The organism is Ruegeria sp. AWH4_226, from assembly GCF_056159225.1.
This window is the reverse complement of the sequence record NZ_JBSWUU010000001.1, coordinates 395100-452770: the sequence shown is the minus strand read 5'-3', so window position 1 is coordinate 452770 and position 57671 is coordinate 395100. Positions and strand designations below refer to the sequence as shown.

The 57671-nt window shown below is 54.7% G+C and carries 45 protein-coding genes (2 of these 45 cut by a window edge); 23 read left to right on the top strand and 22 right to left on the bottom strand.

Annotated features, from left to right (window positions below; all coding sequences use genetic code 11):
- Positions 1 to 19, top strand: the 3' end of a protein-coding gene (locus ACXAET_RS02170; RefSeq protein ID WP_475180427.1) for a cytochrome-c peroxidase. It extends 1223 nt beyond the left edge of the window; the window shows 19 of its 1242 coding nt (coding positions 1224–1242); its start codon lies off the left edge, out of view; the stop codon is at positions 17 to 19.
- 115 nt (positions 20 to 134) lie between these two features.
- On the opposite strand, the gene xylA is transcribed toward ACXAET_RS02170, so the two are convergent.
- Positions 135 to 1442: a xylose isomerase gene (gene xylA, locus ACXAET_RS02165; RefSeq protein ID WP_475180423.1), complete on the bottom strand. Its 1308-nt coding sequence runs from the start codon at positions 1440 to 1442 to the stop codon at positions 135 to 137.
- 415 nt (positions 1443 to 1857) lie between these two features.
- On the opposite strand from xylA, the gene ACXAET_RS02160 reads away from it, so the two are divergent.
- Positions 1858 to 3045 carry an ROK family protein gene (locus ACXAET_RS02160; RefSeq protein WP_475180420.1) on the top strand — a complete coding sequence of 396 codons (1188 nt, stop codon included), beginning with the start codon at positions 1858 to 1860 and terminating at the stop codon, positions 3043 to 3045.
- A gap of 119 nt (positions 3046 to 3164) precedes the next feature.
- On the opposite strand, the gene xylB is transcribed toward ACXAET_RS02160, so the two are convergent.
- From xylB to ACXAET_RS02105, 11 genes are all read right to left on the bottom strand, one after another.
- Entirely contained in the window at positions 3165 to 4622 is a 1458-nt protein-coding gene (gene xylB, locus ACXAET_RS02155) for a xylulokinase (RefSeq protein ID WP_475180418.1), read from the bottom strand.
- An 81-nt stretch (positions 4623 to 4703) separates the two neighbouring features.
- Positions 4704 to 5858, bottom strand: a complete 1155-nt coding sequence (locus ACXAET_RS02150) for a Gfo/Idh/MocA family protein (RefSeq protein WP_475180416.1) — start codon at positions 5856 to 5858, stop codon at positions 4704 to 4706.
- Complete coding sequence (locus tag ACXAET_RS02145; RefSeq protein ID WP_475180415.1) at positions 5858 to 6913, bottom strand: sugar phosphate isomerase/epimerase family protein; 1056 nt, start codon at positions 6911 to 6913, stop codon at positions 5858 to 5860. The genes ACXAET_RS02150 and ACXAET_RS02145 overlap by 1 nt, the downstream gene beginning before the upstream one ends.
- Before the next feature lie 27 nt (positions 6914 to 6940).
- A complete protein-coding gene (locus ACXAET_RS02140; protein ID WP_475180413.1) occupies positions 6941 to 7999 on the bottom strand; it encodes a LacI family DNA-binding transcriptional regulator in 1059 nt (352 codons plus the stop codon).
- A gap of 7 nt (positions 8000 to 8006) precedes the next feature.
- Complete coding sequence (locus tag ACXAET_RS02135; RefSeq protein WP_475180411.1) at positions 8007 to 9629, bottom strand: dihydroxyacetone kinase subunit DhaK; 1623 nt, start codon at positions 9627 to 9629, stop codon at positions 8007 to 8009.
- A gap of 11 nt (positions 9630 to 9640) precedes the next feature.
- Positions 9641 to 10633, bottom strand: coding sequence for an ABC transporter ATP-binding protein (locus ACXAET_RS02130; protein ID WP_475180410.1), 993 nt, complete (start codon positions 10631 to 10633; stop codon positions 9641 to 9643).
- Entirely contained in the window at positions 10626 to 11723 is a 1098-nt protein-coding gene (locus ACXAET_RS02125) for an ABC transporter ATP-binding protein (protein ID WP_475180408.1), read from the bottom strand. The genes ACXAET_RS02130 and ACXAET_RS02125 overlap by 8 nt, the downstream gene beginning before the upstream one ends.
- 2 nt (positions 11724 to 11725) lie before the next feature.
- Complete coding sequence (locus tag ACXAET_RS02120; RefSeq protein ID WP_068334147.1) at positions 11726 to 11914, bottom strand: hypothetical protein; 189 nt, start codon at positions 11912 to 11914, stop codon at positions 11726 to 11728.
- Positions 11911 to 12849: a carbohydrate ABC transporter permease gene (locus ACXAET_RS02115; protein WP_068334145.1), complete on the bottom strand. Its 939-nt coding sequence runs from the start codon at positions 12847 to 12849 to the stop codon at positions 11911 to 11913. The genes ACXAET_RS02120 and ACXAET_RS02115 overlap by 4 nt, the downstream gene beginning before the upstream one ends.
- Positions 12846 to 13793, bottom strand: a complete 948-nt coding sequence (locus tag ACXAET_RS02110; protein ID WP_068334144.1) for a carbohydrate ABC transporter permease — start codon at positions 13791 to 13793, stop codon at positions 12846 to 12848. Before ACXAET_RS02110 ends, ACXAET_RS02115 begins: the two co-directional genes overlap by 4 nt.
- 80 nt (positions 13794 to 13873) lie before the next feature.
- Positions 13874 to 15193, bottom strand: a complete 1320-nt coding sequence (locus ACXAET_RS02105; RefSeq protein ID WP_475180404.1) for an ABC transporter substrate-binding protein — start codon at positions 15191 to 15193, stop codon at positions 13874 to 13876.
- Between the two features lie 370 nt (positions 15194 to 15563).
- Here ACXAET_RS02105 and ACXAET_RS02100 point away from each other — a divergent pair, with 370 nt between their 5' ends.
- On the top strand, positions 15564 to 16343 hold the full coding sequence (locus tag ACXAET_RS02100; protein WP_475180402.1) for an MOSC domain-containing protein: 780 nt from the start codon (positions 15564 to 15566) through the stop codon (positions 16341 to 16343).
- Between the two features lie 108 nt (positions 16344 to 16451).
- On the opposite strand, the gene ACXAET_RS02095 is transcribed toward ACXAET_RS02100, so the two are convergent.
- The 4 genes from ACXAET_RS02095 to ACXAET_RS02080 are packed head-to-tail and all read right to left on the bottom strand — an operon-like array spanning position 16452 to position 20376.
- On the bottom strand, positions 16452 to 17201 hold the full coding sequence (locus ACXAET_RS02095; RefSeq protein ID WP_475180399.1) for a proteasome-type protease: 750 nt from the start codon (positions 17199 to 17201) through the stop codon (positions 16452 to 16454).
- An 11-nt stretch (positions 17202 to 17212) separates the two neighbouring features.
- Positions 17213 to 18010 (bottom strand): transglutaminase family protein, encoded by a 798-nt coding sequence (locus ACXAET_RS02090; RefSeq protein WP_475180397.1) that lies wholly within the window; start codon positions 18008 to 18010, stop codon positions 17213 to 17215.
- Between the two features lie 3 nt (positions 18011 to 18013).
- A complete protein-coding gene (locus tag ACXAET_RS02085; RefSeq protein WP_475180396.1) occupies positions 18014 to 18955 on the bottom strand; it encodes an alpha-E domain-containing protein in 942 nt (313 codons plus the stop codon).
- A gap of 2 nt (positions 18956 to 18957) precedes the next feature.
- Positions 18958 to 20376: a circularly permuted type 2 ATP-grasp protein gene (locus ACXAET_RS02080; RefSeq protein ID WP_475180395.1), complete on the bottom strand. Its 1419-nt coding sequence runs from the start codon at positions 20374 to 20376 to the stop codon at positions 18958 to 18960.
- A 249-nt stretch (positions 20377 to 20625) separates the two neighbouring features.
- On the opposite strand from ACXAET_RS02080, the gene ACXAET_RS02075 reads away from it, so the two are divergent.
- From ACXAET_RS02075 to ACXAET_RS02030, 10 genes are all read left to right on the top strand, one after another.
- Positions 20626 to 21948, top strand: coding sequence for a glycosyltransferase (locus ACXAET_RS02075; protein WP_475180392.1), 1323 nt, complete (start codon positions 20626 to 20628; stop codon positions 21946 to 21948).
- 501 nt (positions 21949 to 22449) lie between these two features.
- Positions 22450 to 23691: a HupE/UreJ family protein gene (locus ACXAET_RS02070; protein WP_475180391.1), complete on the top strand. Its 1242-nt coding sequence runs from the start codon at positions 22450 to 22452 to the stop codon at positions 23689 to 23691.
- Between the two features lie 111 nt (positions 23692 to 23802).
- A complete protein-coding gene (locus tag ACXAET_RS02065; protein ID WP_475180390.1) occupies positions 23803 to 27921 on the top strand; it encodes an amino acid adenylation domain-containing protein in 4119 nt (1372 codons plus the stop codon).
- A gap of 1 nt (position 27922) precedes the next feature.
- On the top strand, positions 27923 to 31756 hold the full coding sequence (locus ACXAET_RS02060; RefSeq protein ID WP_475180387.1) for an amino acid adenylation domain-containing protein: 3834 nt from the start codon (positions 27923 to 27925) through the stop codon (positions 31754 to 31756).
- Positions 31757 to 32098: 342 nt separating this feature from the next.
- Positions 32099 to 32557, top strand: coding sequence for a hypothetical protein (locus ACXAET_RS02055; RefSeq protein WP_475180385.1), 459 nt, complete (start codon positions 32099 to 32101; stop codon positions 32555 to 32557).
- Positions 32550 to 33218, top strand: coding sequence for an ABC transporter ATP-binding protein (locus tag ACXAET_RS02050; RefSeq protein WP_475180384.1), 669 nt, complete (start codon positions 32550 to 32552; stop codon positions 33216 to 33218). Before ACXAET_RS02055 ends, ACXAET_RS02050 begins: the two co-directional genes overlap by 8 nt.
- Positions 33215 to 34384, top strand: coding sequence for an ABC transporter permease (locus ACXAET_RS02045; protein ID WP_475180381.1), 1170 nt, complete (start codon positions 33215 to 33217; stop codon positions 34382 to 34384). The genes ACXAET_RS02050 and ACXAET_RS02045 overlap by 4 nt, the downstream gene beginning before the upstream one ends.
- Positions 34385 to 34397: 13 nt before the next feature.
- Entirely contained in the window at positions 34398 to 35168 is a 771-nt protein-coding gene (locus ACXAET_RS02040) for a DUF4198 domain-containing protein (RefSeq protein ID WP_475180380.1), read from the top strand.
- On the top strand, positions 35165 to 35500 hold the full coding sequence (locus tag ACXAET_RS02035; RefSeq protein ID WP_475180378.1) for a hypothetical protein: 336 nt from the start codon (positions 35165 to 35167) through the stop codon (positions 35498 to 35500). The genes ACXAET_RS02040 and ACXAET_RS02035 overlap by 4 nt, the downstream gene beginning before the upstream one ends.
- A gap of 2 nt (positions 35501 to 35502) precedes the next feature.
- The gene (locus tag ACXAET_RS02030) at positions 35503 to 36405 is read left to right on the top strand and encodes a metal ABC transporter substrate-binding protein (protein ID WP_475180376.1); all 903 of its coding nucleotides are present in this window, start codon (positions 35503 to 35505) and stop codon (positions 36403 to 36405) included.
- A 98-nt stretch (positions 36406 to 36503) separates the two neighbouring features.
- Here the strand turns inward: ACXAET_RS02030 and ACXAET_RS02025 are convergent, their stop codons facing one another.
- Complete coding sequence (locus ACXAET_RS02025) at positions 36504 to 37433, bottom strand: response regulator (RefSeq protein WP_068334103.1); 930 nt, start codon at positions 37431 to 37433, stop codon at positions 36504 to 36506.
- Positions 37434 to 37985: 552 nt separating this feature from the next.
- On the opposite strand from ACXAET_RS02025, the gene ACXAET_RS02020 reads away from it, so the two are divergent.
- On the top strand, positions 37986 to 38726 hold the full coding sequence (locus ACXAET_RS02020; protein ID WP_475180371.1) for an acyl-homoserine-lactone synthase: 741 nt from the start codon (positions 37986 to 37988) through the stop codon (positions 38724 to 38726).
- Positions 38727 to 39472: 746 nt separating this feature from the next.
- Here ACXAET_RS02020 and ACXAET_RS02015 read toward each other — a convergent pair.
- Positions 39473 to 40456: a calcium/sodium antiporter gene (locus ACXAET_RS02015; RefSeq protein ID WP_475180368.1), complete on the bottom strand. Its 984-nt coding sequence runs from the start codon at positions 40454 to 40456 to the stop codon at positions 39473 to 39475.
- A gap of 386 nt (positions 40457 to 40842) precedes the next feature.
- On the opposite strand from ACXAET_RS02015, the gene ACXAET_RS02010 reads away from it, so the two are divergent.
- Genes ACXAET_RS02010 through ACXAET_RS01990 form a run of 5 tightly spaced genes read left to right on the top strand, consistent with a single transcriptional unit; the run spans position 40843 to position 47597 of the window.
- Positions 40843 to 41058, top strand: coding sequence for a helix-turn-helix domain-containing protein (locus ACXAET_RS02010; RefSeq protein WP_475180366.1), 216 nt, complete (start codon positions 40843 to 40845; stop codon positions 41056 to 41058).
- The gene (locus tag ACXAET_RS02005; protein ID WP_475180364.1) at positions 41055 to 43829 is read left to right on the top strand and encodes an HAD-IC family P-type ATPase; all 2775 of its coding nucleotides are present in this window, start codon (positions 41055 to 41057) and stop codon (positions 43827 to 43829) included. The genes ACXAET_RS02010 and ACXAET_RS02005 overlap by 4 nt, the downstream gene beginning before the upstream one ends.
- 13 nt (positions 43830 to 43842) lie before the next feature.
- Positions 43843 to 44862: an alcohol dehydrogenase AdhP gene (gene adhP / locus ACXAET_RS02000; RefSeq protein ID WP_475180361.1), complete on the top strand. Its 1020-nt coding sequence runs from the start codon at positions 43843 to 43845 to the stop codon at positions 44860 to 44862.
- Positions 44863 to 44892: 30 nt separating this feature from the next.
- The gene (locus ACXAET_RS01995; RefSeq protein WP_475180360.1) at positions 44893 to 46620 is read left to right on the top strand and encodes a cation:proton antiporter; all 1728 of its coding nucleotides are present in this window, start codon (positions 44893 to 44895) and stop codon (positions 46618 to 46620) included.
- Positions 46617 to 47597: a universal stress protein gene (locus tag ACXAET_RS01990; protein WP_475180357.1), complete on the top strand. Its 981-nt coding sequence runs from the start codon at positions 46617 to 46619 to the stop codon at positions 47595 to 47597. Before ACXAET_RS01995 ends, ACXAET_RS01990 begins: the two co-directional genes overlap by 4 nt.
- Positions 47598 to 47685: 88 nt before the next feature.
- On the opposite strand, the gene ACXAET_RS01985 is transcribed toward ACXAET_RS01990, so the two are convergent.
- Positions 47686 to 48459, bottom strand: a complete 774-nt coding sequence (locus ACXAET_RS01985; protein ID WP_475180353.1) for an FkbM family methyltransferase — start codon at positions 48457 to 48459, stop codon at positions 47686 to 47688.
- 89 nt (positions 48460 to 48548) lie between these two features.
- Positions 48549 to 49577 (bottom strand): GlxA family transcriptional regulator, encoded by a 1029-nt coding sequence (locus tag ACXAET_RS01980; RefSeq protein WP_475180350.1) that lies wholly within the window; start codon positions 49575 to 49577, stop codon positions 48549 to 48551.
- A 143-nt stretch (positions 49578 to 49720) separates the two neighbouring features.
- On the opposite strand from ACXAET_RS01980, the gene ACXAET_RS01975 reads away from it, so the two are divergent.
- On the top strand, positions 49721 to 51115 hold the full coding sequence (locus ACXAET_RS01975) for an FAD-binding oxidoreductase (protein WP_475180347.1): 1395 nt from the start codon (positions 49721 to 49723) through the stop codon (positions 51113 to 51115).
- A 436-nt stretch (positions 51116 to 51551) separates the two neighbouring features.
- Positions 51552 to 51854: a TFIIB-type zinc ribbon-containing protein gene (locus tag ACXAET_RS01970; RefSeq protein ID WP_475180346.1), complete on the top strand. Its 303-nt coding sequence runs from the start codon at positions 51552 to 51554 to the stop codon at positions 51852 to 51854.
- A 183-nt stretch (positions 51855 to 52037) separates the two neighbouring features.
- On the opposite strand, the gene ACXAET_RS01965 is transcribed toward ACXAET_RS01970, so the two are convergent.
- Positions 52038 to 52748, bottom strand: a complete 711-nt coding sequence (locus ACXAET_RS01965; protein ID WP_475180345.1) for a glutathione S-transferase family protein — start codon at positions 52746 to 52748, stop codon at positions 52038 to 52040.
- Between the two features lie 95 nt (positions 52749 to 52843).
- Here ACXAET_RS01965 and ACXAET_RS01960 point away from each other — a divergent pair, with 95 nt between their 5' ends.
- Both ACXAET_RS01960 and ACXAET_RS01955 read left to right on the top strand, forming a co-directional pair.
- Positions 52844 to 53275: a MarR family winged helix-turn-helix transcriptional regulator gene (locus ACXAET_RS01960; RefSeq protein WP_475180342.1), complete on the top strand. Its 432-nt coding sequence runs from the start codon at positions 52844 to 52846 to the stop codon at positions 53273 to 53275.
- Between the two features lie 382 nt (positions 53276 to 53657).
- Complete coding sequence (locus ACXAET_RS01955; protein ID WP_475180339.1) at positions 53658 to 56837, top strand: adenylate/guanylate cyclase domain-containing protein; 3180 nt, start codon at positions 53658 to 53660, stop codon at positions 56835 to 56837.
- A gap of 312 nt (positions 56838 to 57149) precedes the next feature.
- On the opposite strand, the gene hpaH is transcribed toward ACXAET_RS01955, so the two are convergent.
- Positions 57150 to 57671, bottom strand: partial view of a 2-oxo-hept-4-ene-1,7-dioate hydratase gene (hpaH, locus tag ACXAET_RS01950; RefSeq protein ID WP_475180337.1) — the 3' portion only. It continues 279 nt past the right edge of the window; only the last 522 of its 801 coding nucleotides appear in the window; its start codon lies off the right edge, out of view — the gene reads right to left on this strand; it ends in the stop codon at positions 57150 to 57152.

Genomic DNA, 57671 nt, shown 5'->3' with positions numbered 1-57671 from the left:
CGACAGCTTTGTTCCATAGACAATCCAGTTACCTGTGCCGTCGGACAATCTCGAACCCGTCCTTAATGGGCCTGAAGGTTCGGAATAAGCAATCTGCAAACAATGTGTGAACCGTTTGTTGTCCTCAGCCCGCCTCAGACAAACCTGTTCACATAGTTTTCGAGTATTTCCTGACGTCCTGAGCGTGGCTTCGGGTTGATATCTTCTTGCAGAACACGCGCGGCAATCTCGTCCAGACTGCTGTCCAACATGGACGCCGCTTGCGGTGTGTCCCAACCCGAGTACCTCTCTTGCAGAGCACGCTCCAAGCCGCCATCTTCGATCAGCGCGGCCGCGGCTTTCAGACCCCGTGCGCAGATATCCATCCCGCCGACATGGGCTGCAACCAGATCCTTCGCATCAAGGGACTGCCGGCGTATCTTGGCGTCGAAATTCGTGCCCCCGGTCGTGAATCCCCCCGCCTTCAGAATGTGGTAATAGGCCAACGCGACCTCTGGCGTGTTGTTTGGGAACTGATCCGTGTCCCACCCCGATTGGTAGTCATTGCGGTTCATATCAATCGAACCCAGCATCCCCTCAGCGGCGGCGACGGCGATTTCATGTTCAAAACTATGCCCGGCAAGGATCGCGTGCCCCTGTTCTAGGTTCAGCTTCACCTCATTCTCCAATCCATATTTTCTAAGAAAGCCGATGCAAGTCGCCGCATCATAATCATACTGATGCTTTGACGGTTCCTGAGGTTTCGGCTCCACCAGAATTGTGCCTTTGAACCCGATCTTGTGCTTATACTCTACAACCATATTCAGAAACCGGCCCATATGGTCCATCTCGGCCTTCAGGTCGGTGTTCAACAGGGTTTCGTACCCCTCTCGCCCACCCCAGAGAACATAGTTTTCACCGCCCAACTTCTGCGTTGCATCCAAACACGATTTTACCGTAGCCGCCGCGAACGCAAAAACGTCCGGGTCTGGGTTTGTGCTGGCACCGGCCATCCACCGGCGATGGCTGAACATATTGGCCGTTCCCCAAAGCAGCTTAGTACCAGATACCTGCATTCGCTCTGCGATGTAGTCGGTGATCTCTTCCAAGGTTTTGAGGTTCTCGGCGAAGTTGTCTTGTTCGGGCCGAATGTCAGCGTCATGCCAGCAAAAGAAAGGCTGGCCCAGTATTTCAAACATTTCGAACGCAATATCCGCCTTCATCCGCGCGCGTCCCATATCGTCTTGCGGGTGCCACGGACGTTCGAATGTCGGCCCGCCAAAGGGGTCTCCACCCTCCCACGCGAAAGAGTGCCACCAGGCCACAGCAAACCTAAGGTGGTCCTCCATACGCTTCCCCATCACGATCTCGTCTGGGTCATAATGCCGGAAGGCCAGAGGGTTTTTGCTGTCTGCACCTTCGAATTGAACTTTCTCAATCCCGTCGAAAAATCCACTTGTCATGACTTCCCTCCCCCTCGGTTCTGCACTGGCTGCTCGCCGAGAATAATCATCAACCAAAGATTGCCTAGAAATTCAGGCAATCCAGGCGCTTCAGTGGGGTTATCCATGAACAATGCGTCATCATCGGATTAGCCATGCTCGATATGCGATTGCGCGCTATTCCCATGGATCACGCCTTCGCAGGCGCGGGACAGCGGGCTTTCATAGACAAAAGCAACGTCGCCCAGGATGTCGCAGGATAACCTCTTATTTTTTAAGCCGCCTTATCTCGATTCCCGACCTTTAAGTCTGAATATCATATTTATTTTATCTGGTAAAATATTATCCTATATGCGGCTCCAAAACTGCTTTAAATTGAATTCACAGTAAGATTCACGAGGGTAAGAGACTGAAAAACAAAGCCTCTTTGATTTCCTTGGAACAACGGAACGCAACCCGTCTGCGGGTCTTGCAGCATATCAGGACAAAGGGTGCCGTTTCGCGGATTGATATTGCGTCGGCATTGCAAACCAGCCCGGCAACCGTAACGGCGGCCACTGCAGATCTGATCGCAGCCGGGTTAATTAAAGAGATTGAAGGCGAAGCGATATCCGCGCCCGGCAAAAGAGGCCGACCAAGGGTTTTGCTGCAGCTCGATGCCAAGTCCAACATTGTTGCAGGTCTAAAAGTCGCGCGGCAAGGTATCTCGGTCATTCTGGTCGATTTTGAAGGTAGCGAAACCGCGTCGTACAAACACCCGCTGGAAAAACCCAGAATGTCACCATCTGAGTTCGTAGCGTCCATCCGCAGCGCTCTTGACGAAACCTGCGCGCAAATTGGCCGCTCTGCAAAAGATCTTGCCGGCGTTTCAATCGGAGTGGCCGGCCTTGTGGACGCAAACAGGAATTTTGTGTACTGGTCGTCTTCGATCACTGAAAGGAACATTGATTTCAGTAACTTGCTATCACACCATCTGCCCTGCCCTGCTTTTATGGACAATGACGCCAACCTGGTCGCGAAAGCCGAGCAGTTGTTTGGCCTTGGCAAAGGTCTAAAGACCTTTCTCGTCGTTACGGTCGAGCATGGCGTCGGCCTTGGGATCGTTCTGGATGGTCAGCTTTACCGTGGCAAAAGAGGATGCGGTGCCGAGTTTGGGCACACCAAGGTTCAACTTGACGGTGCCTTGTGCCAGTGCGGCCAACGCGGATGTCTTGAGGCGTATGTGGGCGACTATGCTTTGATCCGTGAAATGGCGGTCACAGGTCAGACAAACGAAGCAATGACCGTTGCAGACATACATGATCGCGCGCGTTCGGGTGAGCAAAGGGCTGCTTCGGTTCTTTCCCGTGCCGGCCAGGTTTTCGGTCTTGGAGTATCCAACCTCATCAACCTGTTCGACCCAGAGTGTATTATCGTGTCAGGCACGCAAAAAAGCTTTGAACATCTCTGCGCGGATGAGGTTTTGGCCCGCATCCGCAATGGCATTGTAAATGTCGATGCAGCCTTGCCTGAAATCAAGGTTCACCATTGGGGCGACCTGATGTGGGCCAAGGGCGCTGCGGCCTACGGGATCGAGCAAGTTTCGATCCTTAAAGTGAAGGAACTCATAGCGAACACACCCTAAGTGCTAAACATCCTTTGCTATGGGCGTTCAGATCGCAAACCGGGCCTTTGAGGCCGGGGGTACGCATGCCCTCGTAACGATCGAGGTTTCGATCCGAGAAACACTCGCAGCCTCAGTTGTCACGTTGCGGCCAGTGGCGCCAGCGCCGCGTAGAATTGCCTGTATCTGCCGTATTCAGTTTCGTAGGCGTCAATCAGATCGCTGCGGGGTTCAATCCTATCCTCAATTTCCGGCGGCAACATCACTTCGGCTGGCTCTGCGTTGTTCACAGCACAGATGGCCAGGCGCGCGGCCCCCATGGCCGCCCCAAACTCGCTGCCTTTGGGCAGTTTCAGAGGGACCTGCAGAACTGTTGCCAAGGTCTCCAACCAAAACCTCGATCGCGCGCCCCCTCCGACTGCCATTAGGTTCTGCGGCGATGTTCCAGTACTTTTCAAGGCTTCTAGGCAATCCCGCATGGCGAAGGCCACACCTTCCATAACGGACTGGGTTAGGTCTGCGGGGGCGGAAGAAACGTCCAGACCCATAAACGCACCTCGGACACGGCTGTCGTTATGGGGCGTTCGTTCCCCGGAAAGGTAGGGCAGGAATGTGATTCCAGACGGGCCAGCGACCACGTCAGGCAACGTTGCAGCCAACTTGTCCACGGGCTGTCCAAGATTTCGCGATAGCCAATTCATGCTGTTAGTGGCCGAGAGAATAACCCCCATTTGTATCCACGTGTCTGGAATTGCATGGCAAAAACAGTGCACCGCAGTTTCCGGAGCCGGAGCGTATGCGTCTCTGGCAACAAGCAGAACGCCCGAAGTTCCCAGCGAAACAAACCCCGCACCGTCTTGTATGCTTCCGATACCGCAGGCGGCCGCCGCATTGTCACCAGCACCGCCGGCGACGACGACAGGTCCGGACAGCCCCCATTCGCGCCGCAAATCCGCCTTTAGGTCACCACCCGGATCGGTCCCTTCGATCAAGCTCGGCATCTGATCCCCGCGCATGTGCCCCAAGGCAAGCGCAGCATCCGACCACTGTCGCTGTCCGACGTCAAACCAAGACGTGCCCGCACTATCCGACATGTCCGAGATGTATTCGCCAGTCAGCCAAAAGCGTAAATAATCCTTCGGTAGAAGCACTTTGGCTGTTTTCGAGAATACATCAGGCTCATGCGCGCGCACCCACTCCAGTTTCGGCGCGGTGAACCCCGGAAATACGATATTCCCGGATATCGCGCGCATTTCTGGCATTTGATCCAGTATCCTGGCCTGATCCGCTGACCGAGTGTCGTTCCACAGAATACACGGCCTGAGAACTCTGCCGCCAGAGTCCAGCAAAGTCGCACCATGCATGTGCCCGCTCAGCCCGATGCCACGCAGTTTTAAAAAGGCGGTTTCGTCAAGCGCGCGAAGCTTCCCGACAACCTCCTTACACGCGTTGATCCAATCCAACGGGTTCTGCTCGGACCAGCCGGGTTTTGGTGTTGAGGTTGGAATGCTGGTTTCGGCATCGCACAGCACGCGACCGGCATCATCTATCAAGATCCCTCTGAGACCTGACGTTCCCAAATCCAATCCAAGATACATGCGCGCCTCTTCAGTATTTGTTTAGCACGGTGACCTTTTCACGGCGCTATTCGTGCCATGCAACCCCCGCAATTCAGGCTTCTATTCCAATTTGACCCACGCCGCATTCCTTGCAGAGCTTTGCACGCAAGCGGCCACGAACCTGACACCCTCCAGCCCATCGCGAACCGTTGGATACAAGACCGATGCCTCTGGTGGCTTTTCATCTCGGAAAGCCAGAATGGCTTCGGCGGCTTCACCGTAGATGTTCGCGAAACCTTCCAGATACCCCTCAGGGTGTCCGGGAGGTACGCGGCTTATCCGATTGGCGGCATCCCCTGCCCCGGGTCCATTTCTGGTGATCAGACGCTTTGGCTCACCATAGGGTGTAAACCAAAGATAATTCGGGTCTTCCTGAGCCCATTCCAGCCCACCCTTTTCGCCGTAAACACGGAGTCGCAAGGCGTTTTCGTTGCCGGGTGCAACCTGTGAGCACCACAGCATTCCGCGCGCTCCGCCATCGAAACGAACCAGGACATGAGCGTTGTCATCGACTTGGCGCCCCGGAACAAAGGCTTGTATGTCTGCGGCAAGGCTTTCGGCTTTCAAGCCGGTAACAAAGCAAGCCAGATTATAGGCGTGGGTTCCAATGTCACCGGTCGATCCGCCAGCGCCTGAGCGTTCGGGATCAGTCCTCCACTCTGCCTGTTTGAAATCCTGCTGCTCGGTCAGCCAATCTTGGGCATACTCAACCTGAACCACCCGGATTTTGCCAATCTGGCCGCTGGCAACCATGTCACGCGCCTGCCGGACCATGGGGTAGCCGGTGTAGTTATGCGTCAGAATGAACAGTGCGTTTGAATTCTCCGCTGCTTTGACAAGCTTTTTCGCATCATTCAGCGTCGCGGTGAGAGGCTTATCACAAATCACGTGAATGCCGCGCTTCAGGAACTCACGCGCGGCGGCGTAATGCACGTGATTTGGCGTGACAATCGAAACCGCTTCGATCCCTGATTTCAGTCGTGCCTCTCTGATCGCCATCTGCTTGAAATCGTCATAAACACGGTCAAGACCCAGCGCCTGCCCGCTTTCGCGGGATTTCTCTGGCGTTGAGGACAACGCTCCGGCAACCAATTGGAACCTGTCGTCCAATCGTGCTGCAATGCGATGCACGCCCCCTATGAAAGCATCATTTCCGCCACCGACCATGCCAAGGCGAATGCGCCCCGAGGTTTCTTCGCTACGTCCCGTTACCATCAGTCTATCCCCAGCATTTTACGGTTGGCCGCCTCATCGGTGCCGCTGTCTGCAAAATCGTCAAAGGCTTTCTCGGTCACACGAATGATATGATCCGACACGAACTGGGCACCTTCGCGCGCGCCATCTTCAGGGTGCTTCAGGCAGCATTCCCATTCGACCACCGCCCAACCGTCAAAGTCGTTTGCCGCCATTTTTGAAAAGACGGCCCCGAAGTCCACCTGCCCGTCGCCAAGAGACCGGAAGCGCCCTGCCCGATTGACCCAGCTTTGATAGCCAGAATAGACACCTTGCCGACCCGTTGGGTTAAATTCGGCATCCTTGACGTGGAACATCCGGATGCGATCCTTGTAGATGTCAATGTTGTCCAGATAGTCGAGGCATTGCAAAACATAGTGCGACGGGTCGTACAACATGCAGGCCCGTGCGTGATTGCCCGTACGCTCCAAGAACATCTCGTAGGTGACCCCATCATGCAGGTCTTCGCCCGGATGGATTTCATAGCAGACGTCCACGCCGCAGTCTTCTGCATGGTTCAGGATCGGCACCCAACGGCGCGCGAGCTCATCAAAAGCGGTTTCTATCAGCCCGGCGGGCCGCTGGGGCCACGGATAAACATATGGCCAGGCCAGCGCGCCCGAAAACGTCGCATGCGCTGAAATTCCCATATTTCTGGACGCTGAAAGCGCCTTTTTGACCTGATCCACCGCCCATTCTTGCCGGGCTTTCGGATTTCCCCTGACAGTTTCAGACGCAAACCCATCGAACGCCGTGTCATAAGCCGGGTGAACGGCCACAAGCTGCCCCTGAAGGTGTGTGGACAGTTCGGTAACTTCAACGCCGTTCTCTTTGGCTTTCCCCTTGAAGTCATCGCAATAGCCCGGGCTGGACGCGGCAGCATCTAGGTCAAACAATCGGCCATCCCAACTGGGAACCTGAACGCCCTTGTACCCGCACTCAGCCGCCCATTTCGTGATTGCATCCCATGAATTGAAAGGCGCTTCATCCCCGGCAAACTGCGCCAGAAACAAAGCCGGGCCTTTGATCGTCTTCATAATTTGTCCTCCCCAAATTCCATGCCTTTATGGCGGCAAATTTTCCTTTAGATAGATATCGATACGAATGCGTTCCTGAGCTTTGTTGAACGGAACCTTGTCTGACGTGGCGCGCAGCAGGCGGACGGCCGACCGAACCAAATGCCCGGAGTCCTGCGAGATCAGAGCGTCAAATGTGCCGCGGGTCAAAGCCTCACGGCTGAGCGGCGTAAGCTCGTGGGCTATGATCACCAGATTCTTGCTGATATTGCTTTCGGACAGAAACTGAATCAGGCCCGCATTGCCCGCAGCGGAGGAATAGATCCCGACCAGATCGGGATAGGTTGCAAATATCTCGGGCATCATCTTGTAAATCAGGTCGGGGTCATCGCGACCCTCGACAGACGCCACGACTTCAAGATGCGGAAAATCCTCGGCAACGACCAGATCAAAGCCTTGGCGACGCTCGAGATGATCACGCGCCAAGCGCGAGCCGGTCAGGACAAGAACCTTGCCCTTTTTATGCACGAACCGCCCCATCAGTTGCGCCGCTGTCCGCCCGGCGGACACGTTGTCAATTCCCACGAAATGATCGCGGTCCGAACTGGGCAGGTCGGACACAAGGGCAACGACCGGGATACCCTTGTCCCTGATCCTTTTGACAGCATCGCGTACCGATGGAGTTTCGGGACCAAAAACAGCGACGCCGTCGACCTCTTTGCTTTCCACACCATCCAGTATTTCGACGATGTCCTGAGGTTCAAACGGCGCAACGCGCTGAATCTTCAGACGCGTGCGTTCGATAAACTGATCGCGTGACTGTTCCACGATCTGCTTACTCAACGCCTCAAGAAACTCGTTGTCGGCGTCGGGCAGTACGAAAAGAAAATTGTAAACGCGTTTACGCGCAAGATTGGCGGCGGCGGTGTCGCGCACATACCCCAGTTCATCGATCGCTTTATGAACCTTTTGAACGGTCACAGCGCGAACGCCCGGGCGTCCGTTCAAAACGCGATCTACAGTCGCGAGGCTGACACCTGCAACGCGTGCGATGTCGTTGACAGTTGGCTTTTCCACCACTTCTAGTTTTTGCTTTTGGTCTTCCACGCGTCTTTCAGCCTTCAATCTCGTGCGCCAATCCCTCGAACAACAAAGCGACGGCTTCAGCGCCCGGGTCGTTATGCCCAATCAGGTTTTCTTCCGGGACATAAGCTGCGCGACCCGCCTTCGCACGGTGAATATTTGCCGTATTGTCAGCCCCTTCACGGGCTGCCTTTGCAGCATGCGTCAGCCCCGAAGGCAGCGCCGCAAGCGCAGGTGCAAGCGCGTCGATCATTGTTCTGTCACCCACCTTGGCTCCGCCAACCTGACTGACACGGTTCAAGCCTTCCACTAGAGATTTCGATACCGAAGCCCCGCTGGCACAGGCATCCCCTGCTGCGTTGAAGAATATCGCGAGGATGACCCCGGAAGAGCCGCCCATTGTCTGGCTCAGTTCATTGCCCAGCGCCGGGAAAAGCTGTGTCAGATCGGCCAGGGGCATTCGGTCAAGACTGCCCTGCAGCGACTTGGCCGCGGTGGCAAGTGTGCTGCCTGTATCACCGTCACCGGATTTGGCATCCAGCTCGTTCAGATGCTTTTCGGCACTGACAAGCAATTCGGACAACCGAGTGATCGTTTCCTTGGTCTTTGGGTTGTTTGATGGAATAGGATCTATCGGGGTCAGCCCATCAGGCAGGGGTGCAATCTTTACCGGCTCGATAGAACTGACACCGGGCCAGGCGGCCATTTCAACTGGGGTCTTGAGTGCCGACAAATCACCTTGGGTGACTGGCAGGATAGAAACCGAAAACCCATGCATATCCAATGAAGTCATCATCGGCGCAGGCCCAATGATATGTTGCGCGATTCCGGTTTCAGCCAAAGCATGTGTCAGGACGGCCATTTCCAAGGGGGTAGTTGACCCAAGGTTGTTGACCAACGCCACGCAATTACCTGAGCCCAAACGTTGTTTCAATTTCTCAACAACGGTGGACATCGCGGTCATGGCATTTGCGAAATCCACTTGCTCGACACCCGGTTCACCGTGGATACCCAAACCCAGCTCTGCCTTGCCCGGCGCAATCCTGTCTTCTTTCGGAGAGCCCGGAACGGTGCAGGTGTCCAAGCTCATGCCGATGCTGACAACTTTTTCGATGACATTTTTTGCGGCAGTCGTCACGGTATCCAGATCGGCACCACTCTCAGCAAGCGCACCGGCAATCTTGTGCACGAACAGCGTACCCGCCACACCGCGGGGTTGTGGAAGGTCTGGCAAGGCAATGTCGTCATCAACCACCACCATTTCCACCTTGCGTCCCAAGGCGCGGGCCCGTTCGGCGGCCAGCCCGAAATTCAGCCGGTCGCCCGTGTAGTTTTTCACGATCAGCAAGCACCCCGCCTCACCTGTCACGGCCAGAATGCCCGCCAGCACAGCCTCAACCGAGGGCGACGCAAAAACCTCTCCGCACACAGCGGCCGTTAGCATACCGGCCCCAACGAACCCGGCATGGGCAGGTTCGTGACCGGACCCTCCGCCGGAAACCAGCGCGACCTTGGATTTGTCCCAATCCGACCTGTAGACAACCTTGATATGCGGATACCCATCCAGACGGGTCAGCGCCCCGCCGGTCGCGGTCAGAAGACCATCTATCGCCTCTGTCACAAGGGTTTCTTTGGTATTGAGGAACTGGGCCATGCTTGTGCTCCTTAATTCACACGTGCGCCGGACGCGTCAAAGTACAACGGGTTGTGAGGGCGAATCTTTATTATCTTTCCAGATGGATAGTCCTGATGGACATCAATCAAGGTCACGACCGGGTGACCTTGTAAGTCCAGGTGCAACCGCGTTTGATCACCCAAATGCTCAGCACGTATCACGCGCGCCTCACTGCCCTCGCCTTCGATGATGTTTTCTGGCCGCAAACCAATCTGCGGACCCTTGTGATTGCCACCGAACAATTCGGACGGCAGGATATTGATCCTCGGCAAGCCCAAGCGGCTGGCGACATAGACACTGCCAGGGTTTTCATAGATGTCCCGCGGCGTGCCGTACTGAACCAATCTGCCCTCTTCCAATACACCGATATGTGTCGCCATGGTCATGGCCTCGACCTGATCATGTGTCACGTACAAGAGCGTGGACCCAAGGTCGGCCTGTATCCTTTTCAACTCAACACGCAAATCTGCGCGAAGCTTGGCATCCAGTGAGCTGAGCGGTTCGTCCATCAGGAATATCTGGGGATCGCGGACCAATGCCCGCCCGATTGAAACACGCTGCATCTCACCGCCAGACAGCTCGGTGGCTTTGTTGTCCAATTTGTGGGGGATTTGAAGGATTTCGGCGGTTTCGTTCACCTTTCTGGTGATCTCATCCTCAGGTGTTTTCAGGATCGGCGAGCGCAGCGGAAAAGACAGGTTCTCACGCACGGTCATGTGCGGATACAGCGAATACTGCTGGAAAACCATCGCCACATCGCGCTGAGCTGGTGTTTCCACCCCAACATCCCGACCGGCAATCCGGATTAATCCGGCATCCAACTTTTCCAGCCCGGAAATCAAGCGCAACGTAGTGGTTTTCCCCGCGCCCGTCGGTCCAAGCAGCACCACAAACGCACCATCGGGGATCGTCATCGAGATGTCGTCGACCGCCTTAGTATTGCCGAAGGACTTTGAGATATTTTCCAAAACGACCTCAGCCATTGCTCAGCACCTCATCGTTCAGAACAGACCTCAGAGCGCGGCCTGTTGACTGCTCGAACAGGGTGATGGTCGGAGAGCGGAACTCCAAACCAACCGTCTCGCCGGGGCTGACCGTTTCGCGCGCATCGATCCGGGCCTTCAACTCACCATTCGGGCTTTGCAACGTCACGATCTGCGTCGTCCCGAGGTATTCAGCCGCCAGAACCTTGGCCCGATAACCACTGTCATCTGACAAGAAGACATGCTCGGGGCGAACACCAAAGACCAGATCACCTTCTGCCCCCTCGATCATTTTGGGCACGGCCTCGTCATGTCCATTCAGTCGGACCATCTCGGAACCCGGCGTTACAGTGCCCTGAAATGGCAGGAAATTCATCGATGGCGAGCCAATGAAATCGGCCACGAACATGGTCGCCGGTTTGTCGTAGATTTCCTGAGGCGTGCCGAATTGTTCGATCACCGCGTTGTTCATCACGACGATCTTGTCACCCATCTGCATCGCTTCCAGTTGGTCATGCGTGACATAAACCGTGGTCGCGCCCATGCGATCATGCAGCGCGCGCAGTTCTTCGGCCATATGTTCGCGAAACTCAGCATCCAAGGCACCAAGGGGTTCATCCATCATGAAGGCTTTTGGTTCGCGGACAATCGCACGCCCAAGGGCCACGCGCTGCCTGTCGCCACCGGAAAGCCCGCCTACGGGGCTGTCCAGAATATCCTTTATTCCAAGAATGCCCGCGACTTCTTCTACCTTGGCCTTAACGGCGGCACGCGGCATTCCCTGCGATATCAACGGGTAGCTGATGTTTTTACGCACATTCATATGCGGATACAGCGCGAACATCTGGAAGACGAAAGCAATGTCTCGTTCCGATGGCGGTCGTTGGCTGATTTCCTCACCATCAAGGTAGATTTCGCCGGAGGTCGGAAGCTCCAGACCCGCGATCATCCGCAAGGTCGTCGTCTTACCGCACCCCGACGGCCCAAGCAGCATGAAGAACTCACCATCTTCAATCGTGAACGAGCTTTCGCGGACAGCCGTGAAATCGCCGAACATTTTCTTAACGTTTTTAACTACGATCTGGGCCATTTCTACTCCGGAAAGTGGCTGACGATGATGAACATGACGGTTCCGATCAGCGTGACGATGAAGGAGTAGGTGAACGCCCAAAGGACAAACGGCTGCATCAGCATAAAGACCCCGACCGCGATCAGTATTGTCGCCACCATTTCCCATGGCCCCCGGCGAAGCCGCATCAGTCCTGAAAAAAACTTGGTCATTTGCGTACAGCTCCGAACGTGATCCCACGCAGCAGGTGTTTGCGCATCAGGATGGTGAAAATCATGACCGGGATCAGGAAGATCGTTGCACCAGCCGCGACTGCAGGCCAATCAAGGCCACCGATACCGATGATGGTTGGAATAAACGGCGGGGCCGTCTGCGCATTCGCAGAGGTTAGCAGCACAGCAAACGCATACTCATTCCAAGCGAAAATCAGGCAGAAGATCGCGGTTGAGGCTATGCCCGTCGCAGCCTGTGGCAGAACCACTTTGTAGAAGGCCTGAAACCGGGTGTAGCCATCGATCAGCGCTGCTTCTTCGTATTCCCGCGGGATTTCATCGATGAACCCCTTCAGCAACCAAACCGCCAACGAAATGTTCACCCCCGTGTAGAGCAGGATCATCCCGAGGTGCGTGTCGCTTAGCCCAAGGTTTCGGAACATCAAAAAGATCGGGATCGCAACGGCGACGGGGGGCATCATCCTAGTACTGAGAATAAAGAACAGAAGATCGTCTTTGAGCGGCACCTTGAAGCGGCTGAACGCGTAGGCCGCCAAAGTGCCAAGGAAGATACTCAGGAATGTAGAACCGAACCCGATGATGACCGAGTTCATAAATCGCTCACCAAACTTGGATGGTCCGACGATCACCATGTCGTATTGGCGAACGATTTCATCGGCCCAGTTTTGCGGTGGGTTCGCGTCTAAAAACTCCTGCGTTTGACGTGTTCTGGTTGTGAAGAGATTAACGTAGCCTTCCAGAGTTGGCTCAAAGACGACCTTGGGCGGGTAACTGATGGCATCTGCCGGAGATTTGAACCCGGTCAGCAGAATCCAGACCAAAGGGATCATCGTGATCAGTGCGTAGCCGATCACCAGGGCACCGGCGATCCACTTGGACCGGTTTGAAGGTTCGGTGACGGAAAAGCTGCTCATCTCTGCTTCACCTTGTTCAGGGCTTTGACATAGATCGACGCAAGGCCGAACACGGTGACAAAGAGGATGATCGCATAGGCCGAGGCATAGCCCGTGCGCCATTTCTCAAAGGCTTCGCGTTTGAGGTTGATCGAAGTCAGTTCCGTAACAGAACCCGGCCCGCCACCCGTCAACTGAACCACAAGGTCGAACATCTTGAAGTTCTCGATCCCACGGAACAGAACGGCAAGCATCAGGAACGGCAACACCATCGGAATGGTGATCGTGAAGAACTGCCGCAGCTTGCTGGCCCGGTCAATTTCCGCCGCCTCATAGATATAGTCCGGTATGCTTCGCAGCCCGGCCAGACAGATCAGCATCACAAACGGCGTCCACATCCACGTGTCGACGATCACAATCGCCCAAGGCGCCAATGTGACCGATCCCAGCATCTCAAAACTCGACGGTTCTTTGCCGGTGAACCACGATACGATGTAATTAAACAGACCGATCTGCGGCTGATAGAGGAACTTCCAGAAGTTCCCCACAACGGCCGGAGACAGCATCATTGGCAGCACGATAATTGTGGTCCACAGGTCGTTGCCCTTGAATTTCTTGTTGATCAGCCACGCCAGTGTGAATCCGATCAGGACCTGAAAGAAGATTGTCCAGAACAGAAAATGCGCTGTGGCCTGCATATTCAGCCAAGTGTCGGTATCTGTCAGAATACGCTCGTAGTTGCGAAGCCCGACATCCTTGACCTCACGCCCGATGCGATTGGCCTTGTAGTTGGTAAAGCTAAGCTGGATGGTCCAGATCAACGGAAAGATATTGATCGCAAGCAGCAGGAATATCGTTGGAGAGATGAAAATCCAGGCGATTGCGCGGTCGGATAACCCCCGAATTTTTCGCGCAACCCGCACTGGCGTTGCCTGCGCAACGCGATCTATCGTCCTGTCAGACATATCTTTACCAGTTCTTGTCGGTTTCGGGCGCAAGGGTGATTGCGGAGCGGGACGATGCCCGCTCCTACCCGGCTACCTGATTACAGCTTGCCTTCGTCTTCAAAGACTTCCGTCCAGTCTTGGATCAGAAGATCAAGCGCTTCTTGTGCCGTGCCCTGATCGGCCACAACATAGTCGTGGATGCGCTTTTGCATTGCCAGAAGCAGTTCCGCATAGGCTGGCTCCTGCCAGAAGTCCTGCACGCCTGCCATCGCTTCTAAGAAGTCGCCGGCAAAGGGCTGGCTATCCACAAATCCAGGATCTTCCAGCACCGAGTTATGTGCGGAATAGCCGCCCAGCTCCCACCATTTCGCCTGAACCTCTGGCTGCGCGAACCACTTGATATACTCAAGCGCGGCATCCTGTTTATCGGAATAGCTGACTACAGAGATGCCCTGCCCACCAAGCGTAGACCCCGGCTGATTTTGCGGCGGGTTGACGAAGAAGTCGATCTTGTCGCCGCCGGTATTGGGATCAGCGTACAGGCCCGGGAAAAACGCGAACCAGTTCATCGCCATGGCGACCTGACCAGACTTAAAGGCGTCCAGGCTCTCCCCCATGTAAGAGTTGGTATAGCCCGGTGGCGTTGCGGTTTCGTAGAACTCCTTATAGAACTCCAGCGCTTCGACGGCTTCGGGCGAATTTACGGCACCTTCCATGTCATACGAACCCGGCGTGTTTTCATACTTGAAGCCCCAAGGATACAGCGCGCCAGTCACACCCATTGTGATCCCTTCCGATCCACGCTCGGTAAAGATCGCTGCGCCGTACACGGTTTTTCCGTCAATTTCGCGACCTTGGAAGAATTGCGCGATTTGCAGCAGCTCTTTCTGGGATTGAGGTTCGCGTAAGTCCTGCCCGGTAGCATCTTTATAAGCGGCCTGAATTTCAGGGTTTTCAAACCAGTCTTTCCGGTAAAACCAACCGTTTGCATCCCCCATCGCAGGCAAAGCGTAGTAGTTCGGCGTACCTTTCGGCCAAGTCGAATAGGCATAAACCGTGGCTGGCGCGAAATCATCCATGCTGATTCCTTCAGCATCAAAGAAATCATTCAATTTCACGTAGTGGCCGTTTTCAGCACCGCCGCCAATCCATTGGCTGTCGCCGATCAACAGGTCGCACAGCTTCCCGCCAGAGTTCAGTTCGTTCAGCATCCGGTCCGCAAAATTTGGCCATGGCACAAACTCGAAATTCATCGTGTGACCGGACTCAGCCTCAAATTCCTTCGAAAGCTCGACAAGCGCGTTGGCCGGGTCCCATGCTGCCCAACACAGCGTCAGGTCTTCAGCATTTGCCCTGGTAGAAAGAGTAGTAGCGGCAAGGACCATTGCGCTGGCCGAAGCCAGTTTTAAGTAAGTCATCCATTCCTCCCTTTTTTGCGCCGTCAATCGAGGATGTGCGAATCGCGGCATATGCTCAAGGGTATTTGAGGTACGCACCTCAGGTCTAGGATTTTCTGAGGTTCGTACCTCATTATTCTAGAGTGAATTATAATTTATATCCTTATCTTGTTATTTTATTTACATATTTTTCGAAAACTTGCGTAACGCAATGAAGGCACTTTGATCCAATACGTGAAATTCATGCTGGTAAATTCACAAAGCGGTAGCCAGCGATCGCTAAGTTTGATGATCTACGGATGCACCACTCTCAGCGATCTGCCCGGCAGTTGAAGAACTTGCGTGACGTTCGTCAGGTCAGGGGTGCTTTTGTCAAGTAACGGACCAAGGTATGACCGATTTCACTATTGCGCAAATGAACCGATACCCGATCAAGGGTTTAAGCGCCGAGGTGCTTAGTTCTGTAGAATTGCGCGCGGGCGAAGGTATTCCCGGTGACCGCCTCTTCGGTTTTGCGCGCTACAACTCCGGATTCGACCCGCTGAACCCCAGCCCGCTTCCGAAAGACCGCTTTGTTGTTCTTTTGAACCAAGCGGGGCTGGCCGGTCTCAAGACAGGTTTCGACGCGGACACTCATGGGCTGGAAATCAGAGTCGGCCAAAGAACTCATCATTTCGATATGAGCGATCCAAAGGGGCAAGTCGATGCGGCGCGGTTCCTTTACACCACACTTGGCCTGAAGGACCCTGAACCACCGAAATTTGTATCCTCTGCACCTCATCGTTTTACTGATGTATCGGTCGTCTCTCCCAAAATGATGAATGCGATATCTTTGTTGAATCGTGCGTCTGTTAGGGCTTTGGGGAAAAAGCTGAACGCAGATATCCACCCTGCTCGGTTTCGCGCGAATATCGAGATTGACGGATTGCCGCCCTTTTCGGAACTGGATGCCATCGGCTCAACCTTGGTGTTTGGCGATGTTCAGCTTCGCATACTATCCCGCACAAAAAGATGCGCCGCGACCGAGGTAAACCCGGAAACGGCCGAACGGGACCTGAACCTTCCCTATCTTCTTAGAAAACACCTCGGCCACATGGATATGGGCGTTTATGTCGAGGTCGTGACAGGTGGAACGCTTACTCTGGGCCAATCCGGTCAACAGCCTGTGTGAGGCTCCTGCGAACGCGAGGGCATGACCATTCTGCCCCGCAGCCCCCCGCGAACGAAACCATGATGGGGCAATAAAGCACTGCCCTTACCCTGAGCGTCGAACGGTTCTTCAATCGCCTGAATGAGGTGTCACGTTGTAATCCGGAAGCTTGGACAAGGCGGATTTCAACGCGTCGCTCCACCCTTCAGAGATCGTGCGGAAATAGACATCATCAACTTCAAACCTTGACCGAGTACCCGAGTTTAGACTGTCTTCTTCGTAAAGCAGCAGGTCCAGCGGTGCTCCGACGGAGAGGTTGGCCTTGATTGTGGAATCGAAGCTGACCAGCAACAGTTTTACGGTTTCCGGAAAGCTCATCTTGGCATCATAGGCACGTACCAGAATCGGGCGCCCGTATTTGGTCTCTCCGATCTGGAAGAAAGGAGTGTCGTCACCCGCTTCGATAAAGTTTCCCTCAGGGTAGATCAGAAATAAACGCGATGGCCCGCCTTTGATTTGCCCACCCAGAATAAGCGTTGCGTGAAATGAGCTGTCGGCCTCCTGCCCCGAGCGTGAGTGCTTTTCGATCACGTCGTTCAGGGTTTCAGCGATCCGCTGGGCAACCTGAAACATTGTCGGCGCCTCAAGGATTGAAGGTGATCGATCTTCGGGGGCTTTTGTGCGCTCTTCCAACAAGCTGACGGTGGCTTGCGTGGTCGCCAGATTTCCCGCTGCCAACAGGGTGATCGACCGCTCGCCCTCGACCGTCCAGTTAAACATCTTCTTGAAGGTCGAGATGTTGTCCACACCCGCATTCGTGCGCGTATCGGACATGAAAACCAGCCCGCGGTTCAGCCGCATCCCCACAGCGTATGTCATTGTCTGCTCCGTTACTGCTGTGCGACCTGCAACTGTACCGTCAATTGCTCGCCCGCCGCCCCAATTCTGTTTCCTATTACCGGCGCGGCCTGTGCATAGTCCAGACCAGTTGCGACGCGTACGTATCGGCTGTCAGGAGAAATGCCGTTCGAAACATCGAACCCGACCCAACCTAGCCCGTCAACATGCACCTCGGCCCAGGCATGGGTCGCATCCTGCAACTGTGTGTCGTTCATCATCAGATAGCCCGAGACATAACGTGCGGGCAGCCCGATTTGCCGAACACAGGTGATGAATATATGGGCATGGTCCTGGCAGACACCGCTGCCAGCTTCAAGCGCGTCCTCTGCGCTCCAGTCCGGGTGTGAGCTTCCGACCTCGTATAGGACACGCTTGCGAATGGCATCGGACAAGGCGTGCATTTGTTCAAGCGGTTCGCCTTCGGGCAAAGACCGTATCAGATCTGAAACGCCCTTACCCGGTTTCGTTCGGCGCGTCCTGCGATTAAAAAGCCACAACGGGGTTGAACCTTCGTGACGCCCCAGAATTCCGTGATTGTCCTCGATTTCAACAACGCCGTCAGAGATCAGGGACACACTTTGGGTATTCGCTTCAAAGCTGATCAGTTCCACCGTGTTGCGGTGGTAATCCTCGTAGCTCAGTTCTTTTAATCCGCCAATAATTTCAGTGTTCCAAGATACGACCCTTTGATTGCGGAAGGACTTTGGCGTTTTCCTCAGTTGCTGTAGTCCGAAGAGGACCGGTGCATCAAAATCGTATCGCGTCTCGTGTCTTATATGCAGTTTCATAGGCTACTCATAGAACCGGTAATCAACCTCAATTTGGCGACTTAAGCCACCAAGATCATTTAGGAAATCCTGAATGTACTCATGTAGGCCAAGGTCAAAGATATCAGCAATCCGCCGGTTCAGATACTTATCGTAAAGCGTATTCGACGCCTCACATGACGGGCCGGCAAAGCCGTAGTCTTTCTTGAGATAAGACAGGTTTTCCTGAATTTTCCTGCAACAGAAGTGAAGACTTCGGGGCATGCGCTGGTCGAGGATCAGGAACTCGGCGATATCGGATGGGGTTGTCCGTTGACCGTATGTCAACTGATACCCCCCACCCGCGCCGACCGAACGCAGGATGCTCTCCCACTGGATATTGTCCAAAGACGACCCGACTGCGAACGCCGTAGGCAACAGCACGTAGTACTTTACGTCAAGTATGCGCCCGGTGTTGTCAGCGCGTTCGACAAAGGTGCCGATACGCGTGAAATCGAAAATGTCATTGCGCAGCATTGTGCCAAGGGTTGCGCCGCGAACCAAAGCGGCCTGTTGGCGCACCAGCTCAAGTACGGCGGGTAAATCCCTTTGGTTTACCCGGCGTTGCAGGGCCTCGTCGGTTTTCATCCATGTGCCGTTTACTGCGCTCCAAACATCATTGGTAAGCGCTGTTCGTACAAGTCGGGCATTGTCTCTGGCCTGCTTGATGACTGATTTGACCGAGGACGAGTTTTCGACGTCTCGCAGCAGCCAATCCACCGCGTTGTCCCTGTCGACCTCATCATGTTTCGCAATGTAGCCATCCAGAACGCCCGCAGTTTTTAACACGGACCCCCATTCTTCTGCCGAGTTCTTGGTGCGGGTCAATGCCATCCTCTGGCCGGTTTCCAACAATCGCGCCGTATTCTCCGCCCTCTCCAGGTAACGGGACATCCAGAACAGACCGCCAGCAGTTTTTCCCAGCATGGTCAGTCCTCCAGAACCCAGGTGTCTTTGGTCCCGCCGCCTTGGCTTGAGTTCACGACCAGTGACCCTTTCTTCAAGGCGACCCGCGTCAGCCCGCCGGGCGTGATGTTGATCCCTTCGGGTGAGACCAAAACAAACGGGCGAAGATCAACATGCCGTGGCGCCAATCCTGACCGCGCGAAAATCGGAACGGTCGAAAGCGACAAGGTTGGTTGCGCGATGTAGTTTGCAGGTCTTGATTTTAGCTTGTCCCTAAAGGCCGCGATCTCTTTCTTGCTCGCGGTCGGTCCTATCAGCATCCCATAGCCCCCTGACCCGTGCACTTCTTTCACTACAAGGTCAGACAAGTTGTCGAGAACATAGGAAAGAGACTCGGGGTCGCTGCATCGCCAGGTCGGCACATTCTGCAGCAGAGGTTTCTCACCCGTATAGAACTCAACGATTTCAGGCATGTAAGAATAGATTGCCTTGTCATCGGCAATACCAGTGCCCGGCGCGTTGGCGATCGTGATACCCCCGGCGCGATAGACATCCAGGATACCCGGAACCCCAAGGGCGCTGTCGGGGTTGAAATTCAGCGGATCAAGAAAGTCATCATCCACCCGGCGATACAGAACGTCGATCGGCCGGTATCCTCGCGTAGTGCGCATACACACACGCCCCTCGACGACGCGCAGGTCGTGCCCTTCTACAAGCTCCACCCCCATCTGATCTGCAAGGAAAGCGTGCTCATAATAGGCCGAGTTATAGATACCGGGCGTAAGTACCGCGACCGTAGGCTCGTTCTCAACGCAAGCGGGCGCACAGGCGGCCAGAGATCGTCTCAAACTGCGCGGATAGTCTGATACATTCCGCACATTTGTGGCGCTGAACAACTCGGGGAACATTTTCAGCATGGTTTCCCGGTTCTCAAGCATATAGCTGACACCTGACGGCGTGCGCGCGTTGTCTTCCAGAACGAAAAACTCATCAGGTCCGGTTCGCACCAGATCGACGCCAACAATATGCGTGTAAACCCGACCGGGCGGCGATACGCCAAGCATTTGCGGCAGAAACGCCTCGTTTTCCGAAATCATTTCTATGGGCACGCGCCCTGCACGCACAATTTCTTGTCGGTGATAGATATCATGCAGGAAAGCATTTATCGCCCTGACCCGTTGTTCGATACCGCGTTCAAGGCGTTGCCATTCCCGCCCTGAAATCACACGCGGCACGATATCAAAAGGTATCAACCGCTCTTCTGCCTCAGCTTTCCCGTAAACGTTGAACGTGATGCCTGTAAGCCGAAAAACCTCTTCGGCTTCGCGTTGTTTGGCTCTTAACCTTGAAACGTCCTGTGCATTAAACCAGCGGCCGATTTCTTCGTAGGAGTCTCGCAGAGATCCATCAGAATTCAACATCTCATCAAAATATTCACTCATATGAGGATTTTGACGAACTATTCCAAGTTTTCAAGTCAAACACCCCAACCACCAAGTCCAACTTGGCGGGGCGCCTATTAATAAGTCTAAATCATGCGTGGCTCTCGTGCTCGTCTTCGATGTCCAACAGGATTCTTGTCCGCAATCCCTGGTGCAGCTACCGTTATGTTCTGGCAGCGTAAGACGGCAAGTTTTGCCGGTAAGTAGTGGCCTTGACCAAATGGATAAGCAATCCAACTAAAGCGGGCAATGTTGAAACGACTGGCGATAGTATCAAGCGGATTGAACAGCCCACTAAGCAGCGCACTGGAGTTTGCAAAGCAGGCTAAGTCTCTCGGTTACGAGGTTCGGGTGTTTGCACCTAGTTTTTCAGCCGAGTTGATTGCACATTTCGGCTTGGACCACTGCGAGATTCCAATGCCATGCTTGGATGCGTTTGCCCCTTTGCTCAGCCAAGAAGAACTGCGGGCTCTTTCACCCAAAGATCGTCTTGATGCAGCAATCAAAGCCCTCGGCGTGGGTGAATTCGCCGAAAGCCTGTCCCGTTTTCAACCCGATGGCGTCTTTGTCGACTGTGAGTTGCACGCACATATCATTGTCGGGCTGTCACTGGGTCTGCCTGTGCTGCAATTCAGCAATATGTTCCTGTCACCGCCTAGTCCCCGCGCGCCCCCATTGAACAAGCGTATCTATCCCAAAGTTGGTCTGCGCGGTAGCCGGGTCGGAGTTTCGTTGCTTTGGATCAGCTTTCTGCTTTGGAAGTTGAAAAAAGCGCTGAGAAACAAGCTCAAATACCCCGGTGCAGAGTACTCTGCGGTGCTTCTGGAACTAGCACGACGCTATGATGTGCCGGTAGCGAAAAAGTTGCGACTGGTCTGCTGGCAAATGCCGTGGACCTACAAAATCCCCACGGTTCTGTTTGTACCACAAGCGGTTGACCTTCCTACACGCCCTTATCGGGATTTTTGGTATCTTGGTTCGATGATTTTGCAGGACCGGCCCGAAAAACCATATGATCGGGCAAAGGTTGCAAGGTTTTGTTCGGCTAAGAATGAAGGTGGCAGAATTTTTGTAGGGTTTGGCTCTATGATGAAACCTAAGGGCGATTTGCTGGCCAACCTGTGGGTTGTGGCTCGAAGAAACCCAGACTGGACGTTCTTGTTCGCCGCCGGAAAAAACTGGGAAGACCTAAGCTCACTCGACGTGCCGCCAAACGTTGATGTCGTCGCCTGGGTCCCGCAGCAAAAGGTTCTGGAGAATGCGGATCTTGCCATCATGCACGGAGGGACCGGCGGTTTTTTAGAAGCGGTCGAGGCGGCAACACCAATGTTGCTGTACCCACATGTCAACGATCAGGAAGGCAGTGCGGCCCGCGCGGTGTTTCACGGCATCGGACGTGCCGGGCGCCGAACGGATACCGCGGACCAGATCGAAACCGACATCCGCATCCTGCTGACCAACCCAAGGTACAAAGCAAACTGCAAGAAAATGCAGGCAGCTTGCCAGCGCGAGAGGGCCGATTTGGTTCTGGCTGATTTTCTGGAATGGGCTGCAAACCCGAAAGACGGGTAGCGTAGCTGGCTTAACGCTGTTCTGGGCCACACGCTGCCGTGCTGCGGAGCCTCTTCTACGTTTAGCACTGGCACCGAAGGGCAGAGTGTTTATAAATTCTATAAATCAAATATTCTGATCCACTAACCTTTAACGTGCGTAAGCAGATTATCATCACCAAGCAAGCCACGACAGTGAATAAGAAAACGTACCATACAAATCGGAACTGCCGGCAAACCCTGCGCGGCCTTGCAGGATACTTGTTACATAACAGTCTGATAGGCGCTGACGTCACTTTTGCCTCAGCCAAGCATGCGGCTTCTACCTTCTGGCGTTGCGTTGGTGGCGGCGTCGTCCCGAATGTTGGTGCGGTCGGCCACCTTCGACGCATGAGGATATGCCAAATTAAGTCAAACGTATTCGTTGGCGGAGCAACTCCACTAACGTTTCATAACCAGCGCAATGGCGTTGGCCGACAGTTTGACTTGAACTCGGAGCTTAACTTCGCGGGGGTCCGAGTCGATGGCATCTAGAAATCGTGCAAGCAGCGCCGCGATCACCTTCCCTTCGGCGACGATCGCACGAGGGTTCCTCTTTTGGTTCTTCGCACTCATCCTTTTGCTGGTGTCAACACCGGTGCAGGCCCACCGGTTCAATGAAAGCTACGTGTATTTCGACGTGACCGACGACAGTCTGAGTGGTCGTGTCGAAATCACTGTCCGGGACCTTGCCCGCATCCATCAAGGCTCTGCCGAGGTCCTTGAACCCATGACGCAGGAAGACGTACTTGGGCTGCAAGAGAGATTTTTTGAATACTTTGATGATCGCATGAAGCTCTACTTGGGCGGCCAACCACTTGGGGTTCAGTTTGGCGATATCTCGTTCTTCAACACGTCGGTCGGAAACTTCGCTCAGCTTCATTTCAACGTACTCGGGATAGACAGAACCCCAACCACGATTGACATGTCTTTTGATGGCTTGCAGTCGGATATCGACCCAACTCATCGGGGTTTTGCCCTGATCGCAACCAACACCCGCAACGGGATGGGCGAAAATGAGTCCTATATCTCTCTTGTCTTCTCACCCGGCGATGGCGTCAAAAGCCTGTATCTAAACGACGAACCAACAAGACGCATCGCCCGAGGGTTTTTTGAATACGGCGTTTGGCATATCTGGCATGGGTTCGACCATCTTCTATTTTTGGTGACACTGTTGTTGGGGGCCGTCATGCGGGTGGAAAATCAACGCTGGGTTCCGTCTGAAAGCATCGGGGAAAGCCTTTGGCCGACCGTTAAAATCGTAACGGTCTTTACCATAGCAAACACGATCGCGCTTGGTCTTGCGACGTTCGAATTCATCACCCTGCCCGTGCCACTTGTGGAGGCGGTCATTGCGTTTTCGATTGCAGCCGTGGCGGTTGTCAACCTGGTTCCGCGTTTTCATAATGTCTTATGGCTGGTTGTCATTTTGTTTGGCGCGTTCCACGGGTTCGGTTTTGCCACTGTTCTTGAACCGCTGGGCCTGGACCCAGAGCGCAAGTTGCTTGGGCTGGCAACGTTTAATGTTGGCATCGAGATCGGCCAACTTGCCGTTGTAATGCTGTTGTTCCCTGTCTTTTTCGTCCTGCGCCGTCTGACGGCGTATCGGGTGGTTGGATTACAGCTGGGTTCGATCGCGTTGATCGCGCTTGCAATGTTCTGGTTCTATGAACGAACAATCGGATTTCCTTTGATCGGTGAAACGCTTGCGCTGGTGGCTGAGTGATGGAGAGCACCGTGTTTTTGGAGCAGGCACGTTGGCCTCAGACGTTCGCAGCAGGTCAGTTGTTGACTTCAGCGTCCAAACTTTTCGACAATCCGATTGGGGATACCTGAAATGTCCCGGGTTTCGCATCCATTGTCTGAAAGCCAGTTGAGGTTCTGGAAGGGCCATCAACTTCATCCGGATGTTCCAATCTACAACACGGCCTGGCGGTTCGATTTGTACTTCGACGTGAATCCAGAAGTGTTTCAGACGGCGTTTTCCCAGGTAGTTCAAGACAATGAAATTTTGCGCACCGTATTCCATGACGAAAACGGTGCGCCAGAGCAGTTTGTTTCAGACGCGCCGAAAAACCTTCTCGAAATATCTGACCTCGGTCAGTCACTTGATCCGGTCATGAGTTTGGCGCAACACCTTGAGAAATGGGTTCAAACCCCGTTCGATTTAACGCGCGCAACGATGCGCAGCCAATTGATAAAAGCATCGGACAGCCATTGGGTTTGGACCGTCTGCCAGCATCATATTGTTTGTGATGCGCACTCCAGTGCTTTGCTTTTTGACCAGGTCGCGCGGCGTTATTTTGCGATCGAACAGGGTGAATATGACACAGCCGAGCCTTTACCGAGCTTTTTTGAAAACTCCGTACTGCAAACCCCAGCACCGGAAACCAGACCTGTCGCGCCACCGCGACCCGCTTCGGCGCCATACGGAACCAACGCAAAACGCGCGGCCTCATCGAAGCGTCTCGACGTGCCGATGGGGCAAGAATTAACCGATGCGCTGGAGCACGCTGTTACTCAGCCAGCCTTTCGCTTGTTCACACCAGATTTGTCGAAACTGGCGATCTACCTGACATCCTATCTGGCTTATCTTCACCGCGTCACAGGGGATGAACAGATCACGATCGGCTTGCCATCCCATAACAGATTGTCCGGCATCGATAAAAAGACGCTTGGACTGTTCGTCGAAGTGCTGCCGTTTAGCGTTCAAATTGGCGCTGACGATACGCTTTTGGACATTTACACGAAGGTCAAATCAGGGCTGGTTACTTTTTTGAGGCAAGCAAAGCCGGGTGCTGTGGCGGCCATGGATACATCCGGTATCAGCGCTGTGTGCAACTTCATTCAAGCGGAGTTTCAAGATTTTGCCGGTCGTCCTGCAACCGCGACCTGGCTTCACAGCGGTGCGCATGACGTCACGCATGCCATGCGTCTTCACATCATGGATTTCACCGGCAACGGGAAAACGCAGCTTTTTCTGGATGTGCATGACGAGATTCTGCAAGCCGTGTCAGAGGAATGTTTGCGGCATCACTTTTTGCGCGTTCTACAAGCGATGGTCGGGGCTCCGGATACACCGATAACGGCGCTGGATATATCCGCTGGCGAACAAGATCGGTCGATTCTGTTTGGGCGGGCCGAGAGCGACGACACCCCCGCAACGGTGCTGGACGCGTTTGCCGCTCAAGCAGCGAAGTACCCGGACGCTTTGGCCCTCTCATGTGCTGAAAGCCGGATGACCTACAAAGAGGTTGATGAACACAGCGACCGGATCGCTGCTTACCTGAAAGGTCTTGGCATTGCGCGCGGATCATCCATTGCGATGGTGCTGCCACGCTCGATGGAATTTGTGCTGATCATGCTGGGTGTCCTGAAGGCCGGGTGCAGCTTTGTACCGATCGCACCCAACACGCCCGATGCGCGCACCGCGCAGATCGTCAGCAACTCCGGTGCGGCAGCAGTATTTGTGACGCCTGACGATGACAGCGCCTTTTCATGCAAACGCTTGACCCTGCCCCCAGCCACATCGGATGTACCTTTCTCCGAACCTGAACCCGTGGGGACGGATCTGGCGTATGTCCTGTTTACATCTGGCTCAACCGGCACGCCAAAAGGGGTGCAGGTCAGCCATGAAAACCTGTCACGCTACATCCACTGGGCTGCGGAAACCTTCAGTGCCAATCGCCCAGCTCATTACGCGTTCTTTTCGTCGGTTTCGTTCGACCTGACACTGACTTCTTTGTTCGCGCCGCTTGTTTCGGGCGGATCAATCCGTGTGTACCCCGAACGCTCGGACCCTGACCTTGCGGTGCTGGACGTATTTGCCGAGGACGCGGTAGATGTTGTGAAGCTGACCCCCTCTCACCTTGCGTTGGCGTGCAAACAAGGTCACGCCGTTGAGCGTATTCAGACGCTCATCCTCGGGGGTGAAAACCTGACGTCCCAACTGTGCCGCAAGGCGACCGAGGTGCTGTCGCCTTCCTTAAAGTTGGTCAACGAATACGGCCCCACAGAGGCCGTCGTCGGAGCCATGCATCACGTCTATAGCCCTGACAACGACACCGACGCCTCTGTTCAGATTGGTCGCCCGGCGACCGGAGTATCGCTCAGCATTCGGGACAAGGGTTTGAATATCTGCCCGCTTGGCGTAACCGGAGAAATCGTTCTGGGCGGTCGTTTGGCAGAGGAGTATCTAAACGACCCGGTGAAGACCGCAGAGAAGTTTCTGGAAGATCCAGCCAAGACTCAGGGCAGAGTATACCGGACTGGTGATATCGGACGCATCAATCAGGATGGCCGCGTTGAATACCTTGGTCGCGCAGACCAGCAGGTTAAAATCGGCGGTGTCCGTTTCGAAGTTGCAGAAATTGATCGCGTTCTACGCCAAATCCCCAACGTGAACGCCGTACACGTTGCTTTCGGCTCTGCCTCACCTACGGCCGAGAGTAAGCAAGCCTGTCGAAAATGCGGGATTACAGACGCCGTTCCCGGATTGGAATTCGCTGAGCCCGATCTTTGCGGGATTTGTGCTGAGTTCGACAACTACAAAGATCGGGCTCAAGCCTATTTTCGTGACGAACCCGATCTTAAGCACCAAATCGCACGTGCAGCGCAGGCAAGCACAGGCGACTATGACGCGGTTATGATGCTGAGCGGTGGCAAAGACAGTACATACGCCGCCTACCGTCTGGCTGATTACACCTCACGTGTCCTCGCGGTGACATTGGACAATGGGTATGTCTCTGATCAGGCAAAAGCGAATATTCAACGGGTTGTAGACGATCTTGGCTGGGACCACCGGTATCTCAGCACAGACAAGATGAACCGGATTTTCGTCGACAGCTTGAAAGCGCACTCAAATGTCTGCCAGGGTTGTTTCAAGGCACTCTACACGTTGGCCTTTCGTACAGCCCTGTCCGAGGGCGCCCCAATGCTGGTGACAGGATTGTCCAGGGGACAGTTCTTTGAAACCCGCCTGACCCCTGACCTGTTCCGCAACACAGCGCCGACATGCGCCCAGCTGGACGAATTGGTTACAAAGGCCCGCAAAGCCTATCACGCTGAGGATGATGAGCTTTCGCGGCTTTTGGAGACAGACGACTTGAAGGACGGCCGGTTCCTGAACAAGGTCGAAGTACTTGACATTTACCGGTACATTGATGTGCCGGTTTCCGAGATTTACGAGTTCCTTGACAAGCACACCGCATGGCAAAGACCGTCGGACACAGGAAGGTCGACCAATTGCCTGATCAACGACGCGGGCATCCATCTGCACAAGTCACGCGAAGGCTTCCACAACTACGCCCTGCCCTATTCCTGGGATGTCCGCATGGGTCACAAAACCCGCGAGCAGGCCCTGGACGAGTTGAATGACGATATCGACACCCAACGCGTTGAGCAGATTCTTGAAGAAATCGGGTTTGACGAACCTCTGCGCCCACAACGCTTATCCGTGTATGTGGCCGGTCATGACATCGCAGAGCAGGACGTTTGGCAGGCCTTGGAGGCGTATTTTCCCCGAAACTTGCTTCCTGACGACGTAATTGTCCTGAACGACATGCCGCTAAGCGCCAATGGGAAGGTCGATACAGCCAAACTGCCCAAAACCCGCAGACGGAGCAGAAAAAGCACGGGCATCGTAGCGCCAGCAACCGACGCGGAACAAAAGCTGTCTGCAATTCTGGCAGCCGTGTTGGGCGTGCATCAAATTGGGGTGACCGAGGATTTCCTTGACCTTGGCGTGGATAGTCTGGCGGCGATTGAAATCGCGATTAAGGCCAACGAAAACGGCTTTGCGTTGCCCGCAACGTCGCTGTTTGAATATCGGACCATTCGATCGCTGGCTGAACATGCAAGCAACTTACCCTCGGCAGTTTCAGACAAAGGTCAGGACGATGTGCTTCTTGACCTGGACGATGATGATCTTGCGAGCATCACGGAGGCGCTGAGCTAGCATGGGATATCCTCAGGGTGTAGCTGATATTCTTCCACTGTCCTCGGCTCAGAAAGGAATGCTCTTCCACGTTGAGGGCGAGACGCAGTTTCGTGGGCAATACGTGGCTGTTGTCAGTTGCACATTGCATGGCCCGCTGAAGCCACAGCGGCTAAAAACCGCGATTGAGTCACTGGTCGCGTCACATGACGCGCTCCGCGCTGGTTTCATATGGAAGGGTGTTAAACAACCCGTTCAAGTTGTTCAGGAAAAGGTACACGTACCGTGGACCGAACTGGACTGGACCGGGCATTCAGATATTGAGCACAAGGCCGAAGACCTTCTTCAGCGCGAACAACTACGCCAGTTTGATCTGAAAAAGCCCCCATTGATGGCGGTCACTCTGATCAAAACATCACCGGATACGTGGCGGTTTGTTTGGACGATTCACCATCTCATCAGTGATGGATGGTCAACACACGTTGCGTTTCACGAAATTTTCGCGCGTTACAACGGTGAACACCCGGTCGATGCGAGTATTCCAAGCTTCAAAACCTATCTTGCCTGGCTAAAGAAAAAGCGCCCGCTTACAGATGTTGCGTTCTGGACAGATTATCTTGCAGGTCTCGACGAGCCCTGTTTGCTGCCCGACCCGAACGCACTCGGTCAGGCTACGACGCAGGTTTCACACTCAGAGTCTTTGGGCCAGGACCTGATGGAACAGGTTGAAGCCGTTTCAGCCAGTTTAAAAATCACGCCTAATACTGTTCTGTCAGCAGCTTGGGCCTTGGTCTTGCGCAGGCAGCGACAGCAAAATGATGTGGTATTCGGAACGACAACGGCTGGACGACCAGCGGAGATTCCAAATATCTCCGACACAATCGGCGCGTTTGTCAGCACGTTACCCGTTCGGTTAAAAATCGATCCTTCTCAACCCGTTGACGTGTTTCTAAAAAATCATGCTCGCGCCGAAATGGAACGGCTTAAACACGAATACGCCGCGCTGGCAGACGTTCAAAACTGCTCCCCGTTTTCGACGGGTACGCCCCTTTTTGACACTCTTTTTGTAAACGAAGGCGTACAACCAAAAGACAGCAGATTTGGTGAGATACAGGTCAAAGGCTTCAAGTCCGCGCAGTTCAGCAACTATCCACTGTCGCTTTTGGTGACGCCGAACAGGACACTTGGGGTCGAAGTCATTTACGACCCGGTGCGAATGAATGCCGAAACAGCTCGGTCCTGTATTGCCGTCTACAAGCAGGTCTTATCCGCGATCACTGCTGACCGGTCGCAGCTGATCCACAACGTCCTGAAAAACCGAGCAAGATCAGTTCAGGTGTCACCCGCTCCCAAGGCTGAAACAGTTGTTCAACGGTTCTTGCATTGCGCCAAAGCTGCGCCGGGGGCAGCAGCGATAACCGACACCGAACAAACGCTGTCTTACTCCGATCTTGCCACGCGCGCGCGTCAAATCGCCTTTTTGCTCCGAGAGTCCGGTATCCAACCAAGTGACATCGTTCCAGTTGCACTGCCACGCGGGGCCGATGCAATTGCAGCCTTTCTGGGTGTGATGATGTCCGGCGCTGCCTACGTTCCATTGGATCTGGATTACCCGCAAGCCCGCCTTTTGCAGATCATGGATACCGTCAAACCTCGCTTTGTGATTTCGACTCAGGCATCACGCTCAAGCCTGCCCGAAACGTCTGCAAAGCTTGTTCTGCTTGAGGCGCTCGGCCAGGCAATTCCCCCGACCGAAGTTACAGACGGCCCGCGCGCCTACGTTATGTTTACGTCAGGGTCGGAAAACAAACCCAAAGGCGTCGCAATCTCTCAGGCAGCGTTGGCAGTATCCACAGCAGCACGGGATGAGGTCTATGGTACGGCACCAGAGGTATATCTTCTGCTGTCCTCGCTCGCTTTCGACAGCTCGGTTGCCGGGGTTTACTGGACGCTTTGCACTGGCGGGCATTTGGTGATTGCGTCAAAGAACGCCGAACAGCGACCCGCCACACTGGGGGAGTTGATTTCCCATCATGGTGTAACGCACACACTGTGCCTGCCCGGCCTCGCGCAAGCACTGCTATCCTCTGTGCCACCGCAGGATCTGCAAAGCCTCAAGGTTCTAATTGCAGCCGGAGAAGCCCTCTACCCCGCCGTGTCACGCGACTTGCAACGGGTACTGCCTAACTGCGTTCTGGTGAATGAGTACGGTCCCACAGAAGGTACGGTTTGGTGCACGTCATTTGATGCAACATCGTTCGACGGTGATCAGGTCGTGCCAATCGGCAAAGCCATTCCGGGAACCTGGGTCGGTATCTTCGACAGCGATGGAATCCCAGCGGATCCGGGCGTGGTGGGTGAAATAGTCGTTGCGGGCAAGACAATCGCGGATGGCTATCTAGACGATCCCGAACAAACGAAAGAGCGGTTCTTTGAAATTGGACCAGAGCGCATACGCGCCTACAGAACGGGCGATCTTGGCACGGCTGACGTATCAGGCTGCATCACGTTTCTGGGCCGCAAGGACAAACAGATCAAAATACGCGGGCATCGCATTGAGTTGTCAGAAATAGAGGCAACAGCGCAGGTTGCATCAAATAATCGGTGGGTTGCGGCCCTTGCATTGGACCTTGCGGGCCACAGAACAATTGCGTTGGCCGTGGAATGCCCCGCCAATGACCCCACTTGCAACGCAGTGGCGCGCCATATCGAAGCCAGTCTGCCAGAACCGTTTCACCCAAGACTAGTGGTCGGAATAGAAAAGTTTCCCATACTTCCGAACGGAAAGCTGGACCAAAACGCCCTGAAGTCTGTGATCTTACAGCAATCTAAGTGTCAGACCGGAGAAGCGCCAAGAGATACCCTTGAAGAACAGATAGCAGCCCTTTTCTCGGAAACACTCAAGACCCCGTGCAAAACCCGAGATGCCAATTTCTTTGACCTCGGGGGCGACAGCCTGTCCACCATTGCGGCCTATACATTGGGTCAAGATCAAGGAATACAGTTCGAGCCCATCGATCTTTTCAGCTACCCCACCGTCGCAGAACTGGCCAAGCGCGTAATGGCACGCCGCGCGGGCGACGTATTCCTGGGCAACGACAGCACCGTACAGATTTCCAACCCGGGTCCGGGAAAAACCACGGTGGTGATTGCGCATTGCTCTGTTCAGTTCAGCCGGTATATGGCGCGTAGCCTTGGCCCAGATCATTCTGTTGTGCATATTCCCAGCCATCGCACAAAGGGTACCCCTATTCCGTTTGGCAGGTCCTTTAACGACCTTGCGGCCGAAGCAATCTTGCATATGGAACAGGCTGGAAATTCCGGCCCTTTCGTCCTGTGCGGGTATTCAGCCGGGTGCCCTATGGTCTTAGAGATGGCAAGACAATTGGGTCAACAGAATGTACTCGGCCTTATCCTGCTGGACCCACCCTTCAAGATGATAGGCGCGGAACCAGCGTTGCAGCCTTTGTATTTTCGGACGTACAAGCGATGGAGATACATCACAAAAGGTTGGAAGCTGCGGTTCAGATCAAAACGAACCGTGCCGGAAATCAAGCGCGCCATTGCGGAACGCCCCGACGCCGAAGACTTGCGCATCAGAGGCGTAGAAATCGCGCATGAGTTGGCGGTAAGTGCGTTTCGTGTCTCTCGGTTTGATAATCCTGCGCATATTTTCTTGTCACAGGGCAACCCATCGTTGGCCGCTGGCGATGCTTTGGACACGCACCTAACTGACAAGCACTTCTACAATCTGGACATGGAACATGATGAATTGATGACGCGATCGGACGTCTTTTCCAAGATTGCGTCGGTTCTGTCGGAATGTGCAAACCTCGGCAGCCGCCGTGAAACGTGAGGCAACAAGTTTGAATGGCATGCCACGGCCGAATTATCCTTGGGCAATTTAATCAAAGCGCACGAAAACAAGTCGAATGCACGTTGAGTCGCCCTACAAATTGCACCGTTCTTGTTGCTTCCTCGCGGGGTGCGGCACAAAACTGAGGCAAGGGTTGATCCAAAACGCGTTTTGCTCCGTACATCATTTTAGTTGGGACTGAAGCTAGTGCGCCAAGAAATAGTGTTAGGCATTGTATTTTTTCTGGGCGTCAGCATCGTTGCTGGCGTGCACTTCTCGTCATCAGATGGGTTAAGCCGCACGGACGGGGTTGAGGCGTACTCGGTCCCTGGAAAACCGCGAATGACTGTTCCCGTCGCGATCGAACTATCTGACGAGCTGACACCCGCCTTGTTGGCTGTCGTATACGAAGCGTTCGGAAAGACACAGGAAGATGAAATATACGACACGCTCGCGCAAGTGTCCGACGGCGCCGCGCTTGAGTATCTGTATCTGGATAGGGTTGGCGCAATGGCCGGTGGCGGCTTGCACGAAGCCGACCAGACGCTTCACGAAATAAAGATGTTGGACAGCAGCGTCACAAACGAAGATTCAACGCTAACGATTGATGCGACATGGCAGGTGATTGGAACCGTAGGCCATGAAGAACATCTTCACGTGCGGGGCAATACCTACAGTGCCGATCTTTCGATTTCTCCGATCGATGGCGCCTGGCGGATAACCGACTTTGCGCTGCGCGAGGTCATCCGGGACATGGCAGGCGAAATGTTCGAAGTTTCCGAAGAGTCCCACGATGATTAGCGTCGAAAACGTCTCGTTCGAATATGGAGAAGGCGGGTTTCGGTTGCATATACCGCAGTTGTCGCTGCGAGAACGGGAACGTCTTGCCATTGTCGGGCCAAGTGGAAGCGGAAAAACTACCCTTCTGAATCTACTTGCCGGTATCCTCTTGCCAAGGAGCGGGCGCATCGAGATCGACGGAACGGATGTAACCGGGTTGTCAGACGCCGAACGTCGGCAGTTCCGGGCAAGTCACATAGGATTTGTTTTCCAAGACTTTGCGTTGCTTGATTATCTGTCGGCGCGGCAGAACATCCTGTATCCCTACCGGATTACGCCAGCGCTAAAGCTGGATACAGACGCCCGCGACCGTGCCGAAGCCTTGGCCGATGCCTGCGGAATAGGCGACAAGCTTGACAGGCACCCCGCTGCACTCAGCCAAGGTGAACAGCAGCGGGTCGCGATTTGTCGTGCCCTGGTAACGCAGCCCAAGCTTATCTTGTCCGATGAGGCGACCGGAAACCTCGACCCCGAAAGCAAGGGGCGCATCCTGGACTTGCTATTTCAGCAAGCCGCAGATGTCGGCGCGACTGTGCTGGCCGTGACGCATGACCACGAGCTTTTGCCGCAGTTTGAGCGTGTAATAGACTTCGCGCAGTATCGCGAGGTGGCGGCAGCATGAATGCGCTATACCTTGCTTATGCCTATCTGCGCTTCCACTGGGCGCGCAGCCTCGTGCTTGTCGTCGTCGCAGCGCTTATTCTGTTCGTGCCTGTCGCAACACAGATCTTGTTGTCGACGAGCCAGACCGCTCTGGTCGCGCGCGGAGAAACAACGCCTCTGCTTCTGGGTAGCCGCGGATCACAGTTGGATTTGACGATGGCCGCGCTCTACTTTTCCGACGAACGCCCTGCCCCAATTGCAATGCAAGAAGTGGAAACGCTTTGGGACAGCGGTTTGGCGATGCCGATTCCTGTGCATACCGCATTTTCGTCTGGGGGCTTCAGGATCGTCGGCACGACGCTGGATTATTTTGATTTCCGAGACCTGGAATTCTCAGAGGGGCGCGGTCTGTCGCTGTTAGGCGATGCGGTGATCGGCGCAGATGTGGCGCGAAACCTTGGCAAGCGCGTCGGTGATAGCCTTGTTTCGTCGCCGGAAAACCTGTTCGACCTTGACGGCGTCTATCCATTGGAGATGCCCATTGTCGGCGTCCTTGCCCCCACGAACACGCCGGACGATCAGGCGATTTTCGTTGATATCAAAACGGCTTGGGTGATCCAAGGGATCGGACACGGGCATGAGGATGTCGTGACCGCGGCAGATGTCGCAGCCGGAACTGACGCGCTAGCCAATGCTGCCGTTGTGCAATTCCAGCGCATCACCCCCGAGAATATCGAAAGTTTCCACTTTCACGGGTCACAGAACAGCTTTCCTGCCACAGCGGTGATCGTTGTGCCGAACGACCAAAGGTCAGGTACAATCCTGAGAGGTCGCTATCTGGACAGCGAAAGCCCAAGCCAGTTGATCGAACCAGCGGGTGTCATCCAGGGACTGGTTGACCGTATCTTTCGGATCAAATCGCTTTTGGATGGCGTGACGGCCATTATTGCGGTTGCAGCGATTGCCGCCGTTGGGCTTGCGGTCTTTCTAAGTTACCGGCTGCGTGCGCGCGAAATCGCGACTGCAGTAAAATTAGGCGCCAGGCGCGGCATGGTCTTGCGCCTGCTGGCGGCAGAGACAGTCACCCTGCTGTTTCTTTCAGGGTGTATCGCGGCAGTTGGCGCTGCATTGATTTCACGAAATGCCGAGACTTGGGTGGGTTGGCTGCTCTCGCTCGGCGCATGAGAAAGGGAGAACTATGAAACGACATATTCTTTGTGCAGCATTGGCGAGCAGCGTCGCTGTCACTCCGGCGCTGGCGCATTATGGTATGATTATTCCGAATGACCCGATGATCAGTCAGGAAGACGGACGCAGCCTGTCCCTGACCATGTCCTTTTCACACCCGTTCGAAATGGATGGGATGATGCTTGAAAAACCCGAGGCGTTTACCGTGACCCATGAAGGCGCAACCACGGACCTGCTGGGTGATCTGCAGGACGCTACTGTCATGGATGATCAGGGCTATACGCTCGATTTCCCGCTGGAACGCCCCGGCACCTATATCTTTGCGATGGAGCCCAAGCCCTATTGGGAACCGGCCGAGGACGCATTCATCATCCATTACACCAAGACTTATGTGACGGCCTATGGCGATGACGAAGGTTGGGATACCGAGCTTGGCCTGAAGACCGAGATCGTCCCCCTTTCGAAACCGTTTGGCCTGTGGGAACACAACGTGTTTCAGGGGATCGTCAAAATGGACGGGGAACCCGTACCCTATGCTGAAGTTGAAGTAGAGTTCTTCAATGACGGTGCCAGCGCGACCGCTCCCGATGAGTTGATGATCACCCAAACCGTCAAGGCGGACGCAGATGGTGTGTTCACCTATGCTGCACCGTCTGACGGGTGGTGGGGTTTCGCGGCGCTGAATACGGCGGACTACACTTTGCCTCAGGACGGTGAGGATAAGGCCGTTGAACTGGGTGCTGTCCTCTGGGTTCACTTTGAAGAGTGGACGGGACAGTGATCCGGGCTGTTGGTCTGGCGACGCTATTGGCCGCTGCTCCTTTGGCAGCAGCGGCTCATGGCCTTGTTGTGTTCGCCTCGGTCGATTGTGAGGCAGTGACCGTCGAGGCCAAGTTTTCGAACGGAAAAGTTGCGCAGAAAGGTGAGGTGCGCGTGCTGGACGGGGAAAACTCCCTGCTTTCGACGCTGCAACTTGAAAGCGATGGCACGGTCCATATTCCTTTGTCGAGCGTGGACCATTCGCAAGGCTTGGTGATCGAGGTCGATACGGGTGGTCACGACAATTATTGGATCGTGACACCCGAAGATATCGCGCGCAAATGCGGGAGCTGACGATGCAGCGATTGTTCAAGCGCACTGTTATTGCCACCTTGGGGATTCTTCTGGCGACGGTTGCCGTGGCACAGGATCGACCCAAGGTGGTGACGGTAAACTATCCGCTTCAGTATTTTGCGGAACGTCTTTTGGGCGACGCTGCAGATGTTGAGTTTCCGGTCCCGGACGATGTCGATCCGTCTTTCTGGCGCCCTTCCATTGCCGACATCAGCATGATCCAATCGGCGGACCTGATCCTTTTGAATGGTGCCAGCTTTGCCACTTGGGTCGACCGCGTAACGCTTCCACGTTCGCGGTTGGTCAACACGTCTGCCGCAATTGAGGATCAGTTCATCTTCACCGAAAGCATAACCCATAGCCACGGCGACGGGGGCGAGCATTCGCATGAGGGAGTTGCATCTTACCTCTGGCTCGATCCGACGCTGGCAATTGCCCAAGCTGAAGCTATCGCAGACGCGATCACAGCGCGCGAGCTTGCTTCGGCAGATGACGTCGCAAATCGTCTTGAGGAATTGCGCGCCGATCTGGAAGCAATGGACCAAACGGCCCAAGGCGCATTCTCAGACACGCGGAATGTTGCACTGATCGCAACGCACCCCCGGTATCAGTACCTTGAGCGTCGCTTTGGCCTTTCGATTACTTCGCTGGAATGGGATGCAGGTGCAGCCCCGACCCCCGAACAACTGACCGAATTGAGTTCAATTGCACAGCAGACAGGTGCGCAGGTTCTGATTTGGGAAGCGGAGCCTCCGGCAACCGCCATAGAAGCCCTGCGCAGCCTTGGTATGGAGAGTGTCATATTTCCACCCCTCGCCCACAAGCCGTCTGCCGGAACGTATTTGGATGCCTACCAAAAAGCTGTGTCTGATCTTTCGCAAGCCAGTATTGGGGCCAATAACTGACCGAAGGGTTCGCGCACCAAAAGGAATTTTGAGGCAAGTACTCTCCCATGTTGATTGGGAGAGCCCTTACCTCATTATGATTGCGTATACACGGCTATTCACCCGAACTGAGCGGCTTGGTTGCCCCGCAATTCTGCAAGCTCGACGGCTTTGTCGATCAAAAACAACGCTTCCATTTTTGTCTTGGCTTCCAGGGGAATTTCCTCACCCACCTGGAACACCAATGGGCTACCCAGCATGACACCATCCGCAATTTCTGGACCCTGCTTCAGCAGACGTTCCGCGTGCGCACTGTCTTGCTGGTCGAAGACAAAAAGAAAGACACCATTTCCCCAATACGTCGCCACCTTGCGTCCTTCCTTGGTGGCCCGAAGAAGTGCGGCACCAGCTGACGCCATCGACTCCCGGAACTCGCTTGTGGAACTGGGCTTGTAGATTTCCTCGACATTGGTGACCCTGACAGCCAGAATCTTTGCGGCTGCGGAATGCATGGTGGCAACCTGAACCACGTAGTTTTCGAACTCGGCCAACCCTATGCACCCTGGCAAGCCACCAAAATATTGCGGGTCGCTGATGCGGACGTCCGGGTAAACTTCCGAATCCTGCCACGCATCTTCATCGGCCTGCAAAACCTCGATTGCAGCTCTCCGCTCTGCCGCCATCCGGTAGGCATCTGAAAGGCGCTGTTTGAGATCGGAGAATTCGAATGGCTTTGTGACGTAATCTGTAGCCCCAGCTTCGAACGCTTCGTCAATATACTGCTTCTGCACCATCGCGGTGACCATGATGATGGGCGTGTAGGTATAGCCGGGAAGCTTGCGCGCTTCCTCACACAGTGTGATGCCGTTCATTTTGGGCATCTGTACGTCCAGAAGCAAACAGTCGAACACTTCTGACGGGTCAGACAGGATATCAAGCGCGTCCCGACCACTGCGGGCGGTAACGACATCTTTGTAACCGAATGCAGCAAGTACGCTGGTCAACAACTCCAGGATGCTAGGGTCGTCGTCTACGGCAAGTATACGCATATCTTTTCACCAACCTTTTGCACCGAACCAACCGCTGGGCGTCGCAGACTGTGAGCAGCGACTGGCCCGGGTGCATGAAAATCTCAGGACTATGTCAGAATGGCGAGGAAAGGCGGCAAAAGGTTGACCCAAGATGGGCCTCGTTATGTCTGCGCATCATTTTTTCGTTTGCACAATATTTTGACAGAAACGCTTCACTTCGGGCCAGAGGTTCATGGCGTAATGGATTTGACTCGCGCAGTCTTAAAGGTCGGGCCGCAGGACGTATTGACCTTTTGTCCATGTCCAAGCCCCTGTAGTTGGTACGGCAGACATTGCAGAATATTATGCACCCCAAACAATACCTTGGCGGGCAAAGCAGCTATCACAAACCCCATTTCACTGCTCAAAATAGGGTAAAAGCTTCGGCACGATTTACATGAAGGACTGACGCCTCCGCTGAGGGCGTGTCAATTAGACACACTTGTTCGGTAAAACCATAAAGTACTTGATTAGGTTGTAGACCCGCCCGTTCAAATCTTGTCATAAGTGTGCCGAAATTATGAGAAAAGTATGGACCGACCACTCAGGTACCAGCAGGCATACCAAACACCGGAAACTTTTCCGGAGCTGAGTCCTGCCAATGACTCCGTGACCGCGCCAAAGGCCAAGGCGCGGCGCAAACTGCTTGCGCCCAAACGTGACCTTTCCACGCCTCCAAGCAAGCTTGGAGACGTACGCGCGACAGTGATGAATTTTCGCAACATTCACGAACACGGCACATTGCTTGCAAAGTACCTTGAGACCCGGAAATCCATTTTCATCGACAAGCTGAACTGGCAGATTTGCGAAGCTGATGGAATGGAGTTCGACCAGTATGACACTCCGGCTTGCCAGTGGATCATTCTTCATGAATTCGGCGAGGTCTTAGGCGGTGTGCGACTGCTTCCCAGCACGGCGAAGTGTGGAATTTACACCTATATGCTGAGGGACGCACAAAGAGGCATCCTCGAAGGAATGCCTACTGATATCCTTTTTTTTGACGCCCCCGTAAAACCAACCGTGTGGGAGGCGTCGCGGTTTTTTGTAACAGACGAGGTATCGGCGTCTCGCAGGCTTCTGGTTCAGCGTGAGCTTTTTCACCAAATGACGATTACAGCAAAACGCGGTGGCGCGACGAGCATCTTGGGAATTGTCCCCTCTGTCTGGGCGCGGTGGTCCAGACGACTGGGTGTTTATGCCACGCCCGTTGGTGCCAAATTCTCAATTGACGGTACCGCTAGCCAGTCGGTTTTGTTCAACATTGAAAACTAGCGACAGGATTCTGCGCTGGAACCTGTCATCAACTGCCTGAGCGTTTTGGTGCAATGTGACACCCATTCCTCTGCAGAAGGGGACGTTGATTCTGTCCAATGATGGCTCAAGTTACGCGTCAGAAGTATGTCGTCGAAACCCGGCGTTTGCCTTGAAGTGCTTTACAGGACAAAGGATTCGGCACTTTGGCTGATGCCTTTCAATGAGTTATCAGCCACTATCACACGCGAAACTCGAGTCCTGAGATTCTGATATCCGTCTTTGCACACGATCGGATTTTGATCAGTGTTAGACCAAATAAACACTTGATTACGTGGGGTAATGTAGGCGGTGTGACGTACCGTTTAACCCCCTCAATTCAAGTCACAAAGACAAGAAAACTCTAAAATTAAGCCACACCACCCGACTGTCAGGATGACATTGCGGCAAAATTGTGTCCAATTCTTAATGTGATTAATTGTTTCCAAAATAGAAATTATCTGTTTCAGTTGCCATCAGACCACAGGAGTCCCTTTATTCAAGCGGATTCACAGAAGAAAGAAGCGTTTTTTCGCTACCCCCTCCCGAGAGGGGCTGGTTGCCCCCTCATCCAGTCCCTCTCGACGTCGATTGAAATGAATCAGGTTCAAGCACCCGCTGGTTCTGGTTTGGTTGCGGAAAAAGACGTTCTGAAACAAACCGGTCTTCATGCGCTGAAGATAGGAACTCGTGCAAATACGACGCCGAGGCATGTTGCCCGCGATAGGTCACGGCCAGAGCACGTAGACATACGCGACATACCCGGCAAGTAACAACGCGCCTTCCCACCGTGCAATGCGCAAACCGGTCCAGGCAAAGCCGACCAGTACCAGCGACACGCCAAGCATGACCAGATTATCAAAACTGACGATTTCAACCGGGACCGCACCCGGCGCGATCAGCGCAGTGAAGCCGCCTATTCCAAGGATATTGTAGATATTTGAACCGACGATATTGCCAAATGCGACGTCGCCTTGTTTGCGCAATCCGGCCACGACAGATGTGACAAGTTCCGGCATCGAGGTGCCGACAGCCACTATGGTCAGACCAATCACCGTTTCGGAGATACCGAGGCCGCGCGCCAATGAGACAGCACCCTCCACCAGGAATTTACCGCCAAACACAACCAACACCAGTCCCGCAATCGCAATCAGGCCCGAGACAAGAAGCGACGACTGCGGTGGTGCGGGTGGTGCGAGCGCGGGATCAGCCTCTTGCAGGGCGATGCTTTTTTCGTAGACCGCCCCGTGATCCGGCGAGGGGCTGGCACGTTCCTGCAGGAAGGCAATAAGGATGTACCCAGCCAAAGTCAGAACAAAGATCGCACCAATGGCGCGACCCATAGGCAGAAAAGCAGCAATAGCGGCAAAAGCAAGAACGGCAGCCAACATCACGAACCCGTCCCGCCTGAGCGCAGACGATGCCACGGCAATCGGACACAGAAGCGCGGCAACGCCAGCGATCAAAAGGGTATTGGCAATGTTGGATCCAACAATGTTGCCATAGGCGATACCTGGCGCATCCGACAGCGCCGCCTGTACCGAGGTGACAAGCTCGGGCGTAGAGGTGCCAAACCCCACCAGCGTCAAACCAATAACTAAGGGTGAGACACCCATCCCGGTTGCTACTTGTACGGAACCACGAACAAGGAACTCACCGCCAACGATCAACAGGATGAGACCGCCGAGCAGCGGCAACCAGGTGTCAAACACAGTAGAGCCCTTACATTTGCGGTTAAGACAAACAAAAGCGAGGGTTGAGTTCGGGCCGATGTCTATCCTCCACTACCATGGGGAATAGCCGGCCACCGAAGATCGCCCTGCCAAAACAAAAGCCGAGGTACAGTAGCCAGTCAACAGCGGGATGCGGCCTGGCAGTCTTTGAACCTCGACCTCGGGACCAGACGCTTCTGCATCTTTCCCAAGCGGCGACGGTGAAACATGGCGGACCAAAGAGAGTGCTAGATTAGCTTTTCGCAAAAAAGCCAAACGTATTTGACATTGGATCAACGCTTTTGAACTGTTCTGAGACGTCTTGACGCTGTAACATATTATTTGAATATGTATAGTAAACTCGCCCAAGCAACGGGAGAGTGCGCATGCTCAGCAAGCCGTTTCTGACAACTCATGAGATCGCCGAGCTGTTGAAAGTTCGCGAACAAACTGTTCGCAGCTGGATTCACCAGCAAGAGCTGCGCGCAGTAAAACTCGGTCGGGAATTCCGGGTGGCAGTCAAAGACCTTGAGGCGTTCGTCAACGAACACGCGACGCGTGAGCCAAGCTGGCAGAGCGATCCAGAGTCAAATCGGTCATGACAGTGCAACATGCGACGATTTCGGCGGAAACGCCCGATCAGTCAAACACGCCGGATCTGGCGTCCGAGCACTGGCATGTTCGTGCCGTAGACGATGTACTGAACCTTGTCGGTGCGAATACTTCGGGTTTGCCTGCGGCCATTGCGTCCGATCGGCTGCGGTCCGAAGGTCCGAACAGGTTGCCGGAACCGCCGCAAACCGGCGCGATGGTGCGTTTGCTGCGGCAGTTTAACAACCTTCTAATCTATGTCCTGCTCGCGGCTGCGTTGGTGACTGCACTGCTTGGACATCTTGTAGACACAGGGGTGATCCTTGCGGTCGTGCTCGTGAACGCGGTAATCGGCTTCGTTCAGGAAGGCAAAGCCGAACAGGCGCTTGCCGCCATCAAGGATATGCTTGCACCCGAGGCACGTGTGCTGCGCGACGGGCGCCGCACCCTCGTGCCAGCAGAGCGTATTGTTTCGGGCGATATCGTCCTGCTTGAACCGGGTGACCGGGTGCCGGCCGATCTACGGATTATCGCATCTCATGGCCTTCGCATCCAAGAGGCGGTCCTGACCGGTGAATCAGTGCCGGTTGAAAAGGTGACTAACGCCGTTGAGCAAGACGCACCTCTTGGGGACAGGTGCTCGATGGCATTCAGCGGGTCGCTTGTTGCCGCAGGTACTGGTCGCGGCGTCGTTGTAGCGACGGGAGCTAACACAGAAATTGGCCGCATCAGTGGAATGCTGGAAACCGTTGAAACGACAACCACTCCCCTTCTGCGACAGATGGAGGGTTTCGCGCGCACCATCACCATGGCTATACTTGCCATCGCCGCGCTGATCCTTGGGTTTGGCTACTTCGTCGGCGGTATGTCGTTCAGCGAAATATTCATGGCGGTCGTCGGCCTTTCAGTCGCGGCCATCCCTGAAGGTCTGCCCGCCATCCTGACAGTGACACTCGCCATCGGCGTGCAAGGCATGGCGGCCCGTCATGCGATCGTACGCCGCCTTCCGGCCATTGAAGCCTTGGGCTCGGTTTCGGTGATTTGCTCGGATAAGACAGGCACCCTGACCAGAAACGAAATGACCGTCGCCGCAGTCGCAACCGCAAGACGCCTTTTCCTTGTAACTGGCGCGGGCTATAGCCCTCAGGGTGGCATCACACTTGACGGCTGTGAGGTCGACACAGCGTCTTACCCGCTGTTGGCTGACTTGGCCCGCGGCGCAACCCTTTGCAATGAAGCGGAAATTGCCGAGGTTGATGGCCAATGGATTGTCACGGGCGATCCGATGGAAGGTGCGCTGGTTTCATTCTGCTGGAAGGCCGGGTACGAGCCTGATGCGTTGCGCCGGACAAATCCACAGACCGACGCCATCCCCTTCGATGCAGCGCACCGATTCATGGCGACGCTTCATCACGACCATGAAGGCTGCGCTGCAATTCATATAAAGGGGGCACCCGAGCGCATCATTGCCATGTGCGCGTCCCAACACGGTGAGGAAAATGGCAATGAGACGCTGGACGTGGATTACTGGCACCGAAGGGTCGAAGAAATCGCCGCACGGGGACAGCGGGTGCTTGCCATCGCCAGCAAGGAAGTCGATCCGACAAAGCAGACATTGACGTTTGACGACGTCGACAGCGATCTTGTTTTGCTTGGTCTTTTGGGACTGATCGACCCGCCCCGCGATGAAGCGGTTGCGGCAGTGGCCGAGTGTCGTGCCGCCGGTATTCGCGTTAAGATGATCACCGGCGATCATGCGGGAACAGCCTCAGCCATTGCCAGGGAATTGGGGCTGGAGAATGCGCAACAGGTCCTGACAGGCACGCAGATCGACGGGCTTGAACCCGATGAATTGGTAGATGCCGCCGAGCGAGTCGACATCTTTGCCCGCACCAGCCCTGAACACAAATTACGTCTGGTACAGGCCCTGCAGGCGCGCGGTGCCGCAGTTGCCATGACCGGGGACGGTGTCAATGACGCTCCGGCGCTCAAGCGTGCGGATATCGGCGTGGCGATGGGTCGGTCAGGAACGGAGGCCGCCAAAGAGGCCGCCGAGATCGTGCTGGCAGACGACAACTTTGCCACCATCGCCGAAGCTGTTCGCGCAGGTCGGACCGTCTATGACAATCTCAAAAAAGCCATCGTTTTTCTTCTGCCCGTAAACGGAGGAGAGGCGCTGGCCCTTATCCTTGCGCTGTTGCTGGGCCTGACGCTTCCGATCACGCCAGTGCAAATTCTTTGGGTCAACATGGTCAGCTCGGTTGTTCTTGCCATGGCACTGGCTTTCGAAGGGCCGGAACCTGACATAATGCGCCGTCCTCCGCGCCGCGCGGATGAGCCAATACTTTCTCGCTTTGTCTTGTGGCGCGTCGGGTTCGTCTCACTGCTGTTCTGCGCCGGGATCTTCGGAATGTTCACTTTCGCACAGGCTCATGGGGCAAATCTGGAAGAAGCGCGCACCATCGCGGTCAACACGTTGGTGGTCATGGAAATCTTCTATCTGTTCTCGGTGCGGTTTCTCAACACGACGTCCCTGTCGCTGCGCGCCGTTCTGGGCACGCGGCCCGTGCTGATTGCGATCGCGGCGGTTACGGCGCTTCAATTTACCTTCACATACGCCCCGTTCATGGAAATGTTTTTTGAGACCCGGCCGCTCAGCTTACTGCAAGGGGTGCTGGTCGTCGCTGTTGGTCCCGTGCTGCTTGTTATTCTCGAGTTGGAGAAAAGGATTCTGCGGCGTGTACCGACACGCTCTTCCACCAATCACTCTGCCTTTACCTGAAAGGAGTTCATTCATGTCCACGATGAAAGCCGCCGTTGTTACGGATTTTTCGCAGCCGCTAAAGCTTAAGGAAGTCCGAAAACCAAAGGTCAAAGACGGCAAGATTCTTGTGAAGATCGAAGCTTGCGGTGTCTGCCACACCGATCTGCACGCGGCCCGGGGCGACTGGCCCGTCAAGCCTGAACCTCCCTTCATTCCGGGCCACGAGGGTGTTGGCATAGTGGCCGAGGTCGGACGCGGCGTGACGTCGGTAAAGGAAGGCGACCGTGTTGGCGTTCCGTGGCTGCACCATGCCTGCGGGCACTGCACCGCCTGCGTGACGGGTTGGGAGACGCTGTGCCGCACCGAACCGCAGTACACCGGCTACACGGTCAATGGCGGGTTTGCCGAATATGTCGAGGCCGACCCGACCTATGTCGGACACCTGCCTGACAATCTGGATTTTGCGCCCGCTGCCCCGATCCTCTGCGCCGGTGTGACGGTTTATAAAGGGCTGAAAGAATGCGACCTGCGCCCGGGCCAGACGGTAGTGATCTCTGGTATCGGAGGGTTGGGTCACTTGGCGGTCCAGTATGCGCGGGCATTGGGTCTGCATGTCATCGCCGTTGACGTTGCCGAAGACAAACTTGCGTTGGCGCGCGATCTGGGTGCCGGTGCCGCGATAAACGCGGCAACACAGGACCCGGTTGATGAAGTGGCTCGGCTCGGCGGAACCGAAGGGGTTTTGGTCACTGCCGTTTCAAACACCGCGTTCAGTCAGGGTGTAGGTATGTTGGCACCCGGCGGAACGATGAGCTTGGTCGGCCTGCCCCCGGGCGACTTCCCGCTGAACATCTTCGACGTGGTGTTGAACCGAAAAACCATCCGCGGGTCCATCGTTGGTACGCGCGCCGATCTTGCGGAAAGCTTGTCCTTCGCGGCCGAGGGGAAAGTAGCCTCGCACTATGCCACGGACACGCTCGACAACATCAACGGCATCTTCGAACAGATGGAGAAAGGACGGATCGACGGTCGCATCGTGATGACGATGTGACCCGAAAAAAACCGACCTGATGCACGAGATATGACCACAGCAATCGAGGGTTACATATTCTACGAAATCGCGGCGCTTCTTGTGCTGGCGGCGGGTGTCGGTTTTGTCGGGCTCATGTTGCGTCAGCCGCTGATCGTCAGCTTTATCGCTGTGGGAATTCTTGCAGGTCCCTCAGTCCTGAATATTGCGCATTCCGACGAGCAGATTGACCTTCTGGCCGAACTTGGCATCGCGCTGCTACTTTTTCTTGTGGGGCTCAAGCTGGATTTCAACCTGGTTCGAACGCTGGGTCCTGTTGCGCTTGTTACCGGCCTCGGGCAGGTGATCTTCACAACCGTTTTCGGTTTCCTGATCGCACTTGCCCTTGGATTGGACGCCCGTACAGCGATCTACGTCGCGATTGCTCTGACGTTCTCGTCAACGATCATCATCGTGAAATTGTTGTCCGACAAGCGTGAGATCGATGCCTTGCACGGACGGATCGCACTCGGTTTTCTGATTGTGCAGGACATTGTGGTTGTGGTCGCAATGATCGCCCTGTCAGCCATTGGCGTGGGCGGTGCCGCGGCAGAAGGCGATAATGCGGTGACCGAGGTCTTGCGGGTGCTGGGCTATGGCGCGGCGATGCTGGTTTTCGTGGTGATCTTCATCCGCTTTGTGGCCGACCCACTAGTAGAACGCCTGTCGCGCGCGCCAGAGCTATTGGTCTCATTCGCCATCGGTTGGGCTGCGCTACTGGCAGCGGTCGGGCATTACCTGGGGTTCGGCAAGGAACTCGGCGGGCTGCTCGCCGGTGTCTCGCTTGCGTCGACGCCCTTTCGCGAGGCGATCGCCGCGAGACTGGCCTCTTTGCGCGATTTCTTGTTGCTTTTCTTTTTTATTGCGCTCGGTGCTTCGCTCGACCTCTCGGTCTTGGGGGCCAGCATCGGCCCGGCCATCGTGCTGTCGCTGTTTGTGCTGATCGGCAATCCGCTGATCGTTCTCGTGATCATGGGCGCTATGGGGTATCGCAAACGCACCGGCTTTCTCGCCGGGCTGACCGTGGCGCAGATCAGCGAGTTTTCCCTGATCTTCATGGCGATGGGTGTGTCGATCGGGCATGTGGCTGAAAACGCCCTTGGGCTTGTCACCCTTGTGGGTCTCGTGACCATCGCCGCATCGACCTATATGATCACATATTCCCATCAGCTTTACAGCTTGTTCGACCCGGTATTGGGCTTTGCCGAGCGCCGCCGCCCAAGGGCCGAGGATGAAGGCAATTCCGATGCAGCCCGCGCTCATGAGATCATTCTATTTGGCCTTGGCCGCTATGGTTTGGGCATCGCATCGGAACTGCGCGATGGCGGCAAGCGCGTCCTTGGTGTCGACTTCAGCCCCGAAGCGGTACGCCATGCCCGGTCACAGGGGTATGATGTTGTATTTGGCGATGCCACCGACCCTGAGTTTCTGGCCCACTTGCCCCTTGCGCGGGCAGAGTGGCTGGTTATGGCCGTGCCGGAACACGACACCGGACTGACGCATGACGATCCGCGCTATGCTCTCCTCAAAGCCGTGCGCGATCTTGGCTTTGATGGAAAAATAGCGGTCGCGGCGCATTTGGACGCAACCGCGGATAAGTTGAAAGGTAAACACGCTGATCTGGTTCTGATGCCCTATCGCGACGCATCATTCGCCGCGGCCCGGATGATTGCGGGTGATGCTAAAGCGCCCGAGCACGTTGTCGCGGACCCTGATGGGCAAAAGGAGCTTCCGACATGACCGCGCGCATAGCAATACCCCGTAAAATTCTGGCAGTAGCGGACACGAGCGAGACGCAGGTTGCCTTGCAGAGCGCGATAACCCTTGCCGATACGCATGGCGCGTCAGTTGAGGTTATCGCCTGCATAGAAGCTCCGCATGATTTGTCGATCCTCTCGCGCCTTTCCGGCGCAGACCCCGACAGGCTGATGGAAAAAGCCGTGGAAACAACGCGCCAAGAGGTCAGCGCCAATCTGGCAGCGATTGCACATGACCGACAGATCAATCTGCGTGTGTCAGTCGGCAAAACCTATCTTGAGGTCATCAGACACGTTGCCAAGTCGCGTTGCGATTTCGTTGTCAAAAAGGCGGAACCTCTGGTCGGCATGGAACGTTTCCTGTTTGCAAGCACCGACCAGCACTTGCTGCGAAAATGCCCCTGCCCTGTTTGGCTTCAGACATCGGATGCAAGACAAAACCCTAAACGTATTTTGGCCGCAGTAGATCTTGATACCCGCGACGCGGCAGAGCCTGAGACGCTTGCTACGCTGAACCGGCGGGTTGTCGATGCCGCGTGCATGATTGCAAACGCACCCGACGCCGAGGTCATCGTTCTTCACGCCTGGGATGCGATCGGCGAAGGCATGATCTGGGCTTTCTCCAGCGGCAGCGACTCTCGGATGTCAGCGGATCGCTACGTCAACGAAATTCTGAATGCACGGCAACAGGCGATGGATCGATTCCTTTCGCAAATTCGCGCTGAGATCGGTCCGCGGCCACGTCTGGTTCCGCGCCTGTCAAAAGGAAGCCCAGAGATCGTTTTGCACGAACAAAGCCGCGAAGTTGGCGCTGATGTCGTTGTGCTGGGCACAGTGGCGCGCACCGGGCTGAGTGGTGTTTTTATCGGCAATACGGCTGAGAACATCATCAACAGTCTTGAATGCCCGGTCCTTGCGGTGAAACCCGATGGCTTTGTAAGCCCCCTTCTGCGCGGCTGATACCCTGTTCACCCATGCATTCGGACAACCCGCGCAGGGATTTCTTGACTAAACGAATACGGTGGGTGGTGAGCTTTAACAACAAAGGTCATAAACGCCCATCGCACCACCGCGCATAAACGTCGCCCGAATTCACGGAGAGCGGCAAGTTATCGATCCTTTCGCGCATTGTGTTGGGGCTTACCCAATCAGGGTATTGCAGCGCGTGTTCCTCGCCCATACTAAAATTGTATTCGTAGCGCCCAAGCGATGACAGCCTGTCGATGCAGTCCTGCGCCCCTGCGCGGTAGATCGTCGTGACCTCGAAAGACAGAAGTGGAATTGCCTTGGAAAGCCCCCGAAGAACAGCCGGCTCATGGCCTTCAACGTCGATTTTCACAAAGTCAGGCTGGCCGTATTCATCGATGAGGGCGTCAAGCGTCGTGACGGGGACCTTGATACTGACGTCCCAAACCTGATCCTCCCAACCGGGCGCGCCAGAGGCCGCCTTTACAAAATCTGACGTGGCTGTCGCGACCGTCGGGTTTGAGGGATTTACCAACAGGTCCACATGGTCGGTCTGATCACCAACCGCACAGGAAAGCAGCGTCGCCCTTGGGCATCGACCATAGATCCGTCGTAAGGCGCGGAAAATAAGCGGTTGAGGCTCCAGAGCTACAACCTCTGCCCCCAGACGCAGAAAACTGCCGATGCGGTCGCCGACATGGGCCCCGATGTCAAAGACACTGGCACCACGCCCCACAAAGGCGGCATTCAACCTGTCCATACGCGCGGTACGTTCGTGATCCCGGTAGTAGATATCAAAGGACCGTCGCAAACCTTGCATCGCAAGCTGCCCTTGAGTGTTGATACCAACCACCATCGCCGCGCCGTCCCTTGAATCTTGTTTCGTTGGATCAGGTACTCATTCGCATTCTGCTGAAACCTGTCATACGCTAGAAGAACCTGTTGCTATTTTCCCTTCGCAATCTGAGAGATATGCTGAAATTTCTTCCTGTATGCCGCAGGAGACAAGCCTGTCCCCCGTTTAAAAATGCGCCGAAACGACGCCGGATCGTCATAGCCAACGGCAGAGCCCACATCGCCACTGGAAAGCTGATCCGTCTCAAGCATCTGTTTGGCCTCTTCAATCCGCAGCGCCTGAACATATTCAATCGGAGTGAATCCGGTCGCCGCCCGAAACCTGCGAGAGAAAGTACGCGATTTCAGTCCCGACCGCTCAATCATTTTCTCGACCGGTTTAACCGTTGAGTAGTTGTCGGCAATCCAAAGCTGGCATTCCGAAATCGACCTGTCAGTGCACTCCATGGGGCGCGTCATCACCGAATATGGCGACTGACCTTCGGAATGGCCGCTGATCAGAAAGACCTTGGCCGTCTCAATAGCCGTTCTATACCCGCAAAACCGCGCAATAAGATAAACGGTCAGGTCATGCCACGCGCTGACACCGCCAGCCGTTACAATCCGATCGGATTCCGCTGCAAGGCACAAAACAGACGCATTGCGAAACGTGATTTTTGGAAAATGCCGCTGGAACATATCGCGATAAGCCCAATGCGCAGTGGCTGCGTGGCCGTCAAGCATCCCGGATTCCGCCAACAGCAATGCGCCCGAACAGACGGACGTTATCAAAGCGCCTGACGCGTGCATACGCTCAAGCCATTCAACCTCGCGCGGATAGCGCCCTTTTGGCACGTCGTAGATCGACGTGTACATATCGCACACGACAATCGCATCCAGCGTACTTATGTCATGAATCGCCGCATGAGGTTCAACCGGGATGTTGCCGATACAGTGAAAAGGTTTGCCATCTGCAGAAACGATCCGAACATCCAGCAGCTCATCGCCCGGCACGCCGTTTACCATATCAGGATACACCGCACCCGCAGAAAGCAGCACATCGTAAAGACCGTAAAGAACTGACGCGGAGGTTTCAGGCGCGGCAAGAAGTGCGATGCTTGGTTTTCGATGGGAAGACATGAACTCTCCTGTCTTATTCGGCACGCTTTTGGCGATTATCCCATAACTACGTGTCCAGTATGCCACCTACCTGGCAAAATCGCCACTGACCCGGAGCGCTTCGGCGGCATAGTCTTAGGAAACCTGCAGATAGGAGTTGAGACATGGACAGTTTACGTTTGAACCATGAGGACGACATCCACGGCATCGCGGGAAATGTACTTCAACCCGGACACCAGGGATATGACAGTGCCCGCGCAGTCTGGAACGCGATGATAGACAGGCGCCCGGCTGTGATCGTGCAGTGTCAGAAAACCGAGGATGTGATCTCTGCGGTCAAACACGCGCGGGCTAAGGACTTGCCGATTTCGATCCGGGGTGGTGGGCACAATGTTGCGGGCCATGCTGTCTGTGACGATGGCGTCATGATTGACCTGAGCGGGATGCGTGGCGTTACGGTTGATCCAGAGAAACGCATAGCACTTGTTGACGGCGGTGCACTATGGCGGGATGTGGATGTCGCCAGCCAGGCGCATGGGTTGGCCACGCCCGGTGGCCTGATATCAGATACAGGGGTCGCGGGGCTTACACTTTCCGGCGGCATAGGGTGGTTGCGGGCAAAACACGGTCTTTCGATCGACAATCTGGTCGCTGCAAATGTCGTGACTGCCGATGGCAGTTTGGTCCGGGCAAGCGCAGAAGAAAACCCCGATTTGTTGTGGGCGCTCAAGGGTGGCGGAGGCAACTTTGGCGTCGTCACACAGTTTGAGTTCGCTCTGCATCCAATTGGCCCAGAGGTGATGTTTACCGCACCCGTTTATGCTGTTGACGACGGTCCTGCCCCAATTCGCGCCTGGCGTGATTTAATGAAAAAACACGGGGATCTGGTCGGATCACTCTGCGAATTCTCCACCGCCGGAGGTGATGATTTCCCGCAGGAGCTGTGGGGCAAAAAGGTCTATACCTTAGCTTGTGTCTACAACGGTGATGCCGCTGAAGGAGAAGCCCTGCTGCAGCCATTGCGCGAGTTGGACAACATGGTGGTCGATTTCTCAGGTCGAATGACCTATGGCAACGTGCAACAACTCTTTGACACGCTGATGCCCGCAGGAGAGTTTCGGTGCTATTGGAAGGCCCGCTATCTATCTGATCTGTCGGACGAAATGATTGATCTGGCACTTAAAAATGCCTTGACGGCCCCATCCGACGCCTCGATCTCATCCCTATGGAACTTTGGTGGTGCAACGTCGAGTGTTCCGTCCGATGCCACAGCATTCGGTGACCGATCCATGGGGTGGATGTATTCGCTCGACAGCGTTTGGTCAGACCCGAAGGACGATGCCAGCAACATTGCGTGGTCACGTGACGGATGGGATGCCGCTGCGCCTTTTGGGCACGGGGGTCGGGCCTACCTGAATTTCCCTGGGCATGGTGAAGACGGCGACGCCCTAACCCGTGCCTCGTTTGGAGAAAACTTTGCGCGGTTGGTTGAGATAAAGACCAAGTATGATCCGCAGAACAGGTTCCGCTTCAATCAGAATATTCGCCCCCAGCCCTAATACAGCCTTGCCGCTATCCAGGTCTTTGCAGCGTATTCATGCCGAGCTGATGCAGATGGTGGCTCGAACGTCGTGTTCCCGGCTCCGTTTAACCGTTCGCTCAACCGATGGAGCGATGCGGCCCAAACAGCGCCCGGATTTTGTTCGGCCTAGACTACAAGAAGGCATCCATCGATATGCTGTTGTCGTTTGGTGACATCTTTTACACGTTGTTAAGAAAAATCGGTCATGTTGGTATGACCAGAACGGTTGGGACACGTGCGCTAGCGCTGTCAGGAAAGCATTTTGTACAGTGCGATCTGTCGTTCCCCGTCCTGATTTTTGTGTCGCAGGACCTTGGGACGTCACACCCTTGCATCAACCTATTCAAATTATCATATCTTGAAAAAGCCGAAAACGTGAGTGTCATTCATCCTTGCAGGGAAGGTAAAACAATATGCCCTTAATCAGTTCTCCAATTGACGGCTCCCCGATGAGAGAGGTTGAGCGTTATGGTGTGAAGATCGACATCTGCCAAACGTCAGGCGGCATCTGGCTGGACAAAGGCGAACTCGAAAAGATCATTATGATGATCCGTGAAGAAGCTCTCCAGGACGGCAATGCGCAGAATGCTTCTGTTGAGCGGTCTTTTGATGACGAGCAGACCTATCATGAGCAGCCCCAAACCGGTCAGCGTCGCCCCCAACGGCGGAAACGTGAAAGCGTCTTTGATAACCTGATGGACATCTTCGACATTTAGTCGCCGCGAGGGTCTGAGGTTGGCAACACACCCAAAACCTCAGAAAAGTTGAATTTCCACACAGCAGGAAGACGGTGCCAGGCTTTGTACAGCACACGTCTTCTTGGCTGCCGGGGCGTTTCGGGGCTGAAACCGCAGCCATTCATGTCTTGATTGACCACACTGCGAACGAAGCGAAGTACTTCAGTCTTGCGTAGCCGTTTCTTGCGGCAGTCGACCTTGATCCCCGTCGATTGATTGCTTCATCAGACTTGACAAGTAGGAGTCGCGCTTCACCAAAAATTCGCTGAGACGTCTGGGGTAATCGGACGAGACGGCTTCGACGACTGAGGGCCGCTCAGCCAACACCTTCCGCCACGCAAGAACTTTTTCGTTTCCGGCCAGAATACCGAAATCTGAAATTTCATCAAACGTGTCGAAATACCGGAATATCGGCGCAAAAACGGCATCCACCAAGGTAAACTTAGTTCCCGAGAAATATGGCCCATCGCCCAGTTGCTCTTCTAGCTGCGAAAACTTTGCGGCCAGGGTTGTGATTTTTTGGTCGAACACGTCGGCAGTTTTGGCGCTATAGAATCCAGCGATATCGTTCAGAATAGTCGAGCCAAACTCAATCCATCCACGGTGCTGAGCCCGTTCAATGGGATCATTTGGGTGAAGTGGATGCTTTTGTGTGTCCTCCAGAAACTCCAGAATTGCAGCAGACTCGAAAATAGCTTGGCCGTTGCAGGTTAAGACCGGTGTTTTACCTAGCGGCGATATTTCAAGGAACCAATCAGGTTTTTTGCCAAGGTCGATTTCAGTTCGATCAAAGGGCACCTCTTTTTCGAACATGGAAATGGCCGCCCGTTGAACATAGGGACAGAGAGCGTGGCTCATCAAGTGAAGGGTCATCTGGTGTCTCCATATAGATGCAAGTGCATCTTTATCGGTCAAAACACCTGTTCGTCAAGGTTGATGCACTTGCATGTTTCTGCGATTAGTAGTGAATGATTACTCCAAACCCACAAACAACAAGAATTTGGACGAGTTTGCTGAACACAAGCCAAGCCTTGCTTGACAGCATCGAATCTGAATTGAAGAACAGCGGTTTACCAAAGCTTAGCTGGTATGACGTATTACTTGAAATTGAAAAGGCAGGGCCTGATGGTATTCGCCCTTACGAGTTGAAAGAAAGACTTTTACTTCCACAGTACGGATTGTCCCGCTTGTTGGCTCGTATTGCAGAATCAAGCCTTGTAACGCGTGAAGATGTCGAAAATGACGGCAGAGGTCAGACGATAAAGCTTACAGAAAAAGGGCTTGCGACCAGGAAGGCGATGTGGCCGGTCTATGCAAAAATGCTAATCCAATCGATTGAGAACAAGCTCAGCAAATCTGAGGCCGCTGAGTTGGAGCGAATATTGAACAAACTGGCATAGAAAAACTCACGAAAAGAGGTCGGTGTAACCCGCCCTTGTGACCTGCACATGCAATGCATTTACCTGTTCAGGCGATAGATTGTAGCGCACACACAGCATCACCAAAACACAGACGATCTCGGGGTTGGCTTCGAAACCGCTTTTGCTCGGAACAGGTAAGTTTTCTGACAATACCCGTGATTGTTTGATGTACGACCAAGATACGATTGGCGCCGGTACAAAACGCCTTCCTCCCCAATTGTTGGACTTCATATTGACTGCACACCCTGTTGCCCGGCGACAGCTATGTGTCCAACTATGACCTCCACCCAAAACTAGCTTTTTCTGCTAGGATGATTGTAACGGTTTGGTAAGTCGGAACATTCGGAATGGTTAGACGACGGTGACTTCGAACATCCGTAAATGGCTGGATGATCTCGGGTGCGGCAAGTACGGAAACGTGTTTGTCGAGCATGAAATCGACATCGATGCGCTTTCATATCTGACGGATGAAGACCTTAAGGAAATCGGAGTATCCCTGGGCGCACGGCGCAAGATTTTGGGCGCAGTGGGGAAGCCTGCACTTACAAAAGCCGAGAAAAGCACCGCACCAGGGGAGATAGCAGATCGCAGAGAAGTTTCCGTACTGTTTGCTGATTTGGTTGGGTTTACCGCCTTGTCTCGGAAACTTGGGTCTGAAGCAACTCGAAACCTGCTCAACCGATTTTTTGCAAGCGTTGATGACATCGTTGCCTCATATGGCGGTGTTGTCGACAAACATATCGGTGACAGCGTCATGGCCGTGTTCGGGGCCCCCATTGCGCGTGACCGCGCCCCCGAAAGGGCAGTTCGTGCAGCCATCGATATCCATCGCAGGATGGACGTTCTTGGCAAAGAACTGTCCATTCCCCTGAACGCACATATTGGCGTTTCAAGCGGCCAGGTTGTTGCTGCCGAAACCGGAAGCGATCTTCACAGAGAATATACGGTCATAGGCGCGTCCGTTAACTTTGCCGCGCGTCTTCAGGATCTGGCAAAGAGCGGTGAGACTTTAATCTCAACTGCGATAAAACGCGCGGTGGACGACGCCTTCGCACTGGAATCCGTCGGAGAGGTCGCGGTTCGCGGCATCGATCAACCCGTTACCGTATGGCGGGTCGTCGGACGGCGTATTGATGAGCCAATTGAAAGCTCGGAGAGGTTCATCGGACGTCAGAGGGAATTGAACCAATTGCGGGTTCTGCTTGAAGATACTCACGCAGGTTCTACGGGCGGCGTGGTTGTCATACGCGGCGAGGCAGGTATTGGAAAATCTAGACTTGCAGGAGAAATCGTTTCCATCGCGCAGGATTTAGGCTGTGAAGTGCATCGCGCAGAAGCTCTGGATTTCGGGGCAGTCAAGGACCGGGAAGTCCTGCGGACACTATTGCGCAGCCTGTTGAATGTTTCGGATGCAGACAGCGAAGAACGGCGAAGTGCTGCTGCCCGTGACGCCTTGCATTGGCTTGGATTGCCCGAAGATCAGCGGGTTTTTCTCAACGACTTGCTTGATCTGCAACAACCGCGCGTGTTGAACGAGTTGTATCAAGCCATGGACAACAAGGCCCGAAACACGGGCAAACGCGCGGTTCTTGCCGCTCTGGCCCGAAAACGCAGTATCAAGCGCCCGCTTGTTCTGATCGTTGAAGATGTGCACTGGGCAGGTAAAATCGAGATGGAAGCTCTGGCCGAGCTCGCCTCGCAGCTATGTGATCGTCGTGTTTTGGTGCTGCTGACAACGCGTATTGATGGTGACCCACTTAATCGAGTTTGGCGAGAAAGCGTTCGCCCAGCGTGTTTTACCACGATTGATCTCGCACCGCTTTCCAGTGAAGAAGCCGTGGCACTTGCAAGACCATTCGGATTGCATCACAAAGACTATTTGACAGAATGCATCCGTCGCGCTGATGGCAACCCTCTGTTTCTTGAACAATTGCTGAAAGATGGAGAATCCGCACGCGGTGAACAGGTTCCGGGAACCATCCAGAGTGTGGTTTTGTCACGCACTGACAGGCTACCGCAACAGGACAAGACGGCATTGCAGGCTGCGTCGGTCGTCGGTCAGCGTTTTCCACCGCAGCTTGTCAGGGAGTTGATTGAGGAACCGGACTACACTTTCGCCCGCCTTTTTGCGGACGGTTTACTTGTGAAGGCAGGGGATGACCTGCGCTTTGCGCATGCGCTGTTCCGCGACAGTGTCTATCAATCCCTTCTGAAAGAACGCCGCACCGAGTTGCATACACAGGTCGCTGATTTGGTGGTTGACCAAGAGCCAGCGCTGTTTGCCGCCCATCTTGAGCGCGCGGGGGACGTGCATGCACCCAAAGCCTATATTGGTGCTGCGCACGCTGAGCGCCTGAAATTTCGATCAGACCGCGCACTTGCACATGCCGAGCGAGGGATTGCCATAGCGCAAAGCCAGAAAGACCGGTTCGAACTGACGATGTTGCAGGGCGAACTGTTACTCGAACTGGGGAAAACGGCGGACGCCGATGCTGCGTATCGTAGCAGCCTCGATCTGGCTTCCAATGCCCTAGATTTTTGCACGGCATGGCTGGGGCTAGCGTCGGTTGCGCGTCTTACCGACCGCTATGACGACGCGTTCGAGCTGATCGCCAATATCGAAGACGCGGCAGAAGCCAATGATTTCAAGGCTGAACTTGCCGAAGCCAGACATTTGCGGGGCAGCATTCACTTTCCGCTCGGCCAAATTGACGCGTGCCTGGCTGCGCATGCGTCGGCTTTTGAAATTGCAAAGACCATCGATGATCCCGCACTCCAGGCCCGAGCACTCAGCGGTATAAGCGACGCCGAGTTCAACAGGGGCCGTCTCATCACTGCTGATACGTATCTCTCTCGCTGCCTTGAAATTTGTCGAACCAATGGCTTTGGCCGCATAGAGGTCGCAAACTATGCGCAGCTCTCGTATGTCCGCCACTATTTTCGTCCACTTGACGAATGCCTGGAACTCTCGCTCGATGCAATCGCAAAGGCCGAACGCATAAAGGACGCGCGCGCGGAACTTGTCGCGCGTCTTGGTCTTTTGGAAGACCTCTATGACCTGCATCGGATTAAAGAGGCCGCAGAGCATCTGGAACGCGCCGCGGAATTGGAACAGATCCTCGGCGCTACCCGTTTCGAAGGTCGCCGGCTCATGTATGAGGCGCTGGTACAAAAAGAAAGCGGTAACGCGGATTGCGCGCGAGAGAAGTTGCGGCTTGCCCTTAACGCATGTCGAAGATCGGGCTTGAGCTATTGCGGGCCAATGGTACTGGCGGAATTAGCCCGAATGGAACCTGATCGTGATGTCCAATTGCAGCTATTGAATGAAGGCGAGCAGTTATTGGCACTTGGCTCGATGAGCCGTAACCATTTTTGGTTCAGACGGTTTGCCATCGAAGTTGCAATAACGAGGAACGACCCTTCGGAAGCTGGCCGGCATGCAGAAGCATTGGCAGATTTCACCAAATCGGAGCCGCTCCCCTGGACTAATCGCTTTGTCGAAATGGGTAGAAGATTTGCCCTTGACCAAAAACGGGTCTGAACATGTTGAAAAGGCGCGCCGTGCTGTAGACTGTCGGCAGCGCAGAGGTAAACCCGTTGAAAAAGCGGGCTATCCGGTACATCGAAGCCAGTCACAAGTGGCGATACTATACGCTGTGCACTACGCAAGTCGTAAGCTGCTGAGGCACCGATAGCGGCGAGGACACGTAAGTTATCTCTCCCTCGGCAGACGCTGCCTGCAACGAAAGAGGGACGATCAAAAGGTTTACGGATACCGTTGGCTTCGCTGGACAGGTTTCCCCTTCGACGGAAACTCCAGCCTGGGTCGTCGCGGACGTTTTGCGCGCTCGATTCAGGCAAAGGTGATATCCACCGAACCGAAAGGCCCAAAATCCGCGTGGATTTCCGTGCTTGGTGGACACTCAATTGGACGGACAAAACTGCCGGAAAGAACGATTTGGCCCGGCTCGATGCTTTGACCATATTGCGCCATTCGACGGGCTAACCAAACCACGCTTTCGATCGGGTCATTCAAGACCCCCGCGCCCAGACCAGTTTCTTCGATCTCGCCATTGCGGAAAGTCAACGCGCCGACCCAGCGCAAGTCGAAAGCATCAATCGCATGGCGTTCTGCGCCCAGCACAATTCCTGCATTGGCGGCATTGTCGCTGATCGTATCATAGACGGTGCGCGCCTTGCCCGTCTTTGGGTCTACGCGTTGAATACGGGTGTCGAGGATTTCGATAGAAGGCGCCACGTAATCCGTAGCAGCGATAACATCCTCACGAGTCACGTTATTGCCGCCGACGGTAGACTTCATAACAAAGGCGATCTCGACTTCGATACGTGGTTGAATAAACCGACCGGCAGGAAC

Excerpts from the sequence above, each read along its gene's own strand:
- xylA (WP_475180423.1), bottom strand. The coding sequence starts at position 1,442 with ATGACAAGTGGATTTTTCGACGGGATTGAGAAAGTTCAATTCGAAGGT.
- xylB (WP_475180418.1), bottom strand. The coding sequence starts at position 4,622 with ATGTATCTTGGATTGGATTTGGGAACGTCAGGTCTCAGAGGGATCTTG.
- ACXAET_RS02150 (WP_475180416.1), bottom strand. The coding sequence starts at position 5,858 with ATGGTAACGGGACGTAGCGAAGAAACCTCGGGGCGCATTCGCCTTGGC.
- ACXAET_RS02145 (WP_475180415.1), bottom strand. The coding sequence starts at position 6,913 with ATGAAGACGATCAAAGGCCCGGCTTTGTTTCTGGCGCAGTTTGCCGGG.
- ACXAET_RS02135 (WP_475180411.1), bottom strand. The coding sequence starts at position 9,629 with ATGGCCCAGTTCCTCAATACCAAAGAAACCCTTGTGACAGAGGCGATA.
- ACXAET_RS02130 (WP_475180410.1), bottom strand. The coding sequence starts at position 10,633 with ATGGCTGAGGTCGTTTTGGAAAATATCTCAAAGTCCTTCGGCAATACT.
- ACXAET_RS02125 (WP_475180408.1), bottom strand. The coding sequence starts at position 11,723 with ATGGCCCAGATCGTAGTTAAAAACGTTAAGAAAATGTTCGGCGATTTC.
- ACXAET_RS02120 (WP_068334147.1), bottom strand. The coding sequence starts at position 11,914 with ATGACCAAGTTTTTTTCAGGACTGATGCGGCTTCGCCGGGGGCCATGG.
- ACXAET_RS02115 (WP_068334145.1), bottom strand. The coding sequence starts at position 12,849 with ATGAGCAGCTTTTCCGTCACCGAACCTTCAAACCGGTCCAAGTGGATC.
- ACXAET_RS02110 (WP_068334144.1), bottom strand. The coding sequence starts at position 13,793 with ATGTCTGACAGGACGATAGATCGCGTTGCGCAGGCAACGCCAGTGCGG.
- ACXAET_RS02105 (WP_475180404.1), bottom strand. The coding sequence starts at position 15,193 with ATGACTTACTTAAAACTGGCTTCGGCCAGCGCAATGGTCCTTGCCGCT.
- ACXAET_RS02100 (WP_475180402.1), top strand. The coding sequence starts at position 15,564 with ATGACCGATTTCACTATTGCGCAAATGAACCGATACCCGATCAAGGGT.
- ACXAET_RS02095 (WP_475180399.1), bottom strand. The coding sequence starts at position 17,201 with ATGACATACGCTGTGGGGATGCGGCTGAACCGCGGGCTGGTTTTCATG.
- ACXAET_RS02090 (WP_475180397.1), bottom strand. The coding sequence starts at position 18,010 with ATGAAACTGCATATAAGACACGAGACGCGATACGATTTTGATGCACCG.
- ACXAET_RS02085 (WP_475180396.1), bottom strand. The coding sequence starts at position 18,955 with ATGCTGGGAAAAACTGCTGGCGGTCTGTTCTGGATGTCCCGTTACCTG.
- ACXAET_RS02080 (WP_475180395.1), bottom strand. The coding sequence starts at position 20,376 with ATGAGTGAATATTTTGATGAGATGTTGAATTCTGATGGATCTCTGCGA.
- ACXAET_RS02075 (WP_475180392.1), top strand. The coding sequence starts at position 20,626 with ATGTTGAAACGACTGGCGATAGTATCAAGCGGATTGAACAGCCCACTA.
- ACXAET_RS02070 (WP_475180391.1), top strand. The coding sequence starts at position 22,450 with ATGGCATCTAGAAATCGTGCAAGCAGCGCCGCGATCACCTTCCCTTCG.
- ACXAET_RS02065 (WP_475180390.1), top strand. The coding sequence starts at position 23,803 with ATGTCCCGGGTTTCGCATCCATTGTCTGAAAGCCAGTTGAGGTTCTGG.
- ACXAET_RS02060 (WP_475180387.1), top strand. The coding sequence starts at position 27,923 with ATGGGATATCCTCAGGGTGTAGCTGATATTCTTCCACTGTCCTCGGCT.
- ACXAET_RS02055 (WP_475180385.1), top strand. The coding sequence starts at position 32,099 with ATGACTGTTCCCGTCGCGATCGAACTATCTGACGAGCTGACACCCGCC.
- ACXAET_RS02050 (WP_475180384.1), top strand. The coding sequence starts at position 32,550 with ATGATTAGCGTCGAAAACGTCTCGTTCGAATATGGAGAAGGCGGGTTT.
- ACXAET_RS02045 (WP_475180381.1), top strand. The coding sequence starts at position 33,215 with ATGAATGCGCTATACCTTGCTTATGCCTATCTGCGCTTCCACTGGGCG.
- ACXAET_RS02040 (WP_475180380.1), top strand. The coding sequence starts at position 34,398 with ATGAAACGACATATTCTTTGTGCAGCATTGGCGAGCAGCGTCGCTGTC.
- ACXAET_RS02030 (WP_475180376.1), top strand. The coding sequence starts at position 35,503 with ATGCAGCGATTGTTCAAGCGCACTGTTATTGCCACCTTGGGGATTCTT.
- ACXAET_RS02025 (WP_068334103.1), bottom strand. The coding sequence starts at position 37,433 with ATGCGTATACTTGCCGTAGACGACGACCCTAGCATCCTGGAGTTGTTG.
- ACXAET_RS02020 (WP_475180371.1), top strand. The coding sequence starts at position 37,986 with ATGGACCGACCACTCAGGTACCAGCAGGCATACCAAACACCGGAAACT.
- ACXAET_RS02010 (WP_475180366.1), top strand. The coding sequence starts at position 40,843 with ATGCTCAGCAAGCCGTTTCTGACAACTCATGAGATCGCCGAGCTGTTG.
- ACXAET_RS02005 (WP_475180364.1), top strand. The coding sequence starts at position 41,055 with ATGACAGTGCAACATGCGACGATTTCGGCGGAAACGCCCGATCAGTCA.
- adhP (WP_475180361.1), top strand. The coding sequence starts at position 43,843 with ATGTCCACGATGAAAGCCGCCGTTGTTACGGATTTTTCGCAGCCGCTA.
- ACXAET_RS01995 (WP_475180360.1), top strand. The coding sequence starts at position 44,893 with ATGACCACAGCAATCGAGGGTTACATATTCTACGAAATCGCGGCGCTT.
- ACXAET_RS01990 (WP_475180357.1), top strand. The coding sequence starts at position 46,617 with ATGACCGCGCGCATAGCAATACCCCGTAAAATTCTGGCAGTAGCGGAC.
- ACXAET_RS01985 (WP_475180353.1), bottom strand. The coding sequence starts at position 48,459 with ATGGTGGTTGGTATCAACACTCAAGGGCAGCTTGCGATGCAAGGTTTG.
- ACXAET_RS01980 (WP_475180350.1), bottom strand. The coding sequence starts at position 49,577 with ATGTCTTCCCATCGAAAACCAAGCATCGCACTTCTTGCCGCGCCTGAA.
- ACXAET_RS01975 (WP_475180347.1), top strand. The coding sequence starts at position 49,721 with ATGGACAGTTTACGTTTGAACCATGAGGACGACATCCACGGCATCGCG.
- ACXAET_RS01970 (WP_475180346.1), top strand. The coding sequence starts at position 51,552 with ATGCCCTTAATCAGTTCTCCAATTGACGGCTCCCCGATGAGAGAGGTT.
- ACXAET_RS01965 (WP_475180345.1), bottom strand. The coding sequence starts at position 52,748 with ATGACCCTTCACTTGATGAGCCACGCTCTCTGTCCCTATGTTCAACGG.
- ACXAET_RS01960 (WP_475180342.1), top strand. The coding sequence starts at position 52,844 with ATGATTACTCCAAACCCACAAACAACAAGAATTTGGACGAGTTTGCTG.